This window comes from Allokutzneria sp. NRRL B-24872, from assembly GCF_002155965.1.
Lineage (GTDB): Bacteria > Actinomycetota > Actinomycetes > Mycobacteriales > Pseudonocardiaceae > Allokutzneria.
The window spans coordinates 115,344-168,697 of record NZ_MUMH01000059.1 but is presented as its reverse complement, the minus strand read 5'-3'; the positions used below and the strand labels follow the sequence as shown (position 1 = coordinate 168,697).

The 53,354-nt window shown below is 70.2% G+C and carries 69 protein-coding genes (2 of these 69 cut by a window edge); 36 read left to right on the top strand and 33 right to left on the bottom strand.

The window, feature by feature from the left end:
- The 4 genes from CCN37_RS16475 to CCN37_RS16460 all read right to left on the bottom strand — a co-directional run.
- Positions 1-238: the 5' portion of an SRPBCC family protein gene (locus CCN37_RS16475; RefSeq protein WP_086821650.1), read on the bottom strand. 224 nt of this gene lie to the left of the window's left edge; 238 of the gene's 462 nt are visible here — the first part of the coding sequence; the start codon lies at positions 236-238; its stop codon lies off the left edge, out of view.
- Between the two features lie 92 nt (positions 239-330).
- On the bottom strand, positions 331-768 hold the full coding sequence (locus CCN37_RS16470; RefSeq protein ID WP_086821649.1) for a DUF6463 family protein: 438 nt from the start codon (positions 766-768) through the stop codon (positions 331-333).
- 90 nt (positions 769-858) lie between these two features.
- The gene (locus CCN37_RS16465; RefSeq protein WP_086821648.1) at positions 859-1,503 is read right to left on the bottom strand and encodes a response regulator transcription factor; all 645 of its coding nucleotides are present in this window, start codon (positions 1,501-1,503) and stop codon (positions 859-861) included.
- Complete coding sequence (locus tag CCN37_RS16460) at positions 1,500-2,744, bottom strand: sensor histidine kinase (protein ID WP_086821647.1); 1,245 nt, start codon at positions 2,742-2,744, stop codon at positions 1,500-1,502. Before CCN37_RS16460 ends, CCN37_RS16465 begins: the two co-directional genes overlap by 4 nt.
- A gap of 112 nt (positions 2,745-2,856) precedes the next feature.
- On the opposite strand from CCN37_RS16460, the gene CCN37_RS16455 reads away from it, so the two are divergent.
- The 3 genes from CCN37_RS16455 to CCN37_RS16445 are packed head-to-tail and all read left to right on the top strand — an operon-like array spanning position 2,857 to position 6,602.
- Positions 2,857-4,113, top strand: coding sequence for a hypothetical protein (locus tag CCN37_RS16455; protein WP_086821666.1), 1,257 nt, complete (start codon positions 2,857-2,859; stop codon positions 4,111-4,113).
- 42 nt (positions 4,114-4,155) lie between these two features.
- The gene (locus tag CCN37_RS16450; RefSeq protein WP_086821646.1) at positions 4,156-5,370 is read left to right on the top strand and encodes a MoxR family ATPase; all 1,215 of its coding nucleotides are present in this window, start codon (positions 4,156-4,158) and stop codon (positions 5,368-5,370) included.
- Entirely contained in the window at positions 5,367-6,602 is a 1,236-nt protein-coding gene (locus CCN37_RS16445; protein WP_086821645.1) for a VWA-like domain-containing protein, read from the top strand. Before CCN37_RS16450 ends, CCN37_RS16445 begins: the two co-directional genes overlap by 4 nt.
- On the opposite strand, the gene CCN37_RS16440 is transcribed toward CCN37_RS16445, so the two are convergent.
- The gene (locus tag CCN37_RS16440; protein ID WP_086821644.1) at positions 6,577-7,401 is read right to left on the bottom strand and encodes a class I SAM-dependent methyltransferase; all 825 of its coding nucleotides are present in this window, start codon (positions 7,399-7,401) and stop codon (positions 6,577-6,579) included. The genes CCN37_RS16445 and CCN37_RS16440 overlap by 26 nt on opposite strands.
- Before the next feature lie 244 nt (positions 7,402-7,645).
- On the opposite strand from CCN37_RS16440, the gene CCN37_RS16435 reads away from it, so the two are divergent.
- Positions 7,646-8,035, top strand: coding sequence for a RidA family protein (locus CCN37_RS16435; protein WP_086821643.1), 390 nt, complete (start codon positions 7,646-7,648; stop codon positions 8,033-8,035).
- 73 nt (positions 8,036-8,108) lie between these two features.
- Positions 8,109-8,600 carry a hypothetical protein gene (locus tag CCN37_RS16430; protein ID WP_086821642.1) on the top strand — a complete coding sequence of 164 codons (492 nt, stop codon included), beginning with the start codon at positions 8,109-8,111 and terminating at the stop codon, positions 8,598-8,600.
- Between the two features lie 6 nt (positions 8,601-8,606).
- Here the strand turns inward: CCN37_RS16430 and CCN37_RS16425 are convergent, their stop codons facing one another.
- Entirely contained in the window at positions 8,607-9,053 is a 447-nt protein-coding gene (locus CCN37_RS16425) for a MarR family winged helix-turn-helix transcriptional regulator (RefSeq protein ID WP_086821641.1), read from the bottom strand.
- Positions 9,054-9,111: 58 nt separating this feature from the next.
- On the opposite strand from CCN37_RS16425, the gene CCN37_RS16420 reads away from it, so the two are divergent.
- On the top strand, positions 9,112-9,915 hold the full coding sequence (locus CCN37_RS16420) for an alpha/beta fold hydrolase (RefSeq protein ID WP_086821640.1): 804 nt from the start codon (positions 9,112-9,114) through the stop codon (positions 9,913-9,915).
- Here CCN37_RS16420 and CCN37_RS16415 read toward each other — a convergent pair whose 3' ends face one another.
- Together CCN37_RS16415 and CCN37_RS16410 are read right to left on the bottom strand one after the other, a co-directional pair.
- A complete protein-coding gene (locus CCN37_RS16415) occupies positions 9,916-11,148 on the bottom strand; it encodes an HNH endonuclease signature motif containing protein (RefSeq protein WP_143261635.1) in 1,233 nt (410 codons plus the stop codon). It lies immediately after the preceding gene.
- Between the two features lie 367 nt (positions 11,149-11,515).
- Positions 11,516-12,427 (bottom strand): hypothetical protein, encoded by a 912-nt coding sequence (locus CCN37_RS16410; RefSeq protein WP_086821638.1) that lies wholly within the window; start codon positions 12,425-12,427, stop codon positions 11,516-11,518.
- A 53-nt stretch (positions 12,428-12,480) separates the two neighbouring features.
- Here CCN37_RS16410 and CCN37_RS16405 point away from each other — a divergent pair, with 53 nt between their 5' ends.
- Complete coding sequence (locus CCN37_RS16405; RefSeq protein WP_143261634.1) at positions 12,481-13,353, top strand: metallophosphoesterase; 873 nt, start codon at positions 12,481-12,483, stop codon at positions 13,351-13,353.
- Between the two features lie 17 nt (positions 13,354-13,370).
- On the opposite strand, the gene CCN37_RS16400 is transcribed toward CCN37_RS16405, so the two are convergent.
- The 6 genes from CCN37_RS16400 to CCN37_RS16375 form a co-directional block, all read right to left on the bottom strand.
- A complete protein-coding gene (locus CCN37_RS16400) occupies positions 13,371-13,832 on the bottom strand; it encodes a hypothetical protein (protein ID WP_143261633.1) in 462 nt (153 codons plus the stop codon).
- Positions 13,833-13,845: 13 nt separating this feature from the next.
- Entirely contained in the window at positions 13,846-14,154 is a 309-nt protein-coding gene (locus tag CCN37_RS16395) for a DUF1048 domain-containing protein (RefSeq protein WP_086821635.1), read from the bottom strand.
- 1 nt (position 14,155) lies between these two features.
- A complete protein-coding gene (locus CCN37_RS16390; RefSeq protein WP_086821634.1) occupies positions 14,156-14,512 on the bottom strand; it encodes a DUF1048 domain-containing protein in 357 nt (118 codons plus the stop codon).
- On the bottom strand, positions 14,509-14,835 hold the full coding sequence (locus CCN37_RS16385) for a PadR family transcriptional regulator (protein ID WP_086821633.1): 327 nt from the start codon (positions 14,833-14,835) through the stop codon (positions 14,509-14,511). Before CCN37_RS16385 ends, CCN37_RS16390 begins: the two co-directional genes overlap by 4 nt.
- Positions 14,836-14,947: 112 nt before the next feature.
- Positions 14,948-16,411 (bottom strand): NAD-dependent succinate-semialdehyde dehydrogenase, encoded by a 1,464-nt coding sequence (locus CCN37_RS16380; RefSeq protein ID WP_086821632.1) that lies wholly within the window; start codon positions 16,409-16,411, stop codon positions 14,948-14,950.
- A gap of 32 nt (positions 16,412-16,443) precedes the next feature.
- Positions 16,444-16,845 (bottom strand): carboxymuconolactone decarboxylase family protein, encoded by a 402-nt coding sequence (locus CCN37_RS16375; protein WP_086821631.1) that lies wholly within the window; start codon positions 16,843-16,845, stop codon positions 16,444-16,446.
- A gap of 110 nt (positions 16,846-16,955) precedes the next feature.
- On the opposite strand from CCN37_RS16375, the gene CCN37_RS16370 reads away from it, so the two are divergent.
- The 12 genes from CCN37_RS16370 (at position 16,956) to CCN37_RS16315 (ending at position 26,266) form a co-directional block, all read left to right on the top strand.
- Entirely contained in the window at positions 16,956-17,936 is a 981-nt protein-coding gene (locus CCN37_RS16370; RefSeq protein WP_086821630.1) for an ABC transporter substrate-binding protein, read from the top strand.
- On the top strand, positions 17,933-18,715 hold the full coding sequence (locus CCN37_RS16365) for an ABC transporter ATP-binding protein (protein ID WP_086821629.1): 783 nt from the start codon (positions 17,933-17,935) through the stop codon (positions 18,713-18,715). The genes CCN37_RS16370 and CCN37_RS16365 overlap by 4 nt, the downstream gene beginning before the upstream one ends.
- The gene (locus CCN37_RS16360) at positions 18,708-19,469 is read left to right on the top strand and encodes an ABC transporter permease (protein WP_086821628.1); all 762 of its coding nucleotides are present in this window, start codon (positions 18,708-18,710) and stop codon (positions 19,467-19,469) included. The genes CCN37_RS16365 and CCN37_RS16360 overlap by 8 nt, the downstream gene beginning before the upstream one ends.
- Entirely contained in the window at positions 19,466-20,215 is a 750-nt protein-coding gene (locus tag CCN37_RS16355; protein ID WP_086821627.1) for an ABC transporter permease, read from the top strand. Before CCN37_RS16360 ends, CCN37_RS16355 begins: the two co-directional genes overlap by 4 nt.
- Positions 20,216-20,288: 73 nt before the next feature.
- Positions 20,289-20,930, top strand: coding sequence for a GntR family transcriptional regulator (locus tag CCN37_RS16350; RefSeq protein WP_168200693.1), 642 nt, complete (start codon positions 20,289-20,291; stop codon positions 20,928-20,930).
- Positions 20,931-21,028: 98 nt separating this feature from the next.
- Positions 21,029-22,006, top strand: a complete 978-nt coding sequence (locus tag CCN37_RS16345) for an MBL fold metallo-hydrolase (RefSeq protein WP_086821625.1) — start codon at positions 21,029-21,031, stop codon at positions 22,004-22,006.
- Between the two features lie 41 nt (positions 22,007-22,047).
- Positions 22,048-22,893, top strand: coding sequence for an alpha/beta fold hydrolase (locus tag CCN37_RS16340; RefSeq protein ID WP_086821624.1), 846 nt, complete (start codon positions 22,048-22,050; stop codon positions 22,891-22,893).
- Positions 22,890-23,651 carry an alpha/beta fold hydrolase gene (locus tag CCN37_RS16335; RefSeq protein WP_086821623.1) on the top strand — a complete coding sequence of 254 codons (762 nt, stop codon included), beginning with the start codon at positions 22,890-22,892 and terminating at the stop codon, positions 23,649-23,651. Before CCN37_RS16340 ends, CCN37_RS16335 begins: the two co-directional genes overlap by 4 nt.
- Positions 23,648-24,631 (top strand): aldo/keto reductase, encoded by a 984-nt coding sequence (locus CCN37_RS16330; RefSeq protein ID WP_086821622.1) that lies wholly within the window; start codon positions 23,648-23,650, stop codon positions 24,629-24,631. Before CCN37_RS16335 ends, CCN37_RS16330 begins: the two co-directional genes overlap by 4 nt.
- A gap of 137 nt (positions 24,632-24,768) precedes the next feature.
- Entirely contained in the window at positions 24,769-25,014 is a 246-nt protein-coding gene (locus CCN37_RS16325) for a hypothetical protein (protein WP_143261632.1), read from the top strand.
- A gap of 2 nt (positions 25,015-25,016) precedes the next feature.
- Entirely contained in the window at positions 25,017-25,814 is a 798-nt protein-coding gene (locus tag CCN37_RS16320) for a DddA-like double-stranded DNA deaminase toxin (RefSeq protein ID WP_210408057.1), read from the top strand.
- Positions 25,811-26,266: an Imm1 family immunity protein gene (locus CCN37_RS16315; RefSeq protein ID WP_086821620.1), complete on the top strand. Its 456-nt coding sequence runs from the start codon at positions 25,811-25,813 to the stop codon at positions 26,264-26,266. The genes CCN37_RS16320 and CCN37_RS16315 overlap by 4 nt, the downstream gene beginning before the upstream one ends.
- Positions 26,267-26,279: 13 nt before the next feature.
- Here CCN37_RS16315 and CCN37_RS16310 read toward each other — a convergent pair whose 3' ends face one another.
- Both CCN37_RS16310 and CCN37_RS16305 read right to left on the bottom strand, forming a co-directional pair.
- Positions 26,280-27,428, bottom strand: coding sequence for an MFS transporter (locus CCN37_RS16310; RefSeq protein ID WP_246843085.1), 1,149 nt, complete (start codon positions 27,426-27,428; stop codon positions 26,280-26,282).
- Positions 27,425-27,985 (bottom strand): NADPH-dependent FMN reductase, encoded by a 561-nt coding sequence (locus tag CCN37_RS16305; protein WP_086821619.1) that lies wholly within the window; start codon positions 27,983-27,985, stop codon positions 27,425-27,427. Before CCN37_RS16305 ends, CCN37_RS16310 begins: the two co-directional genes overlap by 4 nt.
- A gap of 108 nt (positions 27,986-28,093) precedes the next feature.
- Here CCN37_RS16305 and CCN37_RS16300 point away from each other — a divergent pair, with 108 nt between their 5' ends.
- A complete protein-coding gene (locus CCN37_RS16300) occupies positions 28,094-31,243 on the top strand; it encodes a BTAD domain-containing putative transcriptional regulator (protein WP_086821618.1) in 3,150 nt (1,049 codons plus the stop codon).
- Here CCN37_RS16300 and CCN37_RS16295 read toward each other — a convergent pair.
- Positions 31,230-31,826, bottom strand: coding sequence for a TetR/AcrR family transcriptional regulator (locus CCN37_RS16295; protein ID WP_210408056.1), 597 nt, complete (start codon positions 31,824-31,826; stop codon positions 31,230-31,232). The two genes, CCN37_RS16300 and CCN37_RS16295, sit on opposite strands and share 14 nt — an antisense overlap.
- Before the next feature lie 64 nt (positions 31,827-31,890).
- Here CCN37_RS16295 and CCN37_RS16290 point away from each other — a divergent pair, with 64 nt between their 5' ends.
- A complete protein-coding gene (locus CCN37_RS16290) occupies positions 31,891-32,736 on the top strand; it encodes an alpha/beta fold hydrolase (protein ID WP_086821616.1) in 846 nt (281 codons plus the stop codon).
- Between the two features lie 10 nt (positions 32,737-32,746).
- Here the strand turns inward: CCN37_RS16290 and CCN37_RS16285 are convergent, their stop codons facing one another.
- The 6 genes from CCN37_RS16285 to CCN37_RS16260 all read right to left on the bottom strand — a co-directional run bounded on the left by CCN37_RS16285 (position 32,747) and on the right by CCN37_RS16260 (position 36,306).
- Positions 32,747-33,100 (bottom strand): hypothetical protein, encoded by a 354-nt coding sequence (locus CCN37_RS16285; protein ID WP_086821615.1) that lies wholly within the window; start codon positions 33,098-33,100, stop codon positions 32,747-32,749.
- Positions 33,101-33,389: 289 nt separating this feature from the next.
- Positions 33,390-34,772: a S28 family serine protease gene (locus tag CCN37_RS16280; RefSeq protein WP_086821614.1), complete on the bottom strand. Its 1,383-nt coding sequence runs from the start codon at positions 34,770-34,772 to the stop codon at positions 33,390-33,392.
- 72 nt (positions 34,773-34,844) lie between these two features.
- On the bottom strand, positions 34,845-35,270 hold the full coding sequence (locus tag CCN37_RS16275) for an Imm1 family immunity protein (protein WP_086821613.1): 426 nt from the start codon (positions 35,268-35,270) through the stop codon (positions 34,845-34,847).
- The gene (locus tag CCN37_RS16270; RefSeq protein ID WP_086821612.1) at positions 35,258-35,650 is read right to left on the bottom strand and encodes a DddA-like double-stranded DNA deaminase toxin; all 393 of its coding nucleotides are present in this window, start codon (positions 35,648-35,650) and stop codon (positions 35,258-35,260) included. Before CCN37_RS16270 ends, CCN37_RS16275 begins: the two co-directional genes overlap by 13 nt.
- Complete coding sequence (locus tag CCN37_RS16265) at positions 35,647-35,982, bottom strand: hypothetical protein (protein ID WP_086821611.1); 336 nt, start codon at positions 35,980-35,982, stop codon at positions 35,647-35,649. Before CCN37_RS16265 ends, CCN37_RS16270 begins: the two co-directional genes overlap by 4 nt.
- Positions 35,983-36,024: 42 nt before the next feature.
- Complete coding sequence (locus tag CCN37_RS16260) at positions 36,025-36,306, bottom strand: helix-turn-helix domain-containing protein (protein ID WP_086821663.1); 282 nt, start codon at positions 36,304-36,306, stop codon at positions 36,025-36,027.
- A 149-nt stretch (positions 36,307-36,455) separates the two neighbouring features.
- Here CCN37_RS16260 and CCN37_RS16255 point away from each other — a divergent pair, with 149 nt between their 5' ends.
- The gene (locus CCN37_RS16255) at positions 36,456-37,346 is read left to right on the top strand and encodes an NAD(P)-dependent oxidoreductase (RefSeq protein WP_086821610.1); all 891 of its coding nucleotides are present in this window, start codon (positions 36,456-36,458) and stop codon (positions 37,344-37,346) included.
- On the opposite strand, the gene CCN37_RS16250 is transcribed toward CCN37_RS16255, so the two are convergent.
- On the bottom strand, positions 37,343-37,939 hold the full coding sequence (locus tag CCN37_RS16250; RefSeq protein WP_086821609.1) for a MerR family transcriptional regulator: 597 nt from the start codon (positions 37,937-37,939) through the stop codon (positions 37,343-37,345). The two genes, CCN37_RS16255 and CCN37_RS16250, sit on opposite strands and share 4 nt — an antisense overlap.
- An 84-nt stretch (positions 37,940-38,023) precedes the next feature.
- Between CCN37_RS16250 and CCN37_RS16245 the strand changes: the two genes are divergently transcribed.
- From CCN37_RS16245 to CCN37_RS16235, 3 genes are read left to right on the top strand one after another with little or no spacing between them, the layout of a single operon-like run.
- On the top strand, positions 38,024-39,775 hold the full coding sequence (locus CCN37_RS16245; protein WP_246843084.1) for an ABC transporter ATP-binding protein: 1,752 nt from the start codon (positions 38,024-38,026) through the stop codon (positions 39,773-39,775).
- Positions 39,772-41,553, top strand: a complete 1,782-nt coding sequence (locus CCN37_RS16240) for an ABC transporter ATP-binding protein (RefSeq protein WP_086821607.1) — start codon at positions 39,772-39,774, stop codon at positions 41,551-41,553. Before CCN37_RS16245 ends, CCN37_RS16240 begins: the two co-directional genes overlap by 4 nt.
- Positions 41,550-42,119 carry a DUF664 domain-containing protein gene (locus CCN37_RS16235; RefSeq protein WP_086821606.1) on the top strand — a complete coding sequence of 190 codons (570 nt, stop codon included), beginning with the start codon at positions 41,550-41,552 and terminating at the stop codon, positions 42,117-42,119. Before CCN37_RS16240 ends, CCN37_RS16235 begins: the two co-directional genes overlap by 4 nt.
- On the opposite strand, the gene CCN37_RS16230 is transcribed toward CCN37_RS16235, so the two are convergent.
- From CCN37_RS16230 to CCN37_RS16220, 3 genes are all read right to left on the bottom strand, one after another.
- The gene (locus tag CCN37_RS16230) at positions 42,108-42,689 is read right to left on the bottom strand and encodes a WD40 repeat domain-containing protein (protein ID WP_086821605.1); all 582 of its coding nucleotides are present in this window, start codon (positions 42,687-42,689) and stop codon (positions 42,108-42,110) included. The genes CCN37_RS16235 and CCN37_RS16230 overlap by 12 nt on opposite strands.
- A gap of 1 nt (position 42,690) precedes the next feature.
- Positions 42,691-43,272, bottom strand: coding sequence for a dihydrofolate reductase family protein (locus CCN37_RS16225; protein WP_086821604.1), 582 nt, complete (start codon positions 43,270-43,272; stop codon positions 42,691-42,693).
- A gap of 65 nt (positions 43,273-43,337) precedes the next feature.
- Positions 43,338-44,159: a helix-turn-helix domain-containing protein gene (locus tag CCN37_RS16220; RefSeq protein ID WP_086821662.1), complete on the bottom strand. Its 822-nt coding sequence runs from the start codon at positions 44,157-44,159 to the stop codon at positions 43,338-43,340.
- A gap of 139 nt (positions 44,160-44,298) precedes the next feature.
- On the opposite strand from CCN37_RS16220, the gene CCN37_RS16215 reads away from it, so the two are divergent.
- Positions 44,299-45,033, top strand: coding sequence for a putative quinol monooxygenase (locus tag CCN37_RS16215; RefSeq protein WP_086821603.1), 735 nt, complete (start codon positions 44,299-44,301; stop codon positions 45,031-45,033).
- A gap of 11 nt (positions 45,034-45,044) precedes the next feature.
- Entirely contained in the window at positions 45,045-45,644 is a 600-nt protein-coding gene (gene wrbA, locus CCN37_RS16210) for an NAD(P)H:quinone oxidoreductase (RefSeq protein WP_086821602.1), read from the top strand.
- Positions 45,645-45,679: 35 nt separating this feature from the next.
- Here wrbA and CCN37_RS16205 read toward each other — a convergent pair whose 3' ends face one another.
- The 3 genes from CCN37_RS16205 to CCN37_RS41560 are packed head-to-tail and all read right to left on the bottom strand — an operon-like array spanning position 45,680 to position 46,598.
- Positions 45,680-46,039 (bottom strand): nuclear transport factor 2 family protein, encoded by a 360-nt coding sequence (locus CCN37_RS16205; RefSeq protein ID WP_246843083.1) that lies wholly within the window; start codon positions 46,037-46,039, stop codon positions 45,680-45,682.
- Positions 46,036-46,176: a hypothetical protein gene (locus CCN37_RS41565; RefSeq protein WP_246843082.1), complete on the bottom strand. Its 141-nt coding sequence runs from the start codon at positions 46,174-46,176 to the stop codon at positions 46,036-46,038. Before CCN37_RS41565 ends, CCN37_RS16205 begins: the two co-directional genes overlap by 4 nt.
- Positions 46,173-46,598 carry a cupin domain-containing protein gene (locus tag CCN37_RS41560; RefSeq protein ID WP_246843081.1) on the bottom strand — a complete coding sequence of 142 codons (426 nt, stop codon included), beginning with the start codon at positions 46,596-46,598 and terminating at the stop codon, positions 46,173-46,175. The genes CCN37_RS41565 and CCN37_RS41560 overlap by 4 nt, the downstream gene beginning before the upstream one ends.
- A gap of 48 nt (positions 46,599-46,646) precedes the next feature.
- Between CCN37_RS41560 and CCN37_RS42045 the strand changes: the two genes are divergently transcribed.
- Together CCN37_RS42045 and CCN37_RS16190 are read left to right on the top strand one after the other, a co-directional pair.
- Positions 46,647-46,781, top strand: coding sequence for a hypothetical protein (locus tag CCN37_RS42045; protein WP_256388050.1), 135 nt, complete (start codon positions 46,647-46,649; stop codon positions 46,779-46,781).
- Positions 46,782-47,011: 230 nt separating this feature from the next.
- The gene (locus CCN37_RS16190) at positions 47,012-48,937 is read left to right on the top strand and encodes a hypothetical protein (RefSeq protein WP_143261631.1); all 1,926 of its coding nucleotides are present in this window, start codon (positions 47,012-47,014) and stop codon (positions 48,935-48,937) included.
- On the opposite strand, the gene CCN37_RS16185 is transcribed toward CCN37_RS16190, so the two are convergent.
- Entirely contained in the window at positions 48,879-49,379 is a 501-nt protein-coding gene (locus CCN37_RS16185) for an ArsR family transcriptional regulator (protein WP_086821600.1), read from the bottom strand. The genes CCN37_RS16190 and CCN37_RS16185 overlap by 59 nt on opposite strands.
- A gap of 13 nt (positions 49,380-49,392) precedes the next feature.
- Here CCN37_RS16185 and CCN37_RS41555 point away from each other — a divergent pair, with 13 nt between their 5' ends.
- The 6 genes from CCN37_RS41555 to CCN37_RS16170 all read left to right on the top strand — a co-directional run bounded on the left by CCN37_RS41555 (position 49,393) and on the right by CCN37_RS16170 (position 51,998).
- Positions 49,393-49,629, top strand: a complete 237-nt coding sequence (locus CCN37_RS41555) for a hypothetical protein (RefSeq protein ID WP_246843080.1) — start codon at positions 49,393-49,395, stop codon at positions 49,627-49,629.
- A gap of 200 nt (positions 49,630-49,829) precedes the next feature.
- On the top strand, positions 49,830-49,955 hold the full coding sequence (locus CCN37_RS42040) for a hypothetical protein (RefSeq protein ID WP_256388049.1): 126 nt from the start codon (positions 49,830-49,832) through the stop codon (positions 49,953-49,955).
- A gap of 69 nt (positions 49,956-50,024) precedes the next feature.
- Positions 50,025-50,261: a hypothetical protein gene (locus tag CCN37_RS41550; protein ID WP_246843079.1), complete on the top strand. Its 237-nt coding sequence runs from the start codon at positions 50,025-50,027 to the stop codon at positions 50,259-50,261.
- 89 nt (positions 50,262-50,350) lie between these two features.
- The gene (locus CCN37_RS16175) at positions 50,351-50,665 is read left to right on the top strand and encodes a hypothetical protein (RefSeq protein ID WP_086821599.1); all 315 of its coding nucleotides are present in this window, start codon (positions 50,351-50,353) and stop codon (positions 50,663-50,665) included.
- A 116-nt stretch (positions 50,666-50,781) separates the two neighbouring features.
- Positions 50,782-51,843 (top strand): hypothetical protein, encoded by a 1,062-nt coding sequence (locus CCN37_RS39035; protein ID WP_143261630.1) that lies wholly within the window; start codon positions 50,782-50,784, stop codon positions 51,841-51,843.
- The gene (locus CCN37_RS16170) at positions 51,816-51,998 is read left to right on the top strand and encodes a hypothetical protein (RefSeq protein WP_168200692.1); all 183 of its coding nucleotides are present in this window, start codon (positions 51,816-51,818) and stop codon (positions 51,996-51,998) included. Before CCN37_RS39035 ends, CCN37_RS16170 begins: the two co-directional genes overlap by 28 nt.
- A 15-nt stretch (positions 51,999-52,013) precedes the next feature.
- Here the strand turns inward: CCN37_RS16170 and CCN37_RS16165 are convergent, their stop codons facing one another.
- The gene (locus CCN37_RS16165; protein ID WP_086821597.1) at positions 52,014-52,358 is read right to left on the bottom strand and encodes a hypothetical protein; all 345 of its coding nucleotides are present in this window, start codon (positions 52,356-52,358) and stop codon (positions 52,014-52,016) included.
- 184 nt (positions 52,359-52,542) lie between these two features.
- On the bottom strand, positions 52,543-53,007 hold the full coding sequence (locus CCN37_RS16160; protein WP_371504302.1) for a winged helix-turn-helix transcriptional regulator: 465 nt from the start codon (positions 53,005-53,007) through the stop codon (positions 52,543-52,545).
- A gap of 50 nt (positions 53,008-53,057) precedes the next feature.
- On the opposite strand from CCN37_RS16160, the gene CCN37_RS16155 reads away from it, so the two are divergent.
- On the top strand, positions 53,058-53,354 hold the beginning of the coding sequence (locus tag CCN37_RS16155) for an MFS transporter (protein ID WP_086821595.1). Its footprint extends 843 nt past the window's final position; the window shows 297 of its 1,140 coding nt (coding positions 1-297); the start codon lies at positions 53,058-53,060; the stop codon falls past the right edge of the window.

Sequence of the window (53,354 nt, the reverse complement as noted above, 5' to 3'; positions counted from 1 at the left end):
TCGGGCCGGAGTCCGAGCGCCACGCGATCCGCTCGTCGGGGTGCTGCTCGGTGATCGTGGCGTCGAACTCCCGCCACACCCCGCCGATCTCGGTGATCCAGCGCGTCCGCGTGTCGTCGAGCTGGCGTACCTCGCGCACACCGCCCATGAACTGGGGGAAGGACTCGAACTGCGTCCACTGGTTGTAGACCCGTGACACCGGGGCCTCGACGTCGACGGACTTGGTGATCGTGCCCACTGGTCCTCGCTTCACCACTCGGAACGTGCGGTCAGGCGTCGAATACCCGTGACCGCCCGGCGCAACCCTCGACCCGCAGCGGCGCTCGGCGATCACCGTCGTGTCCGCGAGCCGATCGCGAGCAGGGCGCCGATGGTGATCAGGATGATCGTGCCCGCGTCGAAACTGCCCAGCAGGCCGATCAGCACGGCCCACGCGATGAGGCCGAGGCCGACCCAGGCGGGCACGGTCCCGCCCCGCCGGACCACGTGCAGCACGAGCCCGCCGAGCAGCAGCAACGGCACCCCGAAGCTGCCGACGCTGAACCAGAACGCCTCCGCGAGCGCGAGCCGCTCCGGCGGCGGGTCGAGCGTGAGCGTGCCGAAGATGCCCTCCGCGAAGATCTGCGACCAGGCGTCCGGGCGCGAGAACCCGGCGACGACCGTGTGCAGGAGGCCGCCGCAGACCGCGAGACCTCCGCCCCACGCCGAGGCCGAGCGCCACCACGCGCGCGAGGTCGTTGCCCTGAGCTGTCCGTTCGTGATTGTCATGCCACGACCCTGCGCGCCCGCGAAGCGCTGGTCCTCGCCACAAGGTCTGCACCGCCTCACCCCAACGGATGAGTTCCCGACTCGCAGGACCTAGGCCGGGCGGACGAGGCCGTTCTCGTAGGCGAAGATCACGGCCTGCACGCGGTCGCGGACCTCCAGTTTGGCCAGCACGTGGCCGACGTGCGTCTTCACCGTGGCCTCGGACAAGAACAGCCGCTGCGCGATCTCGGCGTTGGAGAGTCCCTGCGCGATCTCCATCAGCACGTCGCGCTCGCGCGCGGTCAACCGCTCCAGCAGCGGGGAAGGCGCGCGTGCGCCCGCCAGCTGCTCCAGCATGCGCCGGGTCGTGGAGGGCGCGAGCACGGCGTCACCGGCGTGCACGGCGCGGATGGCGTGCAGCACTTCGGCGGCGGAGGCCTCCTTGAGCAGGAAGCCGCTGGCGCCCGCGCGCAGTCCGGCCACGGCGTACTCGTCGAGGTCGAAGGTGGTCAACAGGATCACCTTCGGCGCGTTCTCGCGGGCGGTGACCAGGCCGGTGGCCTCGACGCCGTTCATGCGCGGCATCTGCACGTCCATCAGCACGACGTCGACCGGCGTCTCGTTGAGCTTGGCGACCGCGTCCACGCCGTCGACGGCCTGCACGACGATCTGGATGTCGTCGGTGGCGTCGACCACCATGGCGAGGCCGACGCGGATCAGCTCCTGGTCGTCGACGAGGGCAACTCTGATCGTCATCTCAACGCTTTCCTCGTGCTGACAGGGAATTCGGCGCGCACCCGGAAGCCGCCGCCGACGGCGCCCGCCTCGAAGGTGCCGCCAGCGGCGTGCACCCGCTCCTGAACGCCGCGCAGGCCGACCCCGGCGCCGGGGACCGCTGGCCGATCTTCGGCGACGCCGCCGTCGTCCTCGACGAGGACCACCACCACCTCCGAGCGGTGCTCGACCGTGACGGTGACCGCGGCGCGGGCGCCCGCGTGCTTGACGCTGTTGGTCAACGCCTCCTGCACGAGCCGGTACGCCGCCGCCTCCGCGCTCGGCGTCAGGGCGGTGGCCGGGCCGTGCTCGGTGAGCCGGACGTCGACGCCGGTCGCGCGCACCCGATCCACCAACGCGGGCAGCCCGGCGAGCGTGGGCGTGGTGGCTTCCTGAGGAGCGGCCTCGCGCAGCACCTGGAGCGTGCCTCGCATGTCCACCAAGGCTTCCCGCGCGGCGTTGGCGATGACGGACAGCGCTTGGGCCGCGCGCTCCGGGGACTTGGCGGCGATGGCCGATCCGCCCTCGGCCTGGCGCACGATGACCGCGAGCGAGTGGGCGATGATGTCGTGCATGTCCCTGGCGATGCGCTGGCGCTCGTCAGCCGCCGCGCGCTCCACGGCCTCAGCGGCCCGCGCGACCGAGCGCTGCCGCCGGTCGAACTGGAACCGGCCCGCGATCCACGTGCCCGCCACGGCCGCGGTCAGGCCGAGCAGGGCCAGCAGCAGCGTGAGCCACCCAGCGGGCAGCGCTCCGTAGGCGGTCGCCGTCTTCGCCGTGCACAACAGGGCTCCGGCCACACCGACCCCGAGCGCGAGCAGGCTCGTGCGCCAGGAACACCGCGCGGCAACGGAGTGCAGGTGCACCAGGAAGACCGCCGAGGACGGCAGGAAGAACAGCGCGATCACCATGTCCCCGCCCGTTCCGAGCAGGCCGAGCTCCTCGGGCCGGACGACCTTGTTCGGCAGTGCGACGGTCACGGCCATCGCCAGGCTGGCGAGCAGGAACGCGATCTCCGGGGCGACCCTGCGCAGGGCGACGGTGGCGACCACGACGGCTCCGCAGATTCCCGCGACCCAGAGGCTCCAGTCCCGCGGCCGGGCTTCGTCGAGGATGTCGAGCGAGGTGCCGATCACGATCACGGCGATGATCGCGGCGAGCAGGGCGTCCGGAACGACCGGGCGTTCCCGCACCCACTGATCTGCGCGGTCGGACCAGGTCACGGCGCGATCGTAGCCGCAGGCACCGAGATTCGCGCATGATCCTGCTACGCTCGGCCGCGATGATTACCTACTCGTGCAGATCGGGGGTTCCGTTCGCCGAAGGTGAGTGCTGATGCACCCTTCGACCGCGAATGAGAACGACCGACTTCTTTTCTGGTCGCACGTGCGCGAGTTCGCCGTGCCGACACCGATGATCGAGTCAGCGACCGCCCGCCGCGAGACGGGCGACTGGGCCGGGGCCTGCGCCGCCGCCCGGGTCGACGTGGATCTGGACCTGCGAGCACTGGGCCGCGCCCGTGGCTCGCCGTTCGCCGCGCGCATCCGCGCTGATCTGCGACATCTGGCTCCGGACCTGCTCCGCTGGCACTTTCCGCGGACAGCGCCGAACGGCCTGCTCAGACCCGGGATCACGGTGTCCCTGGCGAGCTACCGGCCGGACAGCGGCGACCCGGTGCACCTCGTGGCGCGCACACCGCCCGCCTGGGCCGAGGGCGGTCAACGCATCAGCCTCGCGCTGTGGGAGCGGACGCGCGCCGGAGTCGGAGCGCACCCGCATCCGCACCCCGACCGGCGTTTCCGGCTCGACCTGCACCGTCACCTGTGGGACGCGCGCAGGACCGGCGAGCTGGCGGAGCGCTCCGGCGGCGAGCGGCGGTGGCCAGCTGAGGCAGAACTGTTGCTGCGCGCGGAGAACTGTGCGGAACGCGTTGTCGCGGTGCGGCTCGGCCCCCGGAGTCGCCTCGTGCTGAACCTGGACGCGCCAGGCGAAGCGCCCGAGAACAGATCGCGTCAGCTACCGGTGCTCCCGGACGCGGCGACCTGGGTTCCGCCCGACCTGGAGCTGCTTCGCGCGGGCATGATCGACGCCGATCGGCTGCACCCGCTCGTCGCTGCCGCGCTCGTCCCGGGTCACCGGCCATCCGGTGTTCCCCGGGAAAGCGTTGCGAGCCAACGCCTTGTCGACTGCCGCGGCTCCACGCACCGGATCGGCGTGGTGGACGGGGTGCTGACCCCGCTCGACCACGACGCCGACGAGATCCGCCGCGAGGAATTGCTCTCTGCCTTCGGTGGCCCTCCGCTGCCGTGCCTGCGAGTGATCGACGAGACGCATCGGCGCCCGGAAGGGCTCGTGGACATCCGCGTGCGGCTGGAGCACGGCGACACCGCTGGCGCACTTGCCGTGGTGGAAAGCCTGCTCGGGCCGGATGCGGTGCTGCGCAACGGTTCCCTGCGCGACGAGCTGGAGACCGCAGCGCGCCGCCAGGTGACGCACGGGCTGTACCGAGCCGGACTCAGCGGGCTCGGACCAGCTCCAAGGAACCGGGTCTCCCGCGTCCGCGCGCGCAAGCGCCACGCGTCATCGCGCTAACCCTCACCCCCTGCACTCCCTCGAACCCCAAGGTGATCAACCATGCCGCTACCCCTTCATGCCCGTCAGCTGGACGTCGCCGCCGACCTGCTCGCCCTGCTGGGCGACTCCACCACCGAGCCGCGACCCGACACGCAACTGGAAGCCTTGACCCTGGCCGTCTCCGCCGACCTCCCCGTGCTGCTCTGGGGCGAGCCGGGGATGGGCAAGACCGCCGCGCTCAACCAGCTCGCCGACGCACTCGAACTGCCGTTGACCACGGTGATCGCGAGCGTGCACGAGCCGTCGGACTTCGCCGGTCTGCCGGTGGTCGGTGACGATCCCGCCGAACAAGGCGTTCCGATGGCTCCGCCGGACTGGGCGGTGCGCCTGGTCCGGGCGGGCGAGGGGCTGCTGTTCCTCGATGAGCTGTCCACCGCGCCGCCAGCGGTCCAAGCCGCCTTGCTGCGCGTGGTGCTGGAGCGCCGGATCGGTGCCCTCACGCTCCCGCCGGGTGTGCGGATCGTCGCCGCGGCCAATCCGCGTTCCTCCGCCGCTGACGGTTGGGAGCTGAGTCCGCCGTTGGCCAACCGCTTCGTCCACTTGCAGTGGGCGCACGACCACGACGTGGTGGTGCGCGGGCTCGGCGGCATCTGGCCACGAGCCGTGCTGCCGAAGTTGGCGCAGGAACGGCTGCCCGACGCGGTGGCCTTCGCGCGGCGGGCGGTGTGCGAACTGCTCGCCGTGCGCCCCAATCTCGTGCACCAGCTCCCCAAGACCGAGGCTCGGCGAGGCGGTGCGTGGCCCTCACCGCGCAGCTGGGAGATGACGCTGCGGCTGATCGCATTCGCCACCGCCGCGGGAGCGTCCCGGGAGGTGCTGTCCACGCTGGTGCGGGGCACGGTCGGCGACGGGCCGGGCCTGGAGTTGTTGGCCAGCATGGATCGCATGGACCTGCCCGATCCCGAGGTGCTGCTCGCGGACCCGTCTGCGGCAGTGCTGCCCGAGCGCGGCGACCTGCGTCAGACGGTGCTCGACGGTGTGGTCGAGGCGGTGCGGAAGCGGCCGGAGCTGGCCCGGTGGAACGCGGCGTGGGCGTTGCTGGTGCGAGCTTTGGAAACCGGAGCCCCGGATCTGGTCGTGGTGCCCGCGTCCACGCTCGCCGCGCTGCGCCGCGACGACTGGCAGGTTCCGGCGGCGATCGAGCGGTTGGCCGGAGTCGTGTCGCTGTCGCAGCGCGCGGACCGGGCGGCGATCGCCGCGGGTGCCAGCCGATGACGCCGGGGGACCTGGACGAGGAGAAGCTGTTCGCCGCGCGGCTGCACGCCGTCCGGGCCCGGCCGTACCTGGCGACGGCCTTGTTCGCCTTGCACGTGGTGGAATCGCGGCACGTGCCGACGATGGCCGTCGACCGCCACTGGCGCTGCTACGTCTCACCGGCGTTCGTCGACAGCACGTCGCTGGAGGAACTGGCCGCGGTCTGGGTGCACGAGGTTTCCCACCTGCTGCGCGATCACCACGGGCGCGGTGATCGCTTCGCCGTCAAGCACGAGCTGAGCGGGCCGGGCGAGCGGCTGCGGATGAACATCGCCGCGGACTTCGAGATCAACGACGACATCTTCGACGAAGCCCTTCCACGACCCGAGGGCGCCGTCGTACCGAGCATGCTGTGGTTGAACGAGGGGGAGTTGATGGAGGACTACCTCCGCCAGTTCCGCCTCGGGCCCTACACCGACCAGTTCGCGTGGCTGGACTGCGGCAGCGGCGCGGACGGGCTGGAGCGCGAGTGGGACCTGGGAGCGGACGGCGCGCACGGGCTCACCGAGCAGGAGCGCGACGCCGTCCGATTCCGTGTGGCACAAGGCATCAAGGCGAGCCCGGGGGACGTGCCGAGGGGCTGGAAGCGCTGGGCGGAAGAGGCTTTCCACCCGCCGCAGCCGTGGCGCGAGCTGCTGGGAGCGGCTGTGCGCACGGCGGTCTCCGGTCCCGGGGTCGGCGAGGACTACACCTACGGCCGCCCCTCGCGCCGCTCCGCCGGGCTGCCCGGAGTCATCCTGCCGAGTCTGCGGCGCAAGCCCCCTCGCGTCCGCGTCATCGTCGACACCTCGGGCTCGGTCAGCGACTCCGAGCTGGGCAGTGCTCTCGTCGAGATCGCCGCGATCGTCCGAGCCGTTGGAGGGCGTCGCGACCTCGTCTCGGTGCTGTCCTGCGACGCTGCCGCCCACGTCACGCACCAGCTGTGTCGTGCCGAAGGAATCCCGTTGGTGGGCGGCGGTGGCACCGATCTGCGCACCGGCTTCGCCACGGCGCTGCGCACGAGCCCCCGCCCGGACGCCGTCGTGGTGCTGACCGACGGCCAAACCCCTTGGCCCGAAGCACAACCAGCCTGCCGGACGGTCGTGGGCCTGTTCCCGCGACCGCCTCGGGTGCGCGAGCACGACCCCGGCTACCAGCCCGACGCGCCGCCGTCGTGGGCCCGGGTGGTCACCATTGCAGGCGGTACAGGCTGAGCATGCTGCGCAGCGCGGGAATCCGGCCGAGCACGCGTGTGGCGAGCCGCCCGGCCAGCGTCGTCGACACGACGAACCCCTCCAGGTCGAAGGCGTTGAGCGAAGCGGCGCAGCGCAGGTTCGGGTGGATCGACTCCAGCTCCTGCTCACCGTCGACCGCCCAGTCCAGGTGCGCCTGGGCGATCTTGATCGCCTTGGCGCGCTTGGTGAGCTTGACGCCGGTCGAGCTGAGCGCGTCGAAGACCAGGTTCCCGCTGGGGAAGTGCTCCACCAGGCGCCGGAACAGGAGCCTGCCGTCGGCCGTGTCGAGGTACATGGTCAGCCCCTCGGCGATCACCAGTACCGGCCGGTCGGTCGGCACCTCGGCGAGCCAGTCCGGATCGGTGACCGAGGCGCCGATCACGGTGTAGTCGCCGAGCGGCTCCGGGACCAGGTTCTTCCTGAGCGCGACGATCTCGGGGTAGTCCACGTCGATCCAACGCACGTCCTGGCCGTGCTCGACGCGGTGGGCGCGGCTGTCCAACCCGCACGCGAGGTGCAGCACGGTGGCGACGGGGTGCGCGGCGAGGAAGTCGCGGGCCTGCTGGTCGATGTGCGCCGCCCTGATCGCGACGGCGCTCTCGTCACCCGGGCGCATCCCGACCTTGCTGAAGTCGACCTCGAAGTCCGGATCGGCTTCGAGCGCGCGCATCGTGGCGACCGCGAGCTGATCGTCGAGGACCGGCTTGTCCGCCAAGGCGTCCATCGCCCTGCCGTAGAGGGTGGGGAGCAGCGTTGCCTGCACTCCGGTCAGCTTCATGGGTCTCCATCACGATCGCCGGAGCGCGGAGCATACGCACAAATCCGCTGGCGGTTTTCGGTTTCCGACTGCGCCGCAACGCCGTCGCAAGTGGACGATTCCCACATCGCCCACTCGAAAATGCTTGGCGCACAATGACTTTGGCCCAACGTGAGAAGAATTCCCGTTGGTGTGCAAAGCTTTGGAGGGGTTCAAGTGCGTTCGATCGCCCTGAAAAATATTGACAAGAGGATAAGGTGCGGTGATGGAGTACTTCGTCGCCCCGGAACGCGCCGGGGACGCAGCGGCACTGCGGTATTCGCACGGCGTGCGGGTGAACGGGCTGGTGCTGTTCTCAGGGGTGACCGGCACGCGACCGGACGGCACCGTGGCCGCCGATCCCCGGTCCCAGTTCGAGGACGCGTTCGTCCACCTGGGGTTCTCCCTCCGCGAGGCCGGGCTCGACTTCGCCGACGTCGTCGAGATCACGACCTACCACGTCGGAGCGCGTGCGCACCTCGACTGCTTCCTGGAGGTCAAGGACCGGTTCCTGCGCGAGCCCTACCCTGCGTGGACGGCGATCGGCGTCAGCGAACTGCTCACCGAGGGCGCCCTGTTGGAGATCCGCGCCACCGCACGCGCCGCGCCCGAGTGACACCTCACGCCGTGCAGTCCTGGTCGCTGGAATCCGCGTGCCGATCGGGTCGGCGTGTGCCAGAGTCCGCGGCGTGAGCTTGCTGGACGTGCTTGTCGATTTCGCCAGGACCGGCCGGGTCGGCCCGCTGCGCTGCGGGATGTCGTTGGCGGAGGCCGAAGATCTCCTCGGCCCCGGCCGCCCGCACCCGGCGATCGTCATGAAGGGGCCCGACATCAACGGCTACCCCTACTCGTGGTCCGCCTTGGACCTGTCGGTCACCCGGCGGACGGTCAGCAGCATCCGGATCAACCTCTGGCCGGGCTCCACGGCGACGCTCCCGCCCCTCGTGCTGCCCGATGCCGTGCCGTTCGATGCGACCGTGCTCCGCGAGGACATGCTCGCGGCCCTGGACGACGCGGGCTGCGCGCACGAGGTCGACGAGAACCTCACCTTCGGCAACCAGTCCGGCACCCTCGCCCAGCCCGCCGGGGTGGGGATGATCTTCTGCCTCCCGGCTTCGAACACCGACGTCGCCGACCGCGACCGCCACTACCTCGTCTCGATTCACAAGCACGCGAGCTGACCTCGCTCACTCGTCGTCCAGGTTGTGCAGCATGCGGTTCAGCACACGCAGGCACGCGGTGACCTCGGCGTCGGTCAGGTCGGCGCCCGCGCGGCGCAGCGCGGCGTGCTCGCGGGCGATGACGGCATCGATGACCGTGGTGCCCCGCTCGGTCAGCCTGATCAGCGAGGATCGCTTGTGCGCGGGGTTGGGCACCGTCTCGACCAGGTGCTCCGCAGCGGCGTCGTTCACCATCCGCTGGACGAACTGCCTGCTCAGCGCCTGGGCTCGGCCCATGTCGGGCACGGTCATCGGCCCGTGTTGGCGGAGCAGGTGCAGCACCGCCCGCATGCCGACGGACAGGCCCTCGATCGGCGCGTCTCGTTCCACCCGGCGCAGCGCCAACCGGTAGAGCGGGCCCACGACGTCGAACACCTCGGTCAGCCGGGGAGCTAGGTCTTCCGCTTCGGTCACCTCCCCATCATGACACCTGGGTTGCCATGTCTGCGCCCACTATGACACCTTGGTTGTCATGAGCGAGGAGTTGTCGTGGTTCGAGGACGGGCGCCTGGCTTATCTCGATGTCGGGGCGGGGGAGCCGATCGTGCTGTTGCACGGCGGTTTCCTGGACCACCGCCTGTGGCGGTCGCAGATTTCCGCCTTCGCTGAGGGCTACCGAGTGATCGCTCTCGATTCGCGCGGTCACGGCGCCTCGGCCAACGCGACGCGGCCGTTCCGGCACACCGACGATGTCGCCGCGCTGCTGCGCCACCTCGGCCTCGGCCCGGCCGTGCTGGTCGGTGTGTCGATGGGCGGCGGGATCGCGGTCGACACCGCTTTGGAGCATCCCGAACTGGTGCGCGCGCTCGTGGTCTGCGGTGCCGGCACGAGCCAGCCGAGGTTCACCGACCCGTGGGCCCTGGAGGTCTTCGGCCGGTGGCAGTCCGCGCTGGCCGCCGGTGACGCCGAGGCCTGGCTCGCCGCCTTCGAGGAGTTCGGCGTAGGACCGCACCGCGCCCCCGAGGACGTCGACGAGGCCGTCATGCTGCTGACGCGTCAGATGGCGCGCGGCACGATCGCCAAGCACACCAAGGGCGAGCCCGACTGGCAGGTGCCCGTCCCCGACACGTGGGCTCGCCTGCCGTCGATCACCGTTCCCGTGCTCGCCATCAACGGCGACCTCGACGCGCCCGACCACATCGCCATGGCCGAGGAGTTGGCGCGCACCGTGCGCAACGGCCGTGTCGCCACCATCTCCGGCGCGGCGCACTACCCCAACTTGGAGAAACCCGCTTCCTTCAACGAGATCCTCGCCTCCTTCTTGGGCTCGCTCTGACTAGCCTCTGAGTCGTGGGTCGACTCTGATGTTGCGCAGGGGTTTCTGTTCCGGGTCCACCCGCGGCGGCGGGATGAAGTCCGGCCGCCCGTCCTCGGCGAAGACGATCTTCCAGTCTTCTTCGTGGATCACGTGGTGGTGGTGCGAGCACAGCAAGGTCATGTTCCCGAGGTCGGTAGGCCCTTGGTGCTTAGTCCAGTGCAAGACGTGGTGGGCTTCCGTCCACGCCGGTGGCCGATCACATCCGGGGAAGGCGCATCCTTTGTCCCGCAACGCCAGCGCCCGCCGCAGTGGGAGTGGCGCTGTGCGGACGGAGCGGCCGTAGTCGAGGGGGATGCTTTCGCCGTTGAGGACGACGGGGATGAGTTCGGCGTCGCAGGAGAGCTGCCGCAACAGTGACGCGGTCGCTTCACCGTCCCAGTCGGTGTAGCCGGTCCGGACCTTCTCTTCCAGCCAGTCCAGGCGCATGGTGACGACCATCTGCGGCCGCACCCCGCCACTCATCGGCAGGTCCTTGGTGGACATGGCGATCGTGATGAGTTCGCACAAGCCGTCGGCGTAGCGCTGCTCGGGTGTGCGCGGGTCCTTCTCCCCACCCACCGGACGAGGCTTGGACACCGCGTGCAACGCCTCTTCGACCATCGCGCCTTCCAGCGGTGGGAGGCAGCCGTTGAACACGAGCCAGCCGTGCTGGTTCTTGGTCATCTTCCACGACCGAGCCTTCACACCCTCCTGCTCATCCTTGAAGGCACCGTCCTGATCAAAATGCGACCGCAACCGCTTACCCGCGTAGGTCAACTCCTGCGGAGTGAGAGCGGGGGCGTAGGTCAACAGGGTCTTCTCGGCCAGCTCCGCTTCGGCGGCGGGGATGTTCTGGATGACATCGGAAATGATCAACGCATGCTCACCACTCAACACACCCGCATACACCGCATCCCGAGTTTGGGGCACGCCGGGCAACTCGGCCACCAGGCGAGAGCGTCGCTTCGCTTCCGCCGGGGAAATCCTCAACCGCGACCGCAACAGGGTCGCGATGTTCCGACACCCCAGCGAGGTGTGCAGACCACGATCCTCCGCGTGCGTCGCCGCGTCAGTCTTCACAGCGGTCACAAGGTTGGAGAGAGTTTCCAAGCCGTCCAGGAACGCGAGATGCTCTTCCTCGGAAAGCCGATAGACGTCTTGTGCTTCGAGATGATCTATCAATGTTGACTGGAGTTCTTGGATATCCAACATGATCACACCTCCTCATCTGTTGGATACCTCAATTTTAGCAAGCCCTGCGAGGGCGTCAAATCCGTTGCAGCGAAACAACAACGCGACTTTCAGCCGCGAGCGAAACCGGTCGGCTTTACCTGGGGTGCGCGTGCCATACGCTTGTCCGCGTGGGCCGGGATTCATCCCGTGCCCGCCCGGCCAATGAGGGCACGCGCAAGGGGCCCCAGGTCAAGCCGACCCCACGCTGGTACCGGTGCGGGCTGGAAGCCCAGCCGTACCCGACCAGGAAGTCCAGCCGTACCCCGCTGGAATCCCAGCCAGTGCAAGCCGGAAGCCCAGCCGTACCCGACCAGGAAGCCCAGCCGTCCCCGACCAACGCCCAAGCTCACAGATCGCGATGCCCCAGCTCCGCGATGATCCGCGCGCTCCGCGCCTCCAGCGCCTCCGCCTGACCCGGATCGATGCGCGCCAGCAACCGCAGCCCCATCACGCGAAACCGCAACAACCCGGCATCCCCGGCGTGGTCAACCGCTGCCCGCGCGTGCCCGAGCGCGCGCTCATCCGAGCCCAGTTTCCACCAGCAGTACGCCAATCCGTGCTCCCGCCGGAACAGCGCGAACGCGGCGGAACTGCTCGCGTTGATGGACTCGTAGAGCCGCACGGCGCTCGCCAGGTCCTCAGCGCGGTAAGCGCGCTGATCCGCCCACCGCGCCTGATAGCAGTCTCGCTCATCGCCGAGCGGCAGCGCTTCGATGTGCTTGTGCGCCAACGCGAGCGCCGATTCAACGTCGCTCGTCCGCAGGCGCGCGTCGAGCAACGCCGCCTCGACCTGGGCGGCGGGATCTGCGGTGTCGCGGGCGCGGTCGAGCCGGGAGCGGGCACCGGCGAGGTCGTTCCTGCGCAGGGCCACACCGGCGAGGCCGACGCCGATCCAGCACGCCGACGGGGACTCGGAGATCGGCGGGCGGTCCCACAACAGCAGCTGCGCCTCGCACAGCGACAGCGGCATGTCGGCGAAACGCCCGTGGTACTGGCCCATCCACCGCGCGGTGTCCTCCAGCGGGCGCGGTACGCCGAAGTGGTGGAGCAGCCAGTCCCCGTACTGCCCGCCGGGCGCGTTGCCCCGGGTCCGGAGTCGGCGCAGTCCGCGCTCGATGGTCCCCGGATCGACCGGGAGGCCCGCGTCGGGACCGGCGCGCTGGACGAGCAGGCGGGTCAGCGCGGTCCAGCCGCCGTGCTCCTCGACGAGGTGTTCGAGGTAGCGCTGCCACGTGCAGCCCAAGGGGGAGTCGGTCATGTCCGGAATCGTGTCCTGTCGGGCTCGGAGCGCTGAACCCTACCGTGAGCGGCATGAGAATCGCATTCATCGGTGATGTGCACGGCCGCGTGCTGCACACCCTGGGAGCATTGGCAGCACTGCAAAACAGTCGTGGCGTCCGGCTCGACGCCGCGATCCAGGTCGGCGATCTCGGCGCCTACCCGACCTGGGAGCGGATGGATCGGCCGAGCAAGCGCTTCGCCGAGGAGAACCCGGCGGAGAACGACTTCTTCCGCCTGCTCGACCCGTCGCCGCGGCTGGCCGACGCGGTGCGGAGCGCCCTCGCGCTGCTGCCGCCGGTGCACTTCGTCAGCGGCAACCACGAGGACTTCGAGTGGCTGGCCGGACTGCACGAGGCCGCGGGCGAGCGCGTTGTGCCCGTCGATCCGCTGGGCGCGTTCCACCACGTCGAGTGCGGGCACCAGATCACCGTTGCGGAACAACGGATCGCCTTCCTCGGCAAGATCGAGGAGCCCGGGCACATGGATCTCGACGAGGACGCCCGCGCGAGCCTGCTCGCCGCCGAGCCGGGCAGCGTCGACGTCCTCGTCACCCACGACGGCCCGTTCGGCATGTGCCGCAACTGGCGCGGCGAGCTTGAGGGATCGCCGAAGTTGGCCGAGCTCATCGAGCACCTGCAACCCCGCGTGCACGTCAGCGGCCACTACCACCACGAGAACGGGCCGCGCCACTACGGCCGCACGGACTCCTACGCACTCGCGGAACTGGTCTACCCCAAGACGAATCGGCGGCGGCCCGAGCGCGCCAACCCCGAACAGCGGGTGGCGGAGGGCAGCATCGGCCTGCTGGACACCGAAACGGGCACGTTCGAGTACGTCCACGACGCCTGGCTCGCCGACGTGTGCGGCGACGACCTTGACCTCAGCCGTTTCCTCATGCCGTGAAGCCCGAGGCGGGGCGGCTACTTCTTGAGCCGGGCGACGGCGGCTTCGGCGATCTCGCGGATCGGCTTCTTGGCGCTGCGGGAGTCGATGGTCAGCACACCGGACTCCGGGCCGGCCGCGATCGAGATCAGGTCGCCGAAGAGGCTCGCGCGGTAGCCGGAGACGGGCTCGGTCCCGTTCTTGTCGCCGATCCAGTCGTTGAGCCGGGCGGTGTCGAAGGAGACGAGCAGCAGGCGGGAGCCGCCGACGGAGGAGATGGACTTCCACACGCAGTTGCTGAACGACTTGTCCCGCCCGGTGTTGTTGGACTCGGCCGACACGCTGCCCACGCCGTACTCGAAGATCTGTGCGGGCGTGAACACCTCGCAGACCTTCGAGCCGTCGAGGACGAGGTACTTGTCCTCGACGGCTGAGGAGCAGGCGGCCACCGTCACCAGGACGGCGGACACGACACCGCCGCGCAACCAAGATCGAGCCACGACCGAAGCCTACCTACTTCTCGCCGAGGGACTCCTGGTAGACCTCGGCGTGGGTGCGCGAGTCCTTCATCAGGCCGTCGCAGAACGCGGCGACGTCGGGGCCGATGAGCTCCATGACTCCCTTGCCCGAGGCCACGCCCTCCTCGAAGAAGTCGACGATCCCGGACAGCAGCGAGCCGTCGAGCAGGTCGACGGGGCCGACCTTGAAGACGTAGCGCTGCATCTCCTTGTAGACGATCTGGTAGTCCGGCGGCAGCGCCTTGACCCGCGCGACGTGCGCGCGCCACTGCTTCTTGCCCTCGATGATGTCTCGGATTCCCACGTCAGCCTCCCAGCCTGCCGAGCTTCCTGGCGACATTGCCGTTCAACTGCTCGCGCCACCGGTCGCGGTAGGTCCGAGCGCCCTCGCCTCCGGCCAGCGCGGCGCAGAACCCCTTGACGTCCTCGCCGAGCACGTCGCGGACGCTCTGCCCGTCGGCCGCCGTTTCTTCGAGCAGCCCCAGGGCGCCGTCGGCGATCGGCGTGAGGTTCCGGCCGCTGAAGTTCCCGTAGGAGAACAGGTTCGCCTTGATCTCCTCCCACGCCGCGCGGAAATCGGGCGGCAGCGCGGCGGCCCGGGCTTCGAAGGCCTTCCACTCCCTGGTGAGATCGTTGCCGGTGACGGTGTCCCAGAAGGTCATCGCCCACCCTCCCTGAGCTTGTCGATGCGCGATGTGACGTACTCCCACTTCGCCCAGAACCTCGCCAGTTCCTGGCGTCCGGAGTCGTTGAGCGAGAAGAACTTGCGCGGCGGGCCCTGGCCGGACGGTCGTTTCGTCACGTGCACGAGGCCGTTCTTCTCCAGTCGCACGAGGATCGTGTAGACCGTGCCCTCGACCACGTCGGCGAAGCCGAGTTCGTTGAGCCGCCGGGTGATGGCGTACCCGTAGGTCTCCTCCGCGCCGATGATCTGGAGCACGCAGCCCTCCAGCGTTCCCTTGAGCATTTCCGTCAGGTCCTCCACCGGGCCTCCTCTCGGTACTCCGTGGCACTGAGTACCGGTACAAAGTAGCACTGAGTACCGGGAACGACAACGCCCCCGCCTGCGCACCGGCGGGGGCGTTGTCAGTGCAGCGTCAGCGGATGCCGCCGAAGGCCAGGTACTTCAGCTCCACGAACTCGTCGATGCCGTGGTGCGAGCCCTCGCGGCCGATACCGGACTGCTTGACCCCGCCGAACGGCGCGATCTCCACCGACAGCATCGCCGAGTTGATCCCGACCATGCCGGTCTCCAGCTGCTCGGCCACCCGCCAGACACGCCCGACGTCGCGCGTGTAGAAGTAGCCGCCCAGCCCGTACTCGGTGTCGTTGGCCAGCTGGATCGCCTCGGCCTCCGCGCCGAACCGGAACAGCGCCGCGACCGGGCCGAAGGTCTCCTCGCTCGCCAGCCGCATGTCGGTGGTCGCCTCGCCCAGCACGGTCGGCGCGTAGAAGGTGCCGCCGAGGTGCTCGCCGCCGGTGAGCAGCTTCGCGCCGTTGTCGAGCGCGTCGGCGACGTGCGCCTGCACCTTGTCGAGCGCGCGCTCGTTGATCAGCGGCCCGACCTGCACGCCGTCCACCATGCCGTCGCCCACGGTCAGCGCGGCGACGCGGCTGGTGAAGCGCTCGGTGAACTCGTCGTAGATCCCGTCCTGGACGAGGAACCTGTTGGTGCACACGCAGGTCTGCCCCGAGTGCCGGTACTTCGACAGCACCGCGCCTTCCACCGCCGCGTCGAGGTCGGCGTCGTCGAACACGATGAACGGCGCGTTTCCGCCCAGCTCCAACGAAAGCTTCTTCACCGTGGGAGCGCACTGCGCGGACAGCAGCCTGCCCACGTCGGTGGAGCCGGTGAAGGACAGCGCGCGAACAGCCGGGCTCGCGCACAGCTCGGCGCCGATGGCCTGCGGCTGGCCGGTCACGATGTTGAGCACTCCTGCGGGCATCCCGGCCTGCTCGGCCAAGGCGGCCAGCGCCAGCGCGGACAGCGGCGTCAGCTCCGCGGGCTTCATCACCACCGCGCACCCGGCCGCGATCGCCGGAGCCGCCTTGCGCGTGATCATCGCGGCCGGGAAGTTCCACGGCGTGATGCACGCGGCGACGCCGATCGGTTGGCGCAGAACGACAATTCGCGTGTCCGCGCTCGCGGAGGGGATCGTCTCCCCGCGAATCCGGCGCGCCTCCTCGCCGTAGAAGCGGAGGAAGGACGCGGCGTAGCCGATCTCGCCGCGCGCCTCCGCGACGGGCTTGCCCTGCTCCAAGGTCAGCAGCCGGGCGAGCGCGTCCTGGTGCTCCAGCACCAGATCCCGCCACCTGAACAGCACTTCGGCGCGCTCGCCCGCCGTGCGCGCGGCCCACAGTCGCTGCGCGCGCTCAGCCGCCTCGATCGCCGCCGAGGTCTCGCGCGCGCCCATGTCGGGCACGCGGGCGAGGACGTCCCCGGTCGCGGGGTTGGTGACCTCGAACTCGGCGCCGTCGTCGGCGGCCGTCCAGACGCCGTCGACGAGGCCGCGGTCGCGCAGGAGCTCGGCCGGCACCCAGTCCTCCAAGGGGTTCGACATCGTCGCTCTCTTCCGTTCTGCTTCTCGTGCGCTCACGCGTCGGGGGAGTTGACGTCGACCCCGCGTTCGACGAGGACTTCCTCCGCCGCGCGGAAGGCTTCCATCGCGGCGGGCACCCCGCAGTAGATGCTCGCCTGCAACAGCACCTCCTGGATCTCCACCGGGGTCACGCCGTTGTTGAGCGCGCCCCTGAGGTGCAGCTTCAGCTCGGGGGTGCGGTTGAGCGCGGTGAGCATGCCCAGGTTGAGCAGGCTCCGCGCGCGGCGGTCGAGTCCGGGCCGCGACCACACCGTGCCCCAGCAGTACTCGCCGACGAGCTCCTGCATCGGGCGAGCGAACTCGCTGGTCTGGGCGAGCGTGCGGTCGACGAACTCGGCGCCGAGCACGGCCCTGCGGATCTCGGTGCCGTCGTGCAGCAGCGTGCGGTCGGTCATCGGGGGTCCTTCCCTCGTGGATTGTCAGACGATCGTACAGAACGTATTGTACGACAATCATACGAGTGCGGTCGCGATCGACGACGGCCGCGAGGAGGAGGACACCCACGATGCCCACCGTTGGACGTGCGAGAACGCCGTTGTTCGCGCTCGTGGCAGTCACCGCCGCCCTCGCCGGATGCGGCCAGGCGAGCGCGCCCCAGGCGGGCGGAGCGGCCGAGATCCGGGTGGCCTACGTGCCGGTCGCGACCTACCTGCCCGCCCTCGTCGCCGAGGACGCCGGGATCTTCGCCCGCAACCGGCTGGAGGTGACGCTGACACCGACGCAGAACCTCTCGGCGACGCCGGGAACCCTGGGCAGGCAGTTCGACATCGCCTCGGCAACCCCAACCGACCTGATCAAGGCGGTCGGCCAGGGCATCGGGATCGCCGCCGTCGCGACCAGCTCGGTCGAGACGCCGGAGGTCGCGACGGCGCAGGTCGTGGTGGCCAAGGAGTCGCCGATCCGCTCGGTGCGCGACCTCGCGGGCAAGCGCGTCGGCGCTCCGACGATCGGCGCCGCCTTCCACAACTCGCTGCTGAACTGGATCTCCGAGGAGGGCGGCGACCCGGCGTCGATCACCGGCGTGGAGATGCCGTTCTCGACCATGCCCGACCAGCTCAAGGCCGGGCGCGTGGACGCCGTCGAGGCGATCCAGCCGGTGCTGGGCACGATGCTGGCGCAGGGCGCGCGCTCGATCGGCAGCCCGTTCCTGTCGGTCGGGGAGTCCCCGGTTCTGGTGACGCTGTGGACGGCGCAGCGCGCGTGGGCCGAGTCCAACGCCGGCACCGTGCAGCGCTGGCGGCGCTCGCTGGCCGAGGCGGAACAGCTGATCAAGGACGACCCGAAGACGGCGCGGGCGATCCTGCGCAAGTACACCCAGCTCTCCGCCGAACTCGCCGACACCGTGCAGCTCCCGGTCTACGGCGGGGGCATGGCGGCCGCTGAGCTGAGGACCCGGCTCGAACCGTGGCAGGAGGCGCTGCGGCGCTCCGGTCAGTTCAACGGCACCGTCCCCGCGGACAAGCTCGTCACCCAGGCGGGCTCATGAAGACGGCCGGATACACCTGCCGCGACCTCGGGGTCAGCTTCCCCGGGGCCGCAGGCGAACGGTCCATTTTGGACGGTGTCAGCCTGGACATCGCGCAGGGCGAGATCATCGTGATCGTCGGTCGTTCCGGCACGGGCAAGACGACGTTGTTGCGCGCGCTCGGCGGACTCGTGCTGCCGACCACGGGCACCTTGCAGCTCGGCGGGCGCGACATCGACGGGCCGCCGACCGAGGTGGTCATGGTCTTCCAGGACTACGCGCACGCGCTGCTCCCGTGGCGGACCGTGCGGCGCAACGTCGCGCTCGGCCTTGAGGGCGACAAGAAGCTCACGCCGGCTGAGCGCGAGGAGCTGGTGGACTCCGCGCTGGAGGTCGTCGGGCTGAGCGCGCGCGCCGAGGACCGGCCCTGGCAGCTCTCCGGCGGCATGCAGCAACGGGTGCAGATCGCCAGGGCGCTCGCGTTGCGGCCGCGCGTGCTGCTCATGGACGAGCCGTTCGGCGCGCTCGACGCGATGACGAAGGCATCCCTGCAGGACGAACTCCTTGCCGTGCAAGGACGAACGTCGGCCACGATCGTGTTCATCACGCACGACATCGATGAGGCGATCTACCTCGCCGACCGCGTGATGGTGATCGACGGGGCGCCGGGGCGGATCACCCACGACATCGCGGTGGACCTGCCCCGGCCGCGCGATCAGCTGAGGACGAAGGAGCTTCCGCGCTACCTGGCGCTGCGGCGGCAGGTCCACGAGGCGGTCACGGGAGGGCCGGATGACTAGCCTCCGACGACGGCTGAACCTCAGTGGTCTGCTGACCGTCGTCGTGCTTCTCCTGCTGTGGCAAGGGATCGTGGTCGCTGGAGTCATCGAGCTCCAGTACCTGCCCGCGCCGACGGAGATCGCTACGGCCGCGGTGTCGCTGCTGCGCGACGGCCAGCTCCTGGACGCGACCGCGCACACGCTTTCCGCCGCCGTGCTCGGTTGGGTGCTCGCGCTGGTGGTCGGAGGCGCGCTCGGCGTGGTGCTCGGCACGTGGCGCCCTGCCCGCGCGCTCTTCGCGCCCACCGTGGACGTCCTGCGGACGCTGCCGGTGGTCGCGCTCGTGCCGATCGCGGTGCTGCTGCTGGGGTTCTCCACCACCATGGAGATCACCGTCGCCGCGTGGGCCGCCGCGTGGCCGATCGTGGTCAACACGATGGGCGGGGTCGCCGCGGTCCACCCGCGGCTGCGCGAGGTCGCCGCCACGCTGCACTTCACCCCGGCCCGGCGGATCTGGTCGATCATGCTGCCCGCGGCGGCCCCGCTGGTCCTGGTCGGCGCGCGGCTCGGGCTGAGCATCTCGCTCATCGTCACGGTCATCGCCGAGATGATCGGCAACCCGAAGGGGCTCGGCTACGAGCTCGTCCAGATGCAGCAGGCACTGCGGCCCGACGCGATGTTCGCCGCGATGCTCGTGATCGGAGCGCTCGGCGTGCTGCTGAACACAGCGCTGCTCCTGCTGTCCGCGCGCGTCGGTGTCAGGGGGCGGTCATGAGGAGACTGATCGGAGTGCTGCCGCTGGCGGCGCTGCTGGTGATCTGGCAGCTGGTGGGTTCGGCCGACTCGCCCTACCTGCCGCCGCCGTCGACGTGGTGGACGGCCGTGCAGGGGCTGCACGCCCAGGGTTCTCTGCTGCCCGCTGTCGTGGTGACGATCGAGACCTTCGCCATGGCCTTGGCGGCGGCGCTCGTGCTCGGTTCCGTGGTGGGCCTGGCGATCGGGTCCTCTCCGCGCGTCCGCCGAGCGGCTGGACCGCTGCTGGAGTTCTGCCGTGCGATGCCACCGCCCGCCGTCGTGCCCGTCGCGGTGCTGCTGATCGGGTTCGGGCAGACCGTGGCGGTGGTGGTGGTCGTGTTCACCGCGATGTGGCCGATCGTGCTCAACACCGCTGAGGCCGTGCAGTCCCTGCACCCCGTGCTGCTGGAGTCCAACCGTTCCCTGCACCTGCCCGTGGGTGTGCGGCTGCGCAAGGTCTACGCGCCCGCCGTGTTGCCCGGAATCCTGCTCGGCGTGCGCGTCGCGGCTCCCGTGTGCGTGATCGTCACGTTGCTGGTGGAAATGCTCACGGCGGCGGACGGCATCGGGATGTTGCTGTTGCAGGCTCAGCGGAACTTCGTGTCAGCGCAGGCGTTCGCGCTGCTGGCGGTGGTCGGCGTCTTCGGCTTCCTGGTCAACGCCGGTGTGGTGCTCGTCGAGCGCCGCGTGCTGCGCGCGTGGCCGCCCCGGGGAGACAGCTTGTAGTATTGTCATACAAAAGGGCGGTCGGAAGAATGGGGACACGGGCGTGGATGACTTGTCGGTCCAGGTGAATCGCGTGGCGGCACCGGTGCGGGACCAGGTGCTCGACCAGTTGCGGCAGGCGATCGTCCAGACGCGGCTGCGTCCCGGGCAGCGCTTGGTGGAGCGGGAGCTGATCGAGCAGACCGGTGTCTCGCGCACGACCATCCGCGAGGTGCTGCGCCAGCTGGCGGCCGAAGGGCTGGTCACCACGGTGCCGCACAAGGGAACCGTGGTCACGTCCGTGAGCCCCAAGCAGGCGGCGGAGCTGTACGAGGTCCGCGCCGTGCTGGAGGGCATGGCCGGGCGGCTGTTCGCCCAGCGGGCGACGGAGAAGCAGCTGCGCGAGCTCCGCCGGGCCTTCGAGGAGATCGAGAAGTGCGCCACGGCCGTCAAGCCGAGGCAGACCATGCTCGCCGCGAAGACGCGCTTCTACGGCGCGCTCTTCGACGGCGCGGCCAACGACGTGGCCCAGGAGGTCATCGAGGGCCTTCAGGCTCGGGTGACCTCGCTGAGGTCGCTGTCGCTGGCGCAGGAGGGGCGCACCGCGACAGCGGTGGAGGAACTGCGCGAGATCGTCGAGGCGGCGGAGGCCCGCGACGCGGACCGCACGGCCGCCGCCTGCGTGCACCACGTCAACCAGGCCGCGGCCACAGTGGTCGCTGCCATGGCGGACTGATCACCGGATTGTTCCTGTTCTCCTTCCGGTGAGTTTGCAGTCAATACCTACCTGGGGAGAAGTTTGTGCGAAACGAACGCGGTTTATCTCGTCGAAGAATGCTGGGAACCGCAGGGATCGGCGCCGCCGCGGCGATCTCCGTCGGAAGTGCCGTGGGTCATTCGGCGCCCGCCAGAAAGCCGGGATTCGTTCCTGTTCCTGAGCGGGCGAAAGCTCCACCGATTCCCGCGAAGGGTTATCTGCTCGACCACTTCGGCGGCGGGATGTACGGCGTCAGGAACGCCTCGTTCCAGTCGGCTTTCCTTGTCACCAGCAGGGGAGTGGTCGTCGTCGACGCGCCTCCCGCGCTCGGTGAGAAACTGCTCCACGCCATCGCTGAGGTCACTTCCCGGCCGGTGACGCACGTTGTGTACAGCCACGCGCACGCAGATCACATCGGTGCCGCGAACCTGTTCCCCGGCAAGGTGCAGTACGTCGCGCACGAGCTGACCGGCGACCTGCTCCGCCGCGCAGGGGACCCCAAGCGCCCGGTGCCGACGAGGACGTTCTCCGGGAACCACCACGTGCTCAACGTCGGTGGTCAGCGGCTGGTCCTGGACTACCACGGCAACATCCACGTCGCGGGCAACCTCTTCGTCCACGCCCCGGAGCACCGCGTCCTCATGCTCGTGGACGTCCTGATCCCGCGCTGGGCGCCGTTCTTCCGGCTGGCCCTCTCGCCCAACGTCCCCAATTACCTGGACACCGTCGACGTAGTGCGGCGTTATGAATTCACGACGCTGGTCACCGGTCACTTCGGACATTACGGTACGCGGGAGAGCGTTGACGAACACGCGGAGTTCCTGCGGGATTTGCGCTCCGCGAGCGCGGAAGCACTCCGGGTGACCGACTTCGCCGAAGCGGTCCGAGGTGTCGACCCGGCGAACACCCAGGCCCAGATCAAGACCTACACCGACACGATGGTCGGCAGGACCGTCGAACTGATGGGCGACAAATGGCTCACCAGGATCGGCGGAGCGGACGTATTCCTGCCTGATCACGCGAGCACCATGCTCACCAGTCTGATGATCGACTAGAACGACTTCCCTTTCTTCTTCGTTGCAGGAGTTGATTTACCGTGCCTTACGCAGATGTGACCGGCGGGCGTTTGTTCTACCAGGAGAACGGCGAGGGTGAGCCGCTGGTCCTCATTCCCGGACTGGGGTTGGACCACAGCTACTACGACCTGGGCGTGCCGAAGCTGTCCGCCGCGCTGCGCACCATCTCCGTCGACCTGCGCGGGGTCGGCAGGTCCACCAAGCACGAGGACGCGGACTACTCGGTGGAGTCGTGGGCCGACGACATCGCCGAGCTGATCGCCGCGCTCGGCCTCGACGACGCGCACGTGCTCGGCACCTCGCTCGGCGGCTCGATCGCGCTCTCGCTGGCCGTGCGGCACCCCGAGCGCGTGCGCTCGCTGACCGCCGTCGGCGCCTTCTCCGAGCTGAACCAGTCCGTCGAGCTGAACTACGCGCTGCGCAAGCGGCTCATCGCCAAGATCGGCATGGGCGAGGAGATGGCCGACTTCATCGCGCTGTGGATCATGACGCCGCAGTTCCTGGAGTCCGAGCAGGGCGGCGCGGTCGCGGCGAACATCCGTGCGGGCGTGCAGAACAACTCGCCGTCGGTGTACACGGCGTTCCTGGACGCGATCCTGCGGCTGGGCAGGCGCACGCCGGGGGCGCCCGCGCCCGCGCTGACCGAGTCGCTGTCCGCGATCACCGCGCCGACCCTGGTGGCCTGCGCCGACAACGACCACTTCATCCCGGCGGAGCTGAGCCGGATCATCCACAAGAGCATCCCGCACTCGCGCTACACCGAGATCCCCGGCGGCGGGCACATCCCTTTCATCGAGGCGCCCGACCTGATCACCGACGCCGTGGTCGACTTCATCCGCTCGCTCGACCCGGACGGCGCGCGGTGACCACCCTGACCCACGAGGTGACGGGCACGGGGCAGCCCGTGGTGCTGCTGCACCCCGTCGGGCTGGACCACACGTGGTTCGCCCCGCACGCGGCCGTGCTCGCCGAGCACTACCAGGTGATCGCGGTAGATCTGCCGACGCGCGTCGACCTCGCTCGTGCGGCTGACGCCGTCGCGGCCGTGCTGGGCCAGTACACCGACGAGCCCGCGCACGTCATCGGCGTCTCGATGGGCGGCATGGTCGCCCAGTACCTCGCGCTGTGCCATGGCCACCGGATCGCATCGCTGATCCTGTGCAGCACGGCGGGCGACTTCGATCCTCAGGCCCGCCCCGTGCTGCGCGAGCGTGGGAGAGGCGCGCTGCGCGACGGCATGACTTCGGTCGTCGAGCCGACGTTGGCCCGCTGGTTCTCCGCTGAGGCAAAGGATTCCGAGCTCGGCAGGCGCTGCTCGGAGCGGCTGCTCGCCAACGATCCCGTCGACTGGGCGGCGATGTGGGACGCGATCTCGCGGCTGGACACCTTGCGGCACTTGCACAATCTCGCCGTGCCCGCGCTCGTGGTTACCGGCTCCCTCGACACCGCGACGCCACCGGCCGCCGCTGCCGCGCTGGCCCGCGCGCTTCCCTCCGCCGTGCTGGAGATCGTTCCCGGGGCGCACCACCTCGGGATCTTCGAGGAGCCCCAACCATTTCTCGACGCCTTCGCCCGCTTCCTCCGCGCGCGGACACCCGTTTCCCGAAAGGACTCTGACACATGAAGAAGCGCGTACTCGGCGAGCTGCGGGTCTCGGAGATCGGCATCGGCTGCATGGGCATGTCCGCCCTGTACGGCGCCACCGACGAGGGCGAGGCGCTGGCCACGATCCGCCGCTCGCTCGACCTCGGCTGCACCTTCGTCGACACCGCGGCCATGTACGGTCGCGGTGCCAACGAATCCCTTGTCGGCAAGGGCATCGCGGGCCGCCGCGACGAGGTCGTGCTGGCCACCAAGTTCGGCATCCGCTTCGCGCCCACCGCCGAGGACCCGGCCAACCGCGTGCTCGACGCCTCGCCGGCCAACGTCGCCTGGTCGGTCGACGAATCGCTCAGCCGGCTCGGCACCGACCACATCGACCTCTACTACCTGCACCGCGTCGACCCCAAGGTGCCCATCGAGGACACCGTCGGCGCCATGGCCGAGCTCGTGCATGCCGGCAAGGTGCGCTACCTCGGCCTCAGCGAGGCATCCGCGGACACCCTCCGCCGCGCGCACGCCGTGCACCCCATCGCCGCGCTCCAAGCCGAGTACTCCCTCTGGACCCGCGAGGCCGACGCCGACGTGCTGCCCACTTGCCGCGCGCTCGGCATCGGTTTCGTCCCGTGCTCCCCGCTCGGCCGCGGTTTCCTCGCGGGCCGGTTCACCTCGCCCGAGGAGCTCGACAAGGACGACTTCCGCCGCCACATCCCGCGCTTCCAGGGCGAGGCCCTCGCCCAGAACCTCAAGCTCGTGGAGAAGGTCAAGGAGCTGGCCGCCGAGAAGAACTGCACGCCCGGCCAGTTCGCCCTCGCATGGGTGCTCGCGCAGGGCTCCGACATCGTGCCCATCCCCGGCATGGAACGCCGCACCTACCTGGAGGAGAACCTGGGCGCCGCCGAGCTTTCCCTGACCCCGCAAGACCTTTCACGCGTCGCGGCCGAACTGCCCGAGGTCGCCGGAGACCGCTACGACGGCCAGGGCATGACCACCCTCAACCGCTGAACCCCGGCGCTCGCCCCCGAACGCCCCGCGGGGGCGAGCGCCGTACTGCCAAAGAAGTCCACCCTGCCGGTGAACGGTGTTCGGGCTCGATCGGCCGCATCCTGGTCTGAGCAGGCCGTCGTATGGGGGAGGACTTCGTGGAGAACGACATCCGAGCCGTGTTGGCTGGGACGGTCGAGCGCGACACCGGAGTCGCCAGCGCCCACCGCGACTCCGTTGAGCAGATGCAGGCCCAGCTCAGCTCCGCCTGGGCCGGGTCCCTGCGCGATGAAGCCACCACCGCGCTCGCCTGCACCCACACCGCGATCGAGAAGATCACCAGCGGGATTCACCGCTTGCACCACTGCTCCTCGCTGTTGCGCGGTGCGGCGGTGGAGTACTAGCCGTGGGGTATCTGGCCGAGGTCTGCGACCGGCTCTGTTCAGCCCGCGACGCCAGTCCCGCCGCCGCACTGCGCGCGCTCGCCCACCGCATCCTCGACGAACACCGACCTGCGCTGGCGGTTGTTTCGGTCGGCAGCGAGAACTTCGCGCTGCACGACGCTCAGCAGGGCTTGGAGTCCGCCGCCCAGGAACTCCTGGACGCCGCCGACGCGCTCGACCACGTCACCGAGAAGATCAACGCCTACATCGGCGACGTCTTCCCCGCACTCACGGCGCCCCCGATCCCCACCTCTCCCGAGGACTGGCAACCGGCCGAGCGCAGCGTCAGCGTCCCGCACCCAGCCCGTCGCTACTCAGCTGACGGCCCCGGGCAGGGCGTGGACCTCGCGCTCACCCGGGAATGGTCCGCAGCCGTCGCCTCCGCGCTCCCGGAACGGACCTCACCACGCACAACAGGCGTGTGCGTGCTGGGCGACGGTTCGCACGTGCGGATCACCAGCTGCCGCGACGAGGACGCCGCCCAAGCCGAACTGCTCCTGCTCAACTCGCCGCACTTCCCTCCACCACGTGTGCCGGACGGCGGCTTCGCCGTCGCCGACCACGTCGAAACCAAGATCGCCCACCGGATGCGGCGCCTCGGGATCACCCACGCGGTGGTCGTGCTGAACAATCGGGTCTGCGGTGGGATCTACTCCTGCACCGACGCCGTGCGCGCGATCCTGCCCCTGGGCTACACGCTGGTCGTCTGGCAACCAGGCTCAGACCGCCCATTGGAACTGAAAGGACGAGCGCAACCATGACCAGCCGGGACGAGCTGATCCTGACCGCGATCATCGACAACACCTTCCACTACGCCCGCACCCCGGACGAGGTGGCCGAGATCAACCGGCTCGTGGTCGACGTCGCACACCCCGGCTGGGCCAGCCTGCTCTACCTCTGGGACCGGCCCTGCCGCAGCGTCGCCCACCACCACGTCGAGGACAACGTGTACCCCGAGCACCAGATGCGCGTCTACACCGACCCCGCCGCGGGATGGGGCGCGATCAACTTCCTCGACGAGACCTCCAGCTGGGACACCCACAACGCGGAACCGCCCGCCGACCTCGAACTGTGGTTCGACCCCGCAGGCGGCAGCCTGTTCCCCGCCACCGCCGCCGTCCCTCTCGACGCCGTGCGCGTCGCGGTCGCCGAGTTCACCGCCACTGGCCAGCGCCCGAAGTCCATCCACTGGCAGCCAGGACGGCTGCAGTAGGACCGAAGCGCGCTCACGTGGTGAGCAAGGTGGCCAGCGCGGGGCCGATCGCGAAGCCGAGCAGGTAGCAGGAGTTGAACAGGCCGAGCGCGGTGTTGCGGTGGTGCTCCGGAACCGTGGCGGCGGCGCGCATTCCGAGGATGCCCTGGCCTGAGGCGGCGGTGATGGAACCGGCGAAGACGCCGAGCAGGACCAGCAACGCCGATCCCGTGCTCAACACCAGCGCGAGCGCGCCGCCGGCCAGCAGCAGCACGGTCATCGGGCCCGAGCCGATCCGGGCGGAGGCCGCGACGACGAGCCAGGACAGCGCGCCGCCGAGCAGCAGCGGCCACAGCAGCGCGCTGCCGATCGACGCCGTGCTCCACCCGGCGCGGGCGGTGATGAGCGCGGGCGCGGCGTAGATGAGGCCGAAGTTGATCACCGCGAACACCGTGGCGAGCGCCGAGGCGAGCAGGAAGCGGGGGCGGCGCACGACCTCGGCGGGAACGAGACCGGACGGCTGAACGCGGACCCGCCAGAGCAGCGCGAGCAGGCCCAGCACCACGGCGAGACCGCCCCACAGCGGCTGGTGCGGGAGGAGCACGACGGCGCCCACGAGCACAGCCAGCACCGCAGCGCCCAGAACGTCGAACGCGGTGTCCGCACCCCTCGCGCGGGCACTCCGCAGGACGACCGGCACCGCCAGCAAGCTGAGCAACGGCAACGCGAACGCCGCCTGCCACGACACGGCCGAGCCGATCAGCGAGCCGACGACGGGCCCGGTGGCGCCGACCACGGCGAGGCCGGAGGTGATCACGCCCATCTGCGCGGGCGTCGTGGCCAGGTCCATCGCGACGACGAGCATCGCGGCCGAGCCCAACGCCTGCACGGCGCTCGCGGTTGCCAGGGCGGCAAGTGAAGGCACGGTCAGCAGCACGACGGACCCGGCCACGATGAAGCCCGAGGCGAGCAGCACCGTCGAGCGCTGCCCACGGGCGGCGAGCACGGCCGCGGCCAGGGGAGTGCCGACGGTGATGCCCCACCCGAACATCGTCACGATCCACGTCGCGGCGGCCACGGACACGCCGAGCTGGCCCGCAGCGACGGGCAGCAACAAGGTCGGCGCGGCCATGCCGAAGGACATCGGCCCGGCCAGCAGGCCCAGCCAGCCCGTGCGGATCACGACGCGACCTCGGCCCGGCGCTGGAGCAGGCCGCGCAGGTCCACGACGAGGTCGCGCAGCCGCCCGGCGGTCGCGGCGTCGGCCATCCGCCCCGCGTCGTCGACGAGCGAGTCGGCGCGCGGCACGCACACCTTGGTCTCCAGCACGTCAGCGCCCGCGGCGGAGAGCACCTTGCGCAGCGCCTGCTGGGACCAGTCGGCCCCGTAGTCGCTGGGGCTGACACCGATCACCGCGACGGGCTTGCCGGTCAGCACGCTCTCGCCGTAGGGGCGCGAAGCCCAGTCGAGCGCGTTCTTGAGCTGGCCGGGGATGCCAGCGTTGTACTCCGGGGTGGCGATCACCAGGCCGTCCGCCGCCGCGATGACCTCGACCATCGCGGTGACGGCCGGAGCGGGGTCCGCCTCGTGGTCCTCGTTGAACGGCGGCACCACGGCTAGGTCGGGCCACAGGGTCAGTGCCGCGTCGGCGGGGGCGACCTCGCTCGCGGCGCGCAGAACGGCGGTGCTGAACGCGGCGGCGCGGAGGCTGCCGGAGATGCCTACCAGGGAGAAGCTCACGGTCCGTTCCTTTCCGTTCGGAGTTCCTGGAAGGACACTGCGCGCGGGTGCTTACGGACTTCTTCCCGTCGGCTGATCGCCCCCTGACCAGCCGCCTATGCTCGGCCGATGCGTTTCGGGGTGCTGGGCCCGCTGGCCGTGTGGACCGAGCTGGGCGAGCCCGTGCGGGTGCCCGGCGCGAAGGTCCGCGCTCTGCTGGCCGATCTGCTGGTGCACGCGGGCGAACCGGTGACGGCGGACCGGCTCATCGAGGACCTGTGGGGCGAGACAGCGCCCAAGGACGCGTCCGGCGCGCTGCACGTGAAGGTCTCCCAGCTCCGCCGCGCGCTGGCCGACGATCGCGACCTGCTGGTCTCGCAGCCCGCTGGCTACACGCTGCGCGTCGCGGAGGAAGCCGTGGACGCCGGGCGTTTCGGCGCACTCGTGCGTGCCGCGCGCGCGGCGTCACAGCCTGCGGAAACGGCGGCACTGCTCGGCGAAGCGTTGTCGCTGTGGCGCGGCGAGCCCTTCGCGGAGTTCGCCGAGGACGACTTCGCGCGCGCCGAGGCCGAACGACTGCGCGAGCTGCGGTTGACCGCGATCGAGGACCACGCCGAAGCGCGCTTGGCGGTCGGCGAGCACGCCTCGCTCATCGACGAGCTGCGGGCGCTCGTGGACCAGCACCCGCTGCGCGAACGGCTGCGCGCGGCCCAGATGCGCGCGCTCTACCGCGCCGGGCGACAGACCGAGGCGCTGGACAGCTACGACCGGCTGCGCACGGAGCTGGCTGACGAACTCGGCCTCGACCCAGGCCCGGCGATCGTGCGGCTGCGACAGGAGATCCTGACGCAGGACCCGACCCTGGACGCCGCGCAGCGGGTGAGCGCGACCAACCTCCCCGCACCCGTCAGCGAGCTGGTCGGCCGAGCTGGCGCCCTCACCGAAGCTCGCGCGGCGCTCGCGGGCGCGCGCCTGGTCACGCTCGTCGGACCCGGCGGCGTCGGCAAGACCCGGCTCGCGGTGGAGACGGCCAGGACCGTTCTCGACGACGGCCTTGACGGCGTGTGGCTGGTCGAACTCGCCGACGTGATACGGAGTGCTGACGCGAACGTCGTCGCGGAGAAGATCGCCGCCGCGGTCGGAGCGCGCGACGACACGGGCCAGGCCGGCCTCGCCATGGCGTTGCGCGCGCAGCGGGTGTTGTTGGTGCTGGACAACTGCGAGCACGTCATCGACGCGGCGGCGCGCTTGGCGGATTCCCTGCTCGCCGCCGCGCCCGAGCTGCGCGTGCTCGCGACGAGTCGTGAACCCCTTGGTGCCACTGGAGAACAGCTCGTCGCGGTACCGCCGTTGGAGCTGCCCGAGCCTGACGACATCGACCCGGAGAGCGCTGGGCGGCTCGGCTCGGTGGAGCTGTTCGTGCGGCGCGCGAGCGCCGCGAGCCCCGGATTCGCCTTGCGACCGGACAACGTCAAGGTGATCGCGAGCATCTGCCGCGCGCTCGACGGGCTGCCACTGGCGATCGAGCTGGCGGCCAGTCGCGTGCGCGCGCTCGGCGTGCACGACCTCGCCGTGCGGCTGGACGACCGTTTCCGGGTGCTCACAACGGGTCCGCGCACCGCGCCAGCACGGCAGCGGACCCTGCGGTCGATGATCGACTGGAGCTGGGACCTGCTCTCCCCGGCCGAGCAGGCTGTGCTGCGCAGGCTCGCCGCACAGCCCGGCAGCCTCAGCCTGAGCGCGGCCGAAGCGGTGTGCGCCGGTGCTGCGGTGGACGGCTGCGAGGTGATGGACGTGTTGGCGCACCTGGTGGATCGGTCGCTGGTCACGGTCACGACCGAGGGGGAGCGGACGCGCTACCGGCTGCTGGAGAGCATCAGGGCCTACGGCGCCGAGCGGCTGGAGGAGGCGGGGGAGACCGCAGCGACGCAGCTCCGGCACGCGCGGTGCTTCCGCGAACTGGTGCTCACCGCGAACGCTCACCTCCGAGGTCCTGGCCAGCGGGAACACCTGCGCCTGCTGGACGAGGAAGCGGTGAACGTGCACGCCGCCGTGCGCAGCGCCGTCAACCTCGGCGAGACCGCGCTCGGCCTGGACCTGGTCACCGGGATGGCCTGGTACTGGTACCTGCGGGGCACGCTCCAGGTGGGTCACCGCCTGCTCAGCGTGGTCGTGGAGCAGGCCGGTCCCGTCGCCGGTGCGCAGGCGAGCGCGTGGCGACTCGGCTTCGGCTTCCTGCTCGGCTGCGAGCCCGATCCGCTCGGCCAGGGCGAGGAGCTGCTGCGGCGCTGCGCCGAGCTGGGCGCGCCGGACGTGCTCGCCTGGACGCGGTCCTGGCTGGGCTTCGCCGGGCGCAGTCGCGCGCCGGTCGCCGCGCGCGAACTGCTCGACCAGGCGCGGGCGGAGTTCGAGCGGCTCGGCGATCGGTGGCACCTGGCCGCCGTACTGATGTTCAGCTCGGAAAACTCGCTGATCAGGGGAGATCCGGCGGCCGCCGAGGCTGAGGCCGCGCAGGCGGCGGCGCTGTTCACCGAACTCGGTGACGGCTGGGGCCGGGTGCAGGCCGCCGAGGTGCTGACCGCGGTCGCCGACATCGCGGGCGACCACGAGCGCTCGGCCCGGCTGTGCGAGGAGGCCTTGGGCGCTGCCGAGGAACTACAGCTGTGGCCCGCGGTCGCTCAGCTGCTCGGCCGTCGGGCCAGAGTGGCGGTGCTGCAAGGCGATTACCCGGCGGCGGTGGAGTTCGGCCAACGCGCCCTCCAGGTGGCGACGGAGCACTCCATCGCGCCGCAGATCGGCTTCGCCCGGGGCGGCATCGCCCTGGCCGCACGCCGCCTCGGGCTGCTCGACACCGCCGAGGCGCACCTTCTGTCCACATTGGACTGGGAGCGCAGCATCGGCTACGCCACCGGCATGGCGTTCGTCCTGGCGCAGCTCGGTTTCGTCGCTGAGCAACGAGGTGACGTCGAGGCCGCCGTTTCCTGGCACCGCAAGGGAATGGCGGCCGCTCAGCAGGCGGAGGACCCGCGCGCGGTGGCGCTGTCGCTGGAGGGTTTCGCCGGAGCGCGCCTGCTCGCGGGCGACGCCGTCGCCGCCGCGCGACTGCTCGGAGCAGCGGAGGTGATCCGCGAGTCCGCCGGTTTCCCGCTGCCGCCCGCTGAGCGTGACGACGTCGACCGCATCGCCCGCTCCGGCGACCAAGCGCTGCCGTCCTTTGCGGAGGAGTTCTTGCGGGGCAAGGAAATCCCGCTCGGCGAGATTCTGTCTACTGTGGAGTGACGAGCGCGCGCAGCAGGGCGCTGACGATCTGCATGATCTCTTCGCGCGCGCTCGCCCGGTCGTCGGCGTCGTTGAGGTACAGCGCGGCCTCGTCGGCGACGGCGAGCAGGACGTGCCCGAGCGGCTTCACCGGCAGCGGCGGCATCTCGCCGTCCGCGGCGGCCTGCGCGAGAGCGGCCTGGATGAGGCCGAGCACGTGCGGCTGGCAGATCGCGCGCCACCGCGCCCAGCCGAGCACCGAAGGGCCGTCGATCAGCACGATCCGCTGGATCTCCGGGTTCTCGCAGGCGTCCAGCCACGCTTCCAGCGCGCTGGTCATGACGGCGACGAGGTCGCCGTCGAGGGGGACGGCGGCGGCCAGGCTCTGCGTCACCGTGCCCTCGACGTCGGCCAGGACCTCGGCGAACAGCTCGGTCTTGTCGCCGAACTGGTGGTAGAGCGCGCCCCTGCTGACCCCGGCCTCGCGGACCAGGGTCTCGGTGCCGACGCCCGCGAACCCGTGCTCGGCGAAGAGCTTGCGGCCCGCCGCGACCAGGGCGGCGCGGGTGGCGGCCGTGCGGTCCGCTTGTGTCCGCCGTGGCACTTTCATACACTCCGTCCGTAAGTTGCGTGCAGTCTGTATGTAACTTCATCGGTGAAGGAGTCGCATGCCGACGATCAATCTTCCCAGTGGTGCCCTCGCGTACCGCGACGCCGGGCCGGAGCGCTCCGAAGCGCCACCCGTGGTGTTCGTGCACCCGTTCCTCACCAACGGCGCGGTCTGGACACGCGTCGCCGACCTGCTCGCCGCGCGCGGCGTCCGCTCTTACGCGCCGGACTGGCCGCTGGGCTCGCACCGCACGCCGATGAACCCCGGCGCCGACCTGTCACCGCGCGGCGTCGCCCGCCACATCCTGACCTTCCTGGAGGCGCTCGACCTGCGCGAAGTCGTGCTCGTCGGCAACGACACCGGGGGTGCGCTCGTCCAGTTCGTCCTCGACACCGACACCAGCCGCGTCGGGCGCGTGGTGCTGCTGAACTGCGACGCGTTCGAGAACTTCCCGCCGTTCCCGTTCAACGTGATCTTCCGGTTGATCAAGGGCCCGCGCCGGATGAAGGCGGGCCTGTTCCCGTTGCGCAGCCTCATGGTCCGCCGCTCGCCACTGGGCTTCGGGCTGCTCGGGCGCGCACTGGACGCCTCGCTCACGCGGTCGTGGATCGAGCCCGCGCTCACCTCTCCGGGAGTTCGCGACGACGCCGTCCGCTTCCTCCGCGCCATCGATCCGCAGGAGTTGCTCGACGTGTCAACTCGCCTGAAGTCCTTCGAGGGCCCCGTTCGCATCGTGTGGGGGACGGCCGACCGCGCGTTCACACCCGCGCTCGGCCGCCGCCTCCAGTCCGCTTTCCGTGACGCCGAGTTCGTCGAAGTCCCCGGCGCGAGGACGCTGGTGCAGCAGGACGCCCCTGACGTCCTGGCCGCCCAGATCGCCGACTTCACCGAAGTGCGGCGTTAGCTTCCGTGAATCAGCACAACCGCACGGCGTCAGCCCGGTCGTTGCCCGCCGACGGCACGTTCTTGCTGGCGAAGCGCGAACTCGGGATCGTCATGCGGTCGATCTCGATCGCGCGACCGATGGAGTAATCGATCAGGCAAGCGGTCGTGCCCGGATTGCCCGTGAAACTCCAGCTGGACACCTTGTCGTGTGCCGAAGACGCCAAGTCGAAGTAGCTCTTGTTGCAGAATCCATCGCCCTGAACAGGCCACGGCTGCAGGTTGGCATCGACGTAGAGGGCGACGTAGGGTTCGCACCCCGCTGGTGCCGCCTGTGCCGCGATCGGTGCTGCCAGTCCTCCGGCCACGGCCAGGCCGGTCGCCATGACCGCGAGAACACCTCGAGCACGCATGTGGAATCTCCTTCGACTTCTGCTGGTTGAACGCGGTGCTGCTTGCCGACGTGGGAACATAAGGAACCCTGATCGGCTCCGACAGCGGTTTCAGTCACAGGAGAAACGTGAATCCCGGCCCTGCGGCCCGGGCACCAAGAACCCGTTTCGTACTCCTAACGGTATTGGGAGCGCTCTTTCTACCGCTAGGAGTACGAAACGGGAGGGGTCTAGACCACCTCGCCGCGCGATGAGGCGAGCGAGGGGGCCTGGTTCCCTTGGCTCAGAAGGGGAAGGGCGTGCGGACGACGTCGAGCTGACTCGGGTCGACCACGGGCTCGGTGCCGTTGAGCCGGACGTCGGAGCCCGCCCAGCGGCGCACGATGTCGGTCGCGGCGATGCGGTCGGCTCCGGAGAGCGCGGCGATCTTCGCGCCGTGGTTGGTGCCGGGCGCGGTGAAGCTGTGGGAGTCGTGCGCGCTCGGCGTGAACCGCTCGGCACCCCAGGGGTCGTTCTGCCCGTTGACGAACAGGATTCGCTGCGCCTGCGTGCGAACCCAGTTGTGCACGTCGAGCATCGCCATGGGGCGGTGCGGCCGGTGCAGGTCCTTCGGGACGTTGGAGTGGATGGTCGAGGAGTCCGGGTACTTCAGGTAGCCGCTGATGTGCGGCTGCTTCTGCCGCGGCCAGCCGAGCTCGCTCATGGCCTGGAAGTAGTACGGCACCATCTGGATCAGGTTCTGGTCGGCGAAGGAGCCGAAGTCGACGTTGGCCTGCACGTAGTCGTAGATCTGCGCGCTGCTCGCCTTGGTCGTGGGCACCTTGTCGCAGTGCTGCTGGCCGGAGTACTGCCAGAACGCCCAGCTGAGCACCATCACGGACTTCTCGAACGCCTTGTCCAGGTTGCCGACGATCTTGTCGTATGTCCAGCCGTTCTTGGCCGAGTGCTCGGTCAGCATCGCGAGCAGTTCCGGGCGCCGCTTGAACGCCTCGACCTGGAGGTCGGCCAGGGCGGTGCGGCACGCGGCGTCGCCCACGGTGGCGAAGAACCGGTCGTAGGCGCTGTCCTCGTCGTTGACGTGGTCGCTCGGCGCCACGTACGCGACGACGCCGTCGACGTCACGCGGGTAGAACCGGCTGTGGTAGACCGAGGTCATGCCACCCTTGCTGGCACCGGAGGACAGCCACTTCTTCGGGTAGAGGGGCTTGAACGCGGCCACCAGGCGGTGGTGGTCGGTCGCCGCCTGCCAGATGTTGAGGTGGTCCCAGTTCGCCGGTTGTGGTTGCGACGGCGGGAAGAACCGGTGCTCGGTGGAGATCTGGTTGCCGTCGATGAGCTGCGTGGGCTCGGTGCGGAACGAGGTCGGGTAGAGGTTGTAGCCGGTCGTGTGCAGCACTGTCGGCCGCGCCGCCGACTTGTGCACCAGCTGGAGGCGCTGCTGGAAGGTCGCGCCGCCAGGCTGCCGGTGGTCGACCGGCTGCGTGTAGCCGAGCACGAAGTACCGGGTGTCCGGGGTCGGCGGCGGCCCCTCGGACAGCACGGTCAGCCCAGGGATCCGTTTGAGCTGGTCGAGGATGTCTTCCTGCGGAGCGGCACCCGCCGTGCCCGCCGCCGCGACCGCGATGACGGTGCTCGCGGCCACGAGCCTGCGTAACTTCGTGAACAACCCAGTTCCCCCTTGATCGGTGAGGATCAAGAGAGTGGCGGGCGCCGCCGTGCTTGTCGCGGGGTTTCAGCCTCAGCTGTCCGGCCGCGCGGGCTGCCAGTCCACGGAGGTGGGCCGCTGTCCGGTGCGCATGTACTCCTGCGCGGCACTGATAGCCAACTCGGCCGGGATTTCCGCGCTGGGCGGGTATTCGGTGTCCGCGTTCATGAAGTAGTAGAGAACCGGATCATCGGCCGCGACGGTGGCGGTCGAGGCGTGGCTGAAACAGCCGGTCCGGTGCGAGGGACCGGAGTAGTAGAGGACCCCGACACCTCGGCGGTGGTCGAGCCCGACATCGAGCAGTCCCGCCCCCGGGTTGTCAGCGGCGAGCAGCTGCACGATTTCCGCAGGGCGGGTGGCAAGGACCGCGCTGAGCACCGCGTCCAGCTGCTCCGCGCTGGTGATCCGCTCGGGGTTGTCGCCGTGCTCGAAGTCGTAATAGGCGTTCAGCTCCACCACGGCGTTGCGCCCCCTTCGAAGGTCTTGCGGTAACCGTCGTTGCCCAGAACCGTCAGCGTTGAGCCTGCCGGGAGCAGGACGGGCACCAGGGTGTCACAGCCGAACGGGCCGCGGCACGGCCGGTTGTTGATCAGCACCGTGACGTGGCGGGGACCACCGGTGGCCATGCGTGCCGCGAGCTTCATCTCGACATCGGCGGACCGCGAGGCTCGACCGGGTAGTCCGCGCTCGGCCAGCAATTGGTCGGCCAAGTCGGCGTCGCTGTCTCGACCGGAGACGATCACGTTGGCGACCTCGCCGTCGACAGTCCAGCGCCCGTGCGTTTTCGCACCCGACTTCGGTGCCACGGTGGGCGGTAGTTGCTCACGGGTCCGGTTCACGCACCGCTCGCGGTCACGTGCCGAGGCGGGCTCGGGTGTGTCCTGACGTGACGGGGAGGGATCGTCGTCGTGGTGCCGAGCCGCGAGAGAAACTCGCCGACTGCCTCAGGAATCGTGGTCTCAGCGAGGTGCCGGGCGTTGTGCAGGTCGTCCAAGGCCACGTGGAGCAGAGCGTGCACGTCGTCCGCGGCCGGATCGGTGCTGCCGTCAGTGTTCTCCAGCCACAGAGCTGCCGCTGAGTCCAGGGCCTCCTCCGCAACGCACAACTTCTGAACGGGTAACAACGCCAGTGCGGCCAGAACCGCGTGAGCTACCTCGCGCAGCGACCCCATCCTCCGACCCTCCCTCCTTCGCGATGATGGCACGGCACGCGCTCATCCCGTTGGGAGCAGGTGTTGGCGTCCCCACCTGCCCAGGGGTTCCAGTGCCTCGTTGAGCGAACACCCCAGCGGGGTCAGGGAGTACTCGACGCGCGGCGGCACCTCGTCGTGGGCCTCGCGGTGGACGAGGCCGTCGTGCTCCATCTCGCGCAGGTGCGCGGCGAGGACCTTCTCCGTGATGCCCGGCAACGCCCGGCGCAGCTCACCGAAGCGGGCGCAGCGCTGGGCGAGCACCCACAGCAGCGAGACCTTCCACTTCCCGCCGATGAGGTCCATCGTCGCCTCCGTGCCGCACTCGTGCGCCCCCGGCCTCGGCACCACGACCACCTCCGCATCCGCGTGACCTGCACGCTCACCTGGACGAAAGCGCGCACTCCGAAGTGCGTACTTGTCTGGCGCGAGCCTCCTCGCCGAGCCTAGCCACCATGACCGACAACGCCGTTCCACCGCCCGGGCTCACGCTGCTCGGGCTGGGCGCGATGGGCACCGCGCTCGCCACCGCCTGGCTCGACTCGGGCCTCGACCTCACCGTGTGGAACCGCACGCCCGCCCGTGCCGAGCCGCTGACCGCGCGCGGAGCGACGGCGGCGGCGAACGCCGCGGAAGCCGTTGCCGCCAACGACCTCGTGGTGGTGTGCCTGCTCGACGACGCCTCGGTTCGCGCGACGCTGGACGGCGTGGACCTCAGAGGCAAGGACCTGGTCAACCTCACGACGGGCACCCCCGGTGCAGGCCGGGCGCTGGCGGACTGGGCCACCGCTCGCGGAGCGCGCTTCGTCGACGGCGGGATCATGGCCGTGCCACCGATGATCGGCGTTCCGGGCTCGGGCGCCTACGTGTTCTACAGCGGCTCGGCCGCCGCGTTCGAGGCGCACCGCGACACGCTCGCGGTTGCCGCGGGCACGACCTACGTCGGCGAGGACCCGGGCTTCGCGGCGCTGCACGACGTGGCTCTGCTGAGCGCGATGACGGGCATGTTCGCCGGCGTGACGCACGCGTTCGCGTTGACGCGCAAGGAGAACATCGCTCCTCGCGAGCTGGCTGAGCTGTTGGCCGGGTGGCTGACGGCGATGTCCGGCTATGCGCGCGGCATCGCGGAACACCTGGCCAGCGGCGACTTCACGAAGGGCGTGACGTCCAACCTGGCGATGATGGTGGAGGGCAACGCGACGTTGCTCGCGACCGCCGAGGAACAGGGCGTCAGCCCGGAGTTGCTGCTGCCGTTCATGCGGCTGATGCGCCAGCTGGTGGACGACGGGCGCGGCGACGAGGGCACGACCGGTGTCGTCGACCTGCTGCTGACAGGAGGTCGCTAGCCACCGCGAACCCGGTAGTGGCGCTGTTGGCAGGCACGCGAGCAGTAGGTGCGGCGACGACCTCGTGGGGATTGGGTGATTGGGCCTGAGCACACGGCGCACCTCAAAGTTTCGTCACGAGCGGGACGCGTTTCATCACGCATCGGGAGCGACTGGGCCGCAGTGACGAGGTCGGAGCCGGGGAAGCGACCGCGCGGGGTGTGCTCGACGAGCTCGGCGTCGAGCACGGGGCAGTTCGCGACGACGTCGTCGTCCGGGCACCGCGCCAGGTGCAGGAGGTACGCGCGGGCGCTCTGGAGCTGCTTGATCATCTCCTCGATGCGCTCCGCGTGCCCGAGCACGGTGCTCTGCCAGCGCGAAGTCCTGCTTCCGGTGGTGGCGACCGATGCCTGGCCGAGCGGCATGTCACCGATGACGCAGCACAGGTAGGCCAGGCCGACCCGTCGGAGCTCGGTCTCGGTGTAGACGCGGCGGCCGTTGACACGCGGTGGTTCGGGGAGCACGCCCTGGGACTCCCACCACCGCAGCGTCGACGGCGCCAGCCCGTAGAGGGCCGCCGCCCGGCCGATGGAGACGCCGCGCACGTCGTTCATGCCGTCAGTTGACATCAAGTCGACTTGAACACGCAAGATCTAGTGAGGTTAGGCATACCTATCCACGCTGGAGGCTTGAAGAGAGTGAGCACCACAAGAGACGAGCTCGCGAAGGCGGGGGCGTTGGCGCGGCTGCTGGCCCCCGTCCGGACCCACCTGGTGGTCTGCGCGGTGCTGTCGACCCTGAGCGCGGCGGCGGGGATCGTGCCGTACATCGCCGTCGCCGAGATCGCCCGGGTGATGCTGGAGAACCCCGCGCCGGAGCCCGCGACGATCTGGACCTGGGTCGGCATCGGAGCCGCCGGGGCGAGCACGTGGTTGCTGCTGTTCGTGCAGTCCTCGCGCGTCGGGCACTTCGCGGACGCGGCGATCCTGCACGAGCTGCGCACGCGGATCGTGCGGCACCTGGGCGCGCTGCCGCTGGGCTGGTTCCGCGCGGCGGGCTCCGGCCGGGTCAAGCGCGCGATGACCGGCGACCTGGAGGAGATGCACGAGGTCATCGCGCACGCGCTCGGCCAGCTGACCGGAGCCGTCACGGTGACGGTCGTCGGCGCGGGCTACCTGCTGCTGGTCGACGTCCGGATGGCGTTGGTAGCACTGGGAGTCCTGGGGCTGATGGCGTTGTTCTACCGGATCTCGATGCGGTCGATGACCACGCACATGAACCGGATGATCACGGCCGATGCGCGGATCAGCGCGGCCAGCGTCGAGTACGCGGACGGCATCCAGGTCGTCAAGACCTTCGGCACCGGAGGCCGGGTCCTGCGCCGGTTCGACGCCGCAGTCGACGAGCACACCCAGGCGTTCGCGGCGTGGGTGGCGGAAGTGCGTTACAGCTCGGCGACTTCGCGGTTGTTGGGCTCGGAGATGGCGGTGCTCGCGGCCGTGACCGCCGTGGGTCTGACCTTCGTGGGCAACGGTTCGCTCGCGGTCGCCGACCTCGTGGCGTTCCTGGTCGTGGCGATCGGGCTACCGAACTCGATCCTGCCGGCCGTGACCGCAGCGCAAGGCGTCCGGAAGGGCCGCATGGGCGCGGCCAACATCGAGCGCCTGCTGTCCCAAGCGCCACTGCCTGAGCCAGAAAACCCTTGTACACCAAGCGGTCACAGCGTTGAGTTCGACCGAGTCTCGTTCTCCTACGACGGCGTGACGACCGTTGTCGAGGACGTGAGCGCGGTGTGCCAGCCGGGCCGGGTGACCGCGATCGTCGGCCCTTCGGGCGCGGGCAAGACGACGCTCGCAAGCCTGCTGCCGCGCTTCTACGACGTCACGGACGGAGCGATCCGGATCGGCGGCGTCGACGTGCGCGACATCCCCTCGACCGAGCTGCTGGCGTCGATGTCGTTGGTGTTCCAGGACGTCGCGCTGCTGCGGGACAGCGTCGCGGAGAACATCCGCGTCGGCAGGCCAGGTGCTACCGACGCCGAAGTCCGCGCCGCCGCGACCGCTGCGCACGTGCACGATGTGATCGAGCGGCTGCCGCAGGGCTACGACACGCTGCTCGACGCCGGCGGCGGCAGCCTCTCCGGCGGTGAGCGCCAACGGCTGACGATCGCGCGGGCGATCCTGTCCGGAGCGCCGATCGTCGTGCTGGACGAGGCGACGGCTGCGCTCGACCCGGACAGCGAAGCCGCTGTGCAGGACGCACTCGCCGCGCTCGCGGTCGGCAAGACGGTGATCGTGATCGCCCACCGGCTGCACACGATCGCCGAGGCCGACCAGATCCTCGTGCTCGACGGAGGGCGCGTCGCCGAGCGCGGCCGCCACGACGACCTGCTGTCCCAAAACGGGCTGTACGCCCGGATGTGGGCTGCCAGAGAAGGAGTTCTCGCGTGATCCGCCGTCTCTACCGACTGTGGCCGCAGCCGCGCCTGCTCGCCCGACTGTGGTCGCTCACTGCGGCGCAGGCGGTGCTCCAAGGACTGCTGTTGGGCCTGCTCGTCCCGATCCTGGACGCCGTCGTGCGCCCGGAGCCCGACATCGCGTCAGCGACGCCGTGGTTGGTGCTCGGCACGATCGGGGTGATCGTCTACTCGGTGCTGAGCGTCGTCGCCACACCCGTTGGCTTCAAGGCAGCGGGCACGCTCGCGGCTCAGCTGCGACGGCGACTGATGCGCCACGTGAGCACGTTGCCGCTGGGGTGGTTCACCGCCGAGCACAAGACACGGCTCGCGCGCGGGGTGACCGTCGACGTCGGCGACGCGGCGCACCTGGCGGTCACGGTCGCCGGACCCGCGATCACCTCGACGTTGCTGCCCGCGACGATCGTGGCCGTGACCTTCGTGGTCGATTGGCGGATGGCGGCGCTGCTGTGCGTGATCGCGGTGGTGGCCAACTGGGCGCTGCGCCGGGCGGCGCGGATCGCGGAGATCGCCGAGATCGAGCTGGAGCGCGCTTCGGCCGAGGTCGCGGGCCGGGCGATCGAACTCGGCCAGGCGCAGCCCGTGCTGCGCGCGGCCGGTCACGTCGACGGCACACCGCGCATGCGCGCCGCGCTCGTCGATCACCGCGAGACCTACCGGGATGGCATGCACCGCGCTCGGCGCCCGTTCTTCGGCTACACCGCGGTGATCATGGGCGGGTTCGTCGCCGTGCTGTCGCTGGCCGCTGAACTCGTTCTGCACCAAGGCGTTGGAGTGGCTGAGGCGATCGCGCTGCTCGTGCTGGCCGCGCGCTTCCTCGAACCGCTGGGCAACCTCATCGACCTCATCGGCGCGCTGCGGGCGCTGACGAACAAGATCGCGCGCATCGAGGAGATGCTGGCCGCTCCGGCGCTCCCGGTCCCGGCCGACCCCGTGCGCCGGATCGAGACCGCGGACGTCGAGCTGGACGGCGTCACCTTCACCTACCCGCGCGGCGAAGCTCCCGCGCTGCGCGAGGTCTCGCTGCGCTTCCCACCCGGCACGACGACAGCGCTGGTCGGGCCTTCGGGCTCCGGGAAGACCACGGTGACCCGGCTGATCGCGCGGTTCTTCGACGTGGACCCCGGGCGGGTGCGCGTCGGCGGTGTCGACGTCCGCGACCTCGACCAGGGCGTGCTGCTCGACGAGATCGCGATCGTCTTCCAGGACGTCTACCTCTTCGACGACACCATTGAGGAGAACCTGCGCCTCGCGCGCCCGAACGCCACGCCCGGCGAGCTGGCGGACGCGGCCCGCGCGGCCCGGCTGGACGAGGTGATCGAGCGCTTGCCCGACGGCTGGAACACCCGGGTCGGCGAGGCCGGAGCGCAGCTGTCGGGCGGTGAACGCCAACGCGTCGCGATCGCGCGGGCGATGCTGAAGCGGGCTCGGGTGGTGCTCGTCGACGAGGCCAGCTCCGCGCTCGACCCGGAGAACGAGGCCGCGATCACCCAGGCCATCGCCAACCTCGGCGCCGACCCCGGCCGCACGGTGATCGTGATCGCGCACCGCCCGGCGACCCTCGCCGCCGCCGATCGCGTGGTGTCGCTCGACGATGGCCGCGTGACCGAGATCGGCACGCCCGAGGAGCTGCTGCGCACCGGCGGCGCCTTCGCGCGGCTCAGCCAGCAGTACGAGCGGTCGCGGCACTGGCGCATCGCCACCGGTTCGGGAAGCGGATCGTCCGCGATGGGACCTACCGTGGCGCCATGACCGACGACGACACCCCGTGGGAGCCGCCGCTGGCGGGCACCGAGGCCGAGCACGTGGTCGGCGCGCTGGAACGCCTGCGCGCGACGTTCCGCTGGAAGGCCGACGACCTCGACGCGGCGGGCCTGCGGGTGCGCGTGGGCGCCAGCCAGCTCAGCCTCGGCGGCCTACTCAAGCACCTCGCGTTCGTGGAGGAGCAGGCGTTCATCACCAAGCTCTCCGGGACGCGGCTCGGCGCGCCGTGGAACGCGGTCGACTGGGCCGCCGAGCCCGACTGGGAGTTCACGTCAGCGGCGGAAGACGAGCCCGCCGCGCTCTACGTGCTGTGGGACGGCGCGGTCGAGCGGTCGCGGGAGCGGCTGACCGCCGCGTTGGCCGACGGCGGGCTGGACCAGCTCATCCACCTCTCGACGCCGGACGGTCACCGGGCCAGCCTGCGCCGCCTCGTCTTCGACCTGGTGGAGGAGTACGGCAGGCACACCGGTCACGCCGACCTGCTCCGCGAGGCCGTGGACGGGCGCGTCGGCGAAGACCCGCCGCCCGGGTGGCGTGCTCGTTCAGCCTCGTAGCCGGACGGTGCCGTCATCGCGTGCTTCGGCTTGCACGCGTCCGTCCGGGCTTCGCGTCGTGCTGGCGAGCAGGGGCGGAGGAGGGGCGTCGACGAGCTGGCGGGTCGCGATGTCCCACAACCGCGTGATGCCGTCCTCGTCGGTGGCGCAGAGCTGTGTCCCGTCGACGCTGAAGGCGACGCTCGTGATCTCCTCACCGTGGCCGGCGATGAAGGGCAGGCCGTCCGGAGAGCCGCTGCGCACGTCGATCAGGCTGACGGCGTTGACGGGGGCGCCGTCGTGCAGGATGCCGCGTTCGTGGTCGTAGAACTCGTAGCTGCCGCCAACGGCCACGAGCGCGCTGTCCGGGCTGAACGCGGCGCAGTTCACCCAAGCGACGTGCGGCGGTTGCGGGGTTCGACGGCGTTTCCGGGCGCTCGCTGGACGGCGCTCGGGCACCAGCGGACGGCGGCCGATCGCGTCCCACAGGTGCAGGCGCCGACCGGCGACGGCGGCCAGGAATCGGCCGTCAGGGCTGAACACCACGCCGACGACGGGCTTGCCCGTGGCGATCTGCAGAACGTCGATCACGTCACCGCCGCACTCGGTAGCGGAGGTGGAGCACGCCGTCGCCCTTGACGATCTCGTCGGGGCCGTCCAGCAGGTGTTGTGCGTCCACCGCGCCGAAGAAGCGCTTGCCGGAGCCGAACACCACGGGCACGACGTCCATGCGCACCTCGTCGACGAGTCCGGCGGCGAGCGCCTGGCCGCCCACGTCGCCAGCGGCCACCTCCACGATGCGGTCGCCCGCCAGCTCCTTCGCCTTGGCCACGGCGGCTTCCACGCCGTCGACGAAGTGGAACGGAGCCGCGGGGTCCCATCCCTCGGGTGCCGGTCGGTGCGTCACGACGACCACGTGGTCGACGCCACCGGGTGGCACTCCGTCCCAGCCGTCGGTCATGTCGAAGACGTGGCGGCCCGCGATGGTCACGCCGATCGAGTCCCAGTACGAGCGCGTGTGGTCGTAGGAGGCCTGCGAGACCAGCAGGTGCCCGCTGTCGTCCAAGGGCACGTCACCGTTGGTCAACCAGGTGAACAGCGCCCCCGGCTGGTCCTTCTCGTCCGCGATGAAGCCGTCCACCGACACCGAGCTGTACATGACCACCTTGCCCACCGGGCTCTCCTTTGCTTGGGGGAGCCTCAAATTAGCCTGCCGCGAGCTGCCGTTCTTGTAAGAAATCAATCGGCGGGCAGCGGCCACCCGTCCAGGGCGTGGCCGGGGTTCTCGCGCAGGAACCGCTGCCGGACTTCGATGTAGCGGGTCGGCGTGAGCCCGGTGAACGCGCGGAACTCGTGGCCGAAGTGGGCCTGGTCGAAGTACCCGGCGGTACCGGCTACCGCGCTCCAGTCGATCGGTTCGGCGGGGTTGATCGCGAACACCGTGGAGGTGAAGCGGTAGGTGCGGGCCAGCCGCTTCGGCGTGACGCCGATGAGCGCCTTGAACCGCTGTGCCAGGTGGGTGCTGCTGACCCCGGCGGACGTGCTCAGGTCACCGATCGTCACGGCCCCGCTGTTCGCCGCGATGACGCCGCTCGTGTGGCGGACCAGCCCCAGGCCCGAGATCTCCCGCAGCCGTCGCATCAGCTCCGCTTCGAGCAGCGCCAGCATCTCGTGCGGCCCGTTCGCCGTGGTCAGCCGGTCGCGCAGCTCAGCGACGGCGCGTCGGCCCCACACCTGCTCCACCGTCACCGGCCGGTCGCACAGCTCGGCCGCGGGCATCGGCAGGAACGGCGCCAGCCCCCACGGCTTGAAGTGCACGCCCACGGAGCGGGTCTGAGGCGGGTAGCTGAACTCCACCGCGCGGGTGGGCGTGGTGAGCACGCAGCCATCGGCGTACTCGGCCATCTCGACGTCGTCGCTGGCACGGATGCGGAACGGCGCGCCGAGGTTGAGGACGAGCAGCGCGTTCGGCGCGGGCGGCAGCGTCAGCCAGGCGTACGGCGCCGCGCCCTCCAGGTGGTAGAGGTCGTCGATCAGCCCGTCCAGCGGTGGTCGCGGCACTCTGGAGACGTACTCCACGCGCACAGCATCGCTGATGTGCGGGCGGTCCCGCTCACCGGGACTCGCGCTGGGAGGAGTCGCGAACGGGCTGCGAAGGTGAATTCAACGCTTGTTCAATCACTTCCGCCCGGGAGAACCGATGCTGCCTGAGCCCGACCCCGACGAGACGGGTCCGTGCGCCCATCTGGGTTTCGCCACGGCCAAGCCGGGCTACGCGGAGAGGGTGGAGGAGCTGATCCTCGGCCTCGTCGAACCGCTGCGGGCCGAACCCGGGGCGGTCGAGTTCCACGCGCACCGCGACCGCGCGGACACCTCGCAGTTCGTGATCTACGAGGTGTTCTGGTCGAAGGCCGACCTGGAGCGGCACCTCGCTCAGCCGTACGTCCAGGAGTCCTTCCGCCGACTGTCGCAGCTGAGCCTCGGCTACCGACCGAGCGCGATCAACGTCAACGAGCTGTTGTACTCGCTCAAAGGACCGCTCGCCGGACAGCGCGCCCCGGACGCCGGGATCAACGCGCGCGAGCAGATCTTCGACCTGCTCCAGGGCTATCAACTGCACGTAGTCGCCTTGTCCCGCAAGCACCTCACGGCTGCCGAGGTCACCGAGCACGCCAAGGCGCTCGACGCGCTCGGCGTGGCCGCGCACCTCGTCGCGCGCGTCGAAGCCCGGCCGGACGAACGTGTTCACCAAGCGGATTCGGCGCAGGTGTTCGAGCATTACGGCCTGACCGAACCGGATTCGCAGGCCCTCTACGTGATTCGCCCGGACGGCCACATCGCGTGGCGCATGGACGAACTCGACATCGAAGCGTGCCAACGCTTTCTCGGCACGTTGCACAGTCCAACCACCGAAGAAGAAGCCCTAGCGGCGTGAAAGGCGGAGACGTGACGAAGGTTCTCGTGCTCTACCACAGCATTCACGGCCACATCGAGACCATGGCGCAGGCCGTCGCTGAAGGTGCGGGCACCGTCTCGGGGGTCGAGGTCAGCCTGAAGCGCGTGCCGGAAACCATTGCGCCGGAAGCGTTCGAGGCCATGGGCGGCAAGGCCGACCAGCGCGCACCGGTCGCGGAACCGGGCGAACTCGCCGACTACGACGCGGTCATCTTCGGCACCGGCACCCGGTTCGGCAACATGACCGGGCAGATGCGGACCTTCCTCGACCAGACCGGCCAGCTCTGGGCCAACGGCGCGCTGGTCGGCAAGGTCGGCTCGGTGTTCGTGGCCAGCGCGACCCAGCACGGCGGCCAGGAGTCGACCGCGCTGAGCTTCCACACCACGTTGCTGCACCACGGAATGGTGATCGTCGGCCTGCCGTACACCGAGGAGCGGCAGATGGGCTTCGAGGAGGTCAAGGGCGGCAGCCCGTACGGCGCGTCCACGATCACCGGCAACAAGGGCGAACGCCAGCCGAGCGAGCAGGAGCTGGCCATGGCGCGGTTCCAGGGCCAGCACGTGGCGAGGATCGCGGCCACGCTGGCGTGAGAGAAAGGGGGCCCGGACCGGGCCCCCTTCTTTGTTCACACCAGCGCGGGCGGTATGTCCATGTGCACGCGGTAGTCCACGATCTCCTCGCCGTCCATCCAGATCACCGTGACGCAGGGCAGCGCGAGCGCTCGCCCGTCCGGCGCCTCGGTCTCGATGGTGAAGCGGCAGAACAGCTGGTCACCGACCTCGGCGACCTGGTCGACCACGTGCCGGACCCACGGCAGCGCCCCTGCGGCACCCGCCGTCGCCGCCACCACGGCCGCGCGGCCGACCAGCGGCTCGTTGTTGCCGAGGGTGTAGGTCGCGGTCTCGGCGAACCAGGTTCCGAATGACTCCGCGTCCCCGGCGTCGACGGCGGCGCACATCCGCCGCACCGTGTCCGCGCGGCTCACGACGGCTTCTTCTGCAAGGACAGGCCGTGCCGCACCATGATCTCCGCGACCAGCTTCATGTCGCGCGGCCCGGGCGGCAGCTCCGACAGGGCCTGGTAGTAGTTCTCCAGCCCAGGCGGGGACACCACGGCGATCACGCGGGTCTCCTCGTCGAAGGGGTTGCGGAACATGTGCGGGGCCCTCGCGGCATCAGCAGCGACTCTCCTTGCCCCATAACGTGTTCCTCGCCGTCGAGTTCCACGGCCACGCGTCCCTGCACGCAGGTGAACAGCTCGTCCTCGGGGGAGTGGAGGTGCGTGGGCGGCCCACCGAGGTTCGGCGGCACGACGTACTCGAACAGCGAGTGGGTGCCCTTGGTGTCCGCCCCGGTCAGCCGCGTGTAGATGCCGAGCCCGATCGCGCCGACATCGGTGCCCTCGCCGGTGCGGTAGACGTGGTGCTGGTGCTCCACAGGCGCGGCCTTGAGCCGGTCGAGCAGCGCGGGCGTGATCTTGCGGTGGGCGGACGGCGCGACCGGGTTGAGCCAGTGCGCCGCGCGGGTGAGCTTGCCGATCTGCAAGTCCAGATCGCCGTGCCCCGGCAGCGGTGCCGGTCCATCGCCTCGTCCATGAACGCCAGCTGCGCGGTGACGTCGGCGCGCCTGGTCCCGGCGTCGAGCAGGGTGAGCGCGCCCGCGAGGTCGGCGGCGATCCACAGCGCGGCCAGCTCCGCGTTGAGCGGGCTGAAGAAGGACGAGTTGTAGCTGTTGAAGTACAGGCCGGGCACGTCGATCGGCTGGATCTGGCGTCGCCGCCACCTTCCTCGGCCCCAACGATGTCGTCGCCGCCGTCAGCGTCGCCGGTCCCACCAGCCGCTTCGACCCCCGTGCCCACGCCGCGCCCGTCCACGCCGCCGCTACCGGCATCGCACTCACGCTCATCCGCCGCGCCAACTCCCTGAAGGGAAGCGCGCGCGTGTTCTAGGGTTGCAGCGATGGCAAGATCGAGCAGCGACACACGAGTGCGGGAAGCGTTTGTCACGGCGGGCCTCACGCGCCGTCAGCAGAGCTTGCTGCACACGGTGTTGCGCGCGCTCGACAACGGCTCGGCGCTCGGTTTCCACGCGGCGACGAGCGACAGCGCCCTGGTCGCGCTCATCAGGGCGCACGACGCGCTCCAGAGCCACATCGCGCACGACCAGCCGCAGGGCAGGCAGCTCCTGCGGGTACTCCGGACCAGCGCGGTCTGCGTGCGCGCGGCACTTCCGGGGTTCCCAGCGCGAGCGGGGCTGCGGGCTGCCCTCCACGAACTGGAAGCGACGACGGAGGCGCTGACGGCGAATCCCTTGCAGCGCCCGGACACGAGCGCGCTGGAGTCGTGGATCACCGACATCGCGAAGGCGGTGGAGGAGCGGCTGGGGACGCTGTGGGACGCGAGGGCGGTCGATCTCGGCAAGGAAGCCAAGGCGGCGGCGGAGATCGCGGTATCGGTCTACCTCAGGGGGCGCGACGCGGACGCGCTCAAGCACGACCTGACGAATCTGCTGGCCAAGGGGCGGCCGGACGCGGCGGCGATCTCGGCGCTGTTGTGGCCGACTCCGCGACGCCACTACCTCACGGTGCTGGTCAGCGGCGCGCGGTCGTTGGACGAGCTCGACGACCTGCTCCCCGGAGCCCGGCAGTGGCCGATCACGGCGAACCAGGAGCCGTCCACCGCGCTGCTGGCGAAGCTGGAGCCGATCACGCGCGCCGGCGTTCTGGTGCGGGTTCCCGTCGACGCGGCTGACCTGGGCACCGCAGTCGTCCTCGGCAGGCGCGCGATCAGCGAGGCGCTGGACCAGTACGTGGCGGGCAACCGCGTCGCGGACCTGACCCTGGAAGGACCGTGGCAGGTCACCGGGCCGGACGAGAAGCCCGTGCTCGGGGAACCGGCCAAGGCCAGCGTGAAGCGCGCCGCGCCGCTGTCGGCCTCGCGGTCGGAAGGTCTGCGGGCGGCGCTGCGGATCGCACACATCGCCCAGCGGGTGGAGGCGCCGATGACGAGCGCCGCCCTGTGCTGGAACGCGATCGAGTCGACAGGGTTGCTGGCGGAGAAGTCGTCGCGGTTGGCGCGCGCCTGCGCGATGCAGGTGCTGCGTCAGCAGGTCATCGACGCGCACACGCAGCTCAGGTTGATGGTCGCCGAGGAGCTGAGGCGGCTCGCCGGGCGGGCGCGAAAGGCGAAGGACGCCTTGAAGCGCGCGGAGAACGCGTTGGGGAGAACAGTCGAAGTGATCGCCGCAGCTCGGCAGGCATGGCTGGACTCCGCGGCGGCTCACCAGCGCGCGGTCGACGAGACCACGGCGCTGATGGCCCTCGTCGACGCGCACGTGCCGATGACGTCAGGCAAACCCGCTCTCATCGAGCCGGATCGCTGGCTGGACCTGCTGCTGCCGCCCCGCGCCGGGAGGCAGTCGGCGTGGGACGCCGTGACGGCGCTGGCGGCGTTCGCGGGCGGGCTCGCGGAGGAGAACGTCGAGTTGTGGCGCGAGCGGCTGGCGCGACCTCCGCTGCTCGCGAAGTGGTTGCAGGACAAGCAGGACACGTGCCACGCGCTGCTCGAATGGCTCTACACGACGCGCAACATCGCCTTCCACCACGGGAGGTTCGCGGGCCCTGTTGACGTCGCGACCGCCCACGCGGGGCGCGCGGTCGTCGACATGATGCTGGAGATCCTGGGGCGGTGGCACTCGATCCAGCACGCGCGCGGGCAGGATCTGACGCCGCCGGAGGAGATCTTCAGTCTCCTCGCGCGGCGCAAGGACGCCCTCAGCGCCGTCCTGCACAAGGCGAACTCGTGCCACCAGCTGTCGATCCAGCACATCACCGGTCCGGACGAGACGAGCTGGGTGGCTCCTCGACCGGGAAGTGGCTCGGGCTGAGGAGGCACTGCGCGCGCTCCGGCGCGGGTTGGTGGCGCAGGCGGGGCAGGAGCACGCGGCGCAGGTCGGCGATCAGCTCCTCCGGCTCGTCCCGGCTGAGCCGGACGGCGTGCTGCCGGTCGCCGACGAGGTCCGCCGCCGGGTCGCTGTGCTCGCGGTCGAGATAGGCGTTGAACTCCGCGACCAGGACGGCCATCGAGGTGGCGAACACGCGGCGGTGGTCCTCGGGCGTCAGTTCGGCCACGGCGTCGGCGTCCACCGCCACCCGGTCCAGGCGGAGCCGGTAGTGGCGCTCCACCGCGCCGCGCACGCGACGCTCGTCGGCGACCTCCAGGATTCCCTCGCTCGCGAGGAAGTCGACGTGCCGGTAGACCATCGCCTTCGACGCGGCGGGAATCCGGGCGCACAGCTGCGCGGTGGTGAGTTCCCGGCCGTCGCTCATGGGAGCTCGGTCGGTGGCCACGGCGGTCGTGGAGATGGCGCGGGACGGGCGTTTCGCGGACATCGAGCAGCTGTTCGCGCCGTCGTTGTGGAAGGGGGTTCTCGCGCCGCCCGCCGCGCCGTGGAAGCCGCCGCGCTGCGCCCGCCCGAGGAAGAACGCCGAGCACGAGGTCATGATCGGCTCCGACGCGCTCGCCGTGCCCGGCACGATCACCGCGCCTCGACGGCGGGGCCGTTCGACCGGGACCTGACCACGGGGCCGAACAAGCCGTTCAAGGACCTCGCGTGGGGCTGGCCAGCCGCGGCGTGGCGGTGCAGCGCTTCGACAAGGTGAACCACGTCCACCCGGCGGTCGCCGCCGAGCCGGGCTTCACGATGGTCGACGAGTACGTGCGACACGCCGTCGCCGCCGTGCGGCTACTCCAGCAGCAGCCGGGAGTGGACCCGCCGCGTGGTCGCGCTCGATCCGGGGCTCGCCATGGACTCCGCCGCGGAGTCCTTCTCCCGGCAGGCCGCGCTCGTCGAAGATCCAGCGTTGTCGGCGGCGACGCCTGCGGCTGACCTGCTGTTCGGCTGACCCGCCTCGTACTGGCTGGACCTGCGCGACTACGACCCGGTCGCGACCTCGGCGGCCTTGGACAGGCCGATGCTCATCCTTCAGGGCGGGCGCGACTACCAGGTGACCGTCGCCGACGACCTCGTGCGCTGGCGTGCTGGTCTGGCTCACCGGCAGGACGTCGTCATCCGCGTCCACGAGTCCTGCGACCACGTGTTCTTCGCGGGCTCTGGTCCTTCTGCGCCGACCGACTACCTCTCGCCCCAGCACGCCGACCCGGCTGTGGTGGCGGGCGTCGCCGACTGGCTCACGTCTCGTGTCCCATGAACCAGGTACGCGCAAACCGTTTGGCGGCAACGATGTTCGGGCATCATGGCCGAGTCCACTATGGACTAGAACATGAATGTGGAGCTGTGATGAAGACGAAGTTGGCCACTGCGGCCGCGATCATCGCCATCGCGTCCGGCGGGTTGGCGGCGTTCGCGGGCCAGGCCGCCGCCGCACCGGCGAACTGTCAGGAGTGGTTCACCACCGGTGCGAGCGCGCCGGTCCAGGGCATCAAGGTGAAGTGCACGGACCTCGGGACCTTCAGGGCCGTCGTCCACTGCAAGCGCAACGACAACGGCTACAAGTACACGCACTACGGCGAGCCGGTCGCCGCGGGCAACTGGTCGACCGTCTGGTGTGACCGCAACGCCAACATCTACGGCTGGGGCGGCACTCCCGCCTGATGACCGTGGCTGGTGCCGACCCGTCGGTCGGCGCCCCGGTGGATGCCCAATACCAGTGGCGTTCGGCCGCGGTGCACGTCGATGATCCCTCTGTCGGGGAAGCAGAGGGATCATCGATGTCTTCGTGTCGTGAACTCGCGGCGCGGCTGCGGGGGATCGCCGTCAGGTTGCCCGTGGACGTGCTGCGCAGGGCGGCTGTCAACGCCCACGACGCGGCCGTTGGTGTGCTTGCGGCCCAAGGAGAACGCGACACACCGTTGAACGCGAGCGCCGCCGCCCTCCAGCAGGCCGCCGGATCGGCTGAGCGCCTCGTGTGGGCGGCGACGTGGATCGAGTCCTGCTGCACCAAGGTCCTCGGCGTGGTCGCCGAAGCTTCAGCGCCTGTTCACCCGCCCGCTCCGGACGTCTACGCGGCTGCCGCAGTGCCTCGGCTGTTCGGCTCCAAGCCGCCGTCCGCCACTGACGCGTACTCGACGAGGTTCAAGGCACAGCCCGCACTGGCCACGCCGTCGCAGTACGAGACACGGCTCCAGCGATCCGATGAGACCACGTTCGGGATGCCGCCGGACCGGACGCGCGGGGCGGAGATCACGCGCTTGGCCGGCGAGCGTGACGGCCTGGAACGGGATTCCGACGGGCTGATCACGCATGTCATGGGCGAGCGCGTCGAGGACCACGTGCGGCGGATCTCCGAGCAGCGGGCCGTGATCGCCAGTCATCCGCAGCGGCACTGGAGCGAAGCGAACCCGGGTGTGAAGCCGCCTGCGGGTCTGCGCAACCTCGGCATGGAGCGGGTCTGCTCGGCGATCGGGATCGACCTCAGGACCGGGCTGCTCACCCACGGCGTCAACGGCAAGCTCCGCGACGTCGTGCCGGACGAACGACCGGGCCTACTGGCACCGGGTGCTCGCCGACAGCGATGGCAATCTGGCGGTGAACGCCTTCGGGCACGCCCACTTCTCCGCACCCGCTGCGCACGCGGAGGTCAAGGCGGTGAACGAGTTGCTGCGGGAACGTCAGCGGCGTGCTGGCGCCCCGGCCTGCGCGAACTGCAAGGCGATCCTGCGTGCATCGCGTCGATCTCGATGACACGACCCTCGACGAGTTCGAACGCTACGTCTACGACGGTGAGCCGTTCACCGGAGAGGTCGTGGAGACCACTGAGGACGGCGTCGTGATCGGCCTCGCCATCGTGAAGAACGGTTGCGCGGAGGGCGTGCAGCGCGAGTGGTACTACGAGGGTGGACTTCGGTCCGTGTGCTGGATCGTGGGCGGCAAGGTGTTCGGGGAAGCCCGGGAATGGCACGAGAACGGCCGACCGACTCAGCCCTAGCTCGCGCGGACGGCGTCACTCGAAGCGCACGGAGCCCTGGGAACACACGAACCGGGCGATCTGCGCGCTGTAGACGCCTGAGGCCACAGCGCTGTCCTCGGCCATGATCGCGCGGAGCTCGTCCGGGGTGGCGTTCCAGAAACCGATCGACAGCAGCGGTTTGCCGGGTGTGGTCTCGATGTTGCCCTGCACAGCCCCGATGGCGTGGAGCCTGCCCTCCGCCTTCGACCGCAGCATCGCCCGGATGTGCTCGGTTTCGAGCTGTTCGACCTCGGCCGGGGGCAGCGTCGCTGCGTTCTCGCCCTCGGTGAGCAGAACGATGGTGAAGGAGTCGACGGGGAAAGCGATCGGTCCCGGCACGGTGGTCCTCTCCCGTCGCCTGGACGCGACCGGTCAGCTGGTTCGCTCGGTAGCGTAAGCCGCGACGGCCCGTTCGGTCGTGTTGAGAGTTCGATTTCAGGGCTGATCGAACCCGGAGATTCTGCGTGTTTCAGCTCGCGGAACTTCCGGAGAGAGCGCTCTGGGCTCGGCAGCGAAAGCCGCTTCAGGTGTGGCGGTGGACCGTGGTCGTGTCGCTGGTCAGCGATCGGCCGCCGGCGGCGATGGGGATGACGGGCGGGACCACCTCGCCGTGGTCGTCGATGAGGACGGAGTGCGGCTCGCCCTCCTCGTAGGCGTGGCGCTCGCCCCACTGCCGCAGCGTCACGATCACCGGGAACAGGTCCTTGCCCGCCTCGGTCAGCGCGTACACGCGGCGTTTGCCCGAGGGCGGGTCGACCTGGGTGATCAGGCCGTGGGCGGCGAGCTTGCGGAGCCGGTCGGCGAGGATGTTGCGCGCGATCCCGGTGCGCTGCTGGAAGTCGGTGAACGAGCGCGCCCCGTCCATCGCGTCGCGGACGATCAGCAGGCTCCACCGGTCGCCGACCAGGTCCGCCGCCCGCGCCACCGGGCAGTCCGGGTCCGTCCACGTCATCGCGTTGTCCTCCCATGAGTTGCTCATTGAAACCATTCTGACCTACTCTGCGAAGAGTTGCAGAGTGAAACCAAAGGTGGGGTGCGGTGGGCGCGGGGACGAGGTCGCTGCTGGCGGTGGTGTGCGCGGTCGCGGTCGCCAGCGTCTACGCGGGTCAGCCGGTGCTGGGGTCGATGGGGCAGGAGCTGGGTGTTCCGCGCGACTCGGTCGGGTGGTTCGTGGCGGCGGGACAGCTCGGCTACCTCGTCGGGTTGGTGCTGCTCGTGCCGTTGGGCGACATGCTCGATCGCAGGCGCTTGATCGCGGCGCACCTCGGGGTGGTGGCGGTCGGCCTCGCGGTCACGGCGTCCGCGTCGGCGGCTTGGGTGGCGTTCAGCGGTCTC

Bases quoted from the DNA above. Each gene is read 5' to 3' on its own strand.
- CCN37_RS16470 (WP_086821649.1), bottom strand. From the start codon at position 768: ATGACAATCACGAACGGACAGCTCAGGGCAACGACCTCGCGCGCGTGG.
- CCN37_RS16465 (WP_086821648.1), bottom strand. From the start codon at position 1,503: ATGACGATCAGAGTTGCCCTCGTCGACGACCAGGAGCTGATCCGCGTC.
- CCN37_RS16455 (WP_086821666.1), top strand. From the start codon at position 2,857: ATGCACCCTTCGACCGCGAATGAGAACGACCGACTTCTTTTCTGGTCG.
- CCN37_RS16450 (WP_086821646.1), top strand. From the start codon at position 4,156: ATGCCGCTACCCCTTCATGCCCGTCAGCTGGACGTCGCCGCCGACCTG.
- CCN37_RS16445 (WP_086821645.1), top strand. From the start codon at position 5,367: ATGACGCCGGGGGACCTGGACGAGGAGAAGCTGTTCGCCGCGCGGCTG.
- CCN37_RS16440 (WP_086821644.1), bottom strand. From the start codon at position 7,401: ATGAAGCTGACCGGAGTGCAGGCAACGCTGCTCCCCACCCTCTACGGC.
- CCN37_RS16435 (WP_086821643.1), top strand. From the start codon at position 7,646: ATGGAGTACTTCGTCGCCCCGGAACGCGCCGGGGACGCAGCGGCACTG.
- CCN37_RS16420 (WP_086821640.1), top strand. From the start codon at position 9,112: ATGAGCGAGGAGTTGTCGTGGTTCGAGGACGGGCGCCTGGCTTATCTC.
- CCN37_RS16415 (WP_143261635.1), bottom strand. From the start codon at position 11,148: ATGTTGGATATCCAAGAACTCCAGTCAACATTGATAGATCATCTCGAA.
- CCN37_RS16410 (WP_086821638.1), bottom strand. From the start codon at position 12,427: ATGACCGACTCCCCCTTGGGCTGCACGTGGCAGCGCTACCTCGAACAC.
- CCN37_RS16405 (WP_143261634.1), top strand. From the start codon at position 12,481: ATGAGAATCGCATTCATCGGTGATGTGCACGGCCGCGTGCTGCACACC.
- CCN37_RS16390 (WP_086821634.1), bottom strand. From the start codon at position 14,512: ATGACCTTCTGGGACACCGTCACCGGCAACGATCTCACCAGGGAGTGG.
- CCN37_RS16380 (WP_086821632.1), bottom strand. From the start codon at position 16,411: ATGTCGAACCCCTTGGAGGACTGGGTGCCGGCCGAGCTCCTGCGCGAC.
- CCN37_RS16375 (WP_086821631.1), bottom strand. From the start codon at position 16,845: ATGACCGACCGCACGCTGCTGCACGACGGCACCGAGATCCGCAGGGCC.
- CCN37_RS16370 (WP_086821630.1), top strand. From the start codon at position 16,956: ATGCCCACCGTTGGACGTGCGAGAACGCCGTTGTTCGCGCTCGTGGCA.
- CCN37_RS16365 (WP_086821629.1), top strand. From the start codon at position 17,933: ATGAAGACGGCCGGATACACCTGCCGCGACCTCGGGGTCAGCTTCCCC.
- CCN37_RS16360 (WP_086821628.1), top strand. From the start codon at position 18,708: ATGACTAGCCTCCGACGACGGCTGAACCTCAGTGGTCTGCTGACCGTC.
- CCN37_RS16355 (WP_086821627.1), top strand. From the start codon at position 19,466: ATGAGGAGACTGATCGGAGTGCTGCCGCTGGCGGCGCTGCTGGTGATC.
- CCN37_RS16345 (WP_086821625.1), top strand. From the start codon at position 21,029: ATGCTGGGAACCGCAGGGATCGGCGCCGCCGCGGCGATCTCCGTCGGA.
- CCN37_RS16330 (WP_086821622.1), top strand. From the start codon at position 23,648: ATGAAGAAGCGCGTACTCGGCGAGCTGCGGGTCTCGGAGATCGGCATC.
- CCN37_RS16315 (WP_086821620.1), top strand. From the start codon at position 25,811: ATGACCAGCCGGGACGAGCTGATCCTGACCGCGATCATCGACAACACC.
- CCN37_RS16300 (WP_086821618.1), top strand. From the start codon at position 28,094: ATGCGTTTCGGGGTGCTGGGCCCGCTGGCCGTGTGGACCGAGCTGGGC.
- CCN37_RS16290 (WP_086821616.1), top strand. From the start codon at position 31,891: ATGCCGACGATCAATCTTCCCAGTGGTGCCCTCGCGTACCGCGACGCC.
- CCN37_RS16285 (WP_086821615.1), bottom strand. From the start codon at position 33,100: ATGGCGACCGGCCTGGCCGTGGCCGGAGGACTGGCAGCACCGATCGCG.
- CCN37_RS16265 (WP_086821611.1), bottom strand. From the start codon at position 35,982: ATGGGGTCGCTGCGCGAGGTAGCTCACGCGGTTCTGGCCGCACTGGCG.
- CCN37_RS16260 (WP_086821663.1), bottom strand. From the start codon at position 36,306: ATGGACCTCATCGGCGGGAAGTGGAAGGTCTCGCTGCTGTGGGTGCTC.
- CCN37_RS16255 (WP_086821610.1), top strand. From the start codon at position 36,456: ATGACCGACAACGCCGTTCCACCGCCCGGGCTCACGCTGCTCGGGCTG.
- CCN37_RS16250 (WP_086821609.1), bottom strand. From the start codon at position 37,939: ATGAACGACGTGCGCGGCGTCTCCATCGGCCGGGCGGCGGCCCTCTAC.
- CCN37_RS16235 (WP_086821606.1), top strand. From the start codon at position 41,550: ATGACCGACGACGACACCCCGTGGGAGCCGCCGCTGGCGGGCACCGAG.
- CCN37_RS16215 (WP_086821603.1), top strand. From the start codon at position 44,299: ATGCTGCCTGAGCCCGACCCCGACGAGACGGGTCCGTGCGCCCATCTG.
- CCN37_RS42045 (WP_256388050.1), top strand. From the start codon at position 46,647: ATGAACGCCAGCTGCGCGGTGACGTCGGCGCGCCTGGTCCCGGCGTCG.
- CCN37_RS16190 (WP_143261631.1), top strand. From the start codon at position 47,012: ATGGCAAGATCGAGCAGCGACACACGAGTGCGGGAAGCGTTTGTCACG.
- CCN37_RS16185 (WP_086821600.1), bottom strand. From the start codon at position 49,379: ATGAGCGACGGCCGGGAACTCACCACCGCGCAGCTGTGCGCCCGGATT.
- CCN37_RS41550 (WP_246843079.1), top strand. From the start codon at position 50,025: ATGCTCATCCTTCAGGGCGGGCGCGACTACCAGGTGACCGTCGCCGAC.
- CCN37_RS16175 (WP_086821599.1), top strand. From the start codon at position 50,351: ATGAAGACGAAGTTGGCCACTGCGGCCGCGATCATCGCCATCGCGTCC.
- CCN37_RS39035 (WP_143261630.1), top strand. From the start codon at position 50,782: ATGTCTTCGTGTCGTGAACTCGCGGCGCGGCTGCGGGGGATCGCCGTC.
- CCN37_RS16160 (WP_371504302.1), bottom strand. From the start codon at position 53,007: ATGGTTTCAATGAGCAACTCATGGGAGGACAACGCGATGACGTGGACG.